The sequence below is a fragment of the Pseudoalteromonas sp. 120-MNA-CIBAN-0494 genome (assembly GCF_040308885.1).
Classification (GTDB): Bacteria; Pseudomonadota; Gammaproteobacteria; order Enterobacterales; family Alteromonadaceae; genus Pseudoalteromonas; species Pseudoalteromonas nigrifaciens.
In genome coordinates this window covers 1-57,671 of record NZ_JBEOOE010000018.1, presented here as the reverse complement: position 1 = coordinate 57,671, position 57,671 = coordinate 1, and the positions used below count along the sequence as shown (strand labels likewise).

The window sequence follows — 57,671 nt, the reverse complement described above, 5'->3', positions numbered from 1 at the left end:
CTATCAGTGTGAAAGTGGTAATACAATGGCGGTAACTTACCCCTCTACAGACACTGCAACAGTTGACTATTTAGGTACAGAATACGAAATGAAGATTGCTGTGTCGGCTAGTGGTGCGCGCTATATGAATGACAAGTACGAGTTTTGGACTAAAGCATCAGGTACTGGCTCTGAAGGCACGCTGTTTAGCCATATGCAAGATGGTAGCACCGGTGATGCAATTGAAACATGTACAGCGCTATAAGCCTTATTAATACGCATTAAAGCCTAAGTTTAGGCGAATTTAACGAGTAATTTGCAACACCTACTGTGCAAGTTACTCGTTGTAAATTTTATATACCTTTGCACTAGTATTACTACCTGTCGGCAATTGTTTTTGCAAATTCCAGTAGTTCTCTGCGTAACCATTGGTGCGCCGATGCATGATGCAACAATGGGCTCCAGATCATTTTTACCTCAATAGGTACAATTTGAAAAGGTACTGGGCTGATAACCAAGTTAGTATGCGTAGTTAACAGCTTAGCTTGGCGACGTGGTAATGTAGCAATTAACTTATCTGACTGGCACAGTAAACTGGCAATCATATAATGGCGTGTAAAAACGCGTATTTTTCGAGTTTGTTCTAATTGCCACAGTGCTTCGTCTACCCATCCTAACTTTTGCTTACCAGATTTATTAGTAACAGCGGGCTCAGGCCCCCAACCTGCACGATTTACCCAAATATGTTCGCTTTTTAAGTAATCTTCTAGGCTCGACTGTTGTAAAAATTGATTATTGGGGTGCGTTAAACAACAATAGTTATCGCGCCAAACTGTAGCTTGGTGAAACGAGCGTGGTAGGCCATTAAAGCGGTTAATTGCTAAATCTATGGTGCCTTTTTCCATATCTTGCAGATTTACATCACTTGGGCTGAGTATATCAAAGTTTATTCCTGGGTTTTTACTCAACTGCTCAGTTATAAAAGGGGCGATTAACGTCGACTCTAAATAATCGTTTGCCATAATTCTAAACGTTACTTTGGCACTTGTCGGATCGAATAGCTCAGTGGGCTGAGTAATTTCTTCAGCCATTTTAAGTAATAACTCTATTTCGGGCTTTAGTGCCAGCGCTTTTGCTGTGGGCGCCATAGAGCCTGAAGCCCGCACCAAAAGCGGGTCGTCAAATAAGTCACGCAGCCGCTTTAACGCATTACTCATAGCAGGTTGGGTAAGTGCGAGTTTATTAGCCGCTTTAGAAACACTTTTTTCGTCTATTAGTACGTTTAGGTACACAAGCAAGTTGAGATCGACATTTCTTATATTCATTTAATCAATCTTATTTATTTACTGTATTAATTATCTAAATTAAAGCCTGCTTGCTAAGGTGTAAACAACTAAAAAATAATAGCCGTAATAAGCCTAGTAAATATGCCAGATACAATAACGAATAAACTGCAAAATAGTACAGTGCAAGATGTGATTGCGACTAAGTTAGCGCGCGCCGTTTTTGCTGGGTTTGAAGCTATGTTTGCCACCTTTTTAAATATAACCTTAGGCGCACAAAGCCGCTTTGAACAGCGACAATATCACGAGGTACAAAGTGCTATGCGCGAGCGCTTACAAGTGTATGAGCGCCAAGTTAAAAGTGTAAGTGAAGCGGTAAAGGTTATTGCCTACGCGGAGTTAAGCTGTCCACAGACCTGGCAATTAGCTAAAAATATTTATGGCAACATGGTAAAAAATCATGAAAACGAGCCAATAGCGCATACTTTTTTTAATTCTACCTTTGGTGCTATTTGGGACGATAAAAAAATACGTACTGTGCATTTATTTGTATTAAAAGCTAAATATCGTACTCAACCTCGACCATACGACAGCTTAGTTAAACGTATTTCATTGCAACATGGCTTTAATAGCGCAATAAAAACGCTGATCACTAATCAGGTTTTTAGAGTGCCATTTAGTAATTTAAACCAAGATGTTGCCACCCTGCAGGCTACTTTAACGCAAGGTGCTAAGCAACAATGTCGACAAGTTTATGAGTTAATAAACTTAAATGACGGCTATATAGAATATGCATATTCACATTTTTATAGAAACAAAGCCTGTTACTTAATAGGCCGATGCATTGCTAAAAATGGCGATAATATGCCCTTTGCTATTGCCATTTTAAATACCCCCAAGGGGCTTAAAATTGATGCGGTAATGATGGGCGCCGACCAGCTAAGTTTACTATTTGGATTTGCGCGCACGTATTTTATGGTCGATACCGACCAACCAGCGCGTTATGTAGATTACTTAAGTGTACTTATGCCGCATAAACAGCGCTTTGAGCTATTTAATGCGATTGGCTTTATAAAACATGCCAAAACAGAGTTTTATCGTTATAAAGTCGATACCACTAAAAATAGCCCCGCGAGCTTTAAGTATGTGGCTGCGCCAGGTACACCGGGTATGGTAATGCTAGTGTTTACTATTGCTGGCTCAGACCATGTTTATAAAGTAATTAAAGATAAATTTAGCGCACCAAAAACCGCCACTAAAGCGCAAGTAAAAGAAAAATACAACTTTGTAAAACAAGCCGATAGAGTAGGGCGACTGGTAGATACGCATGAGTTTAGGTATTTAGCGTTTGATTTGAGCCGCTTTAGCGAGCAGTTGCTGCAACAAATGAAAGAGCACATTGGGTCCAGTTTAATTATTTCGGGCAAGGCGCTTATTTTAAAACATGTTTATGTTGAGCGAAAAATGACCCCGCTTAATTTATATATAAATGATTGCGACAGCAAAGCACTTGCACAAGTGATGCTAGATTACGGCAGAGCAATTAAAGACTTAGCCGGTGCTAATATTTTCCCTGGGGATATGCTGATGAAAAACTTTGGTGTTACGCGCTGGGGGCGGGTAGTATTTTATGATTATGACGAAATTTGCCCACTTACCGATTGCAACTTTAGAGAAGTGCCGCAAACGCAAAATGCGCTAGAAGAGCTAAGTTCAGACTCGTATTTTGATATAGAGCCAAATGATATTTTTCCGAGTCAATTTAAAGTGTTTTTTAGTGCTAATGAATTGGCATTTAATGCTTTTAATAGTCATCACAGCGATTTATTTAACGCCCAGTTTTGGCAAACGTGCCAACAACAGGTACAACAAGGCTATTTACCCGACGTGTATCCATATAAACAAAGTTGGCGCTTTAAATAAGGTGTTTTGATCCCCATATATAAATTACATTAATTTAGTTATGCAACGTTTAGTAATAGCGTTTAGTTATATAAAGCTTAGGAGTGGCAATGAAATACATTTCTCATGAAGATGGCATACTTGCATTTAGTGAAACCAATAAACCGGTTTTAAAGAGCCATGAAGTACTGGTAAAAGTAGCCGCCATTGGTGTAAATCGCGCCGATTGTATGCAACGCCAAGGTAAGTATCCGGCGCCAAAAGATGACAGCCAAATATTAGGATTAGAGTGCGCAGGCATCGTTTGCGATATTGGTGGTAAAGTTGATAAAATTTGGCTTAATAAACGCGTTTTTGCTTTATGTGCTGGTGGTGCTTACAGTGAATATGTTGCGGTTGATGCCAAACAGCTAATGGAGTTACCAGATGACGTGTCTATGAGAGAGGGCGCTGCAATAAGTGAAGTATATTTAACAGCATTTGGTGCTTTGTTTGAATTAGGTAAATTACAAGCTGGGCAAACGGCGTTAATTCATGCAGGTGCAAGCGGTGTGGGTGGTGCTGCAATTCAAATGGCTAAAAGCGCAGGGGCAACTGTGGTTATAACCGCAGGTTCAGATGAAAAATGTGCACATGCCAAAGCACTGGGCGCCGATCATGCTATAAACTATAAAACCACTGATTTTGTAGAATATATGAAGGCTAATAACCTAACGGCTAACACAATTGTAGATCCTGTTTCGGGTAGTTATTTAAACAAAAATGCGGCTGTTGCGGCTATGGATTGCCAAATTGTAATGCTGGCATTTTTAGATGGTCGTTTTGCTGAAGTTGATTTTGCCCGTTTACTGCAAAAACGTATCTCGTTTCATGCATCAACACTTAGAAACCGTAGTATAGAGTTTAAACGCGCATTAAGAGATGATTTTGTAGCGCGTTTTTATAGCGATATTGCAAGTAAAAGCTACGATTTTAATTTATATAAAGTGCTACCTTGGAGCCAAGCAAGCGAGGCTCATGCTATTTTAGAGCGCAATGAAAACGCCGGTAAAGTAGTGTTAAGTGTAGAATAAACCAGTAGTGTAATGTATAGGCATTGTTTATGTCTCTGGTAGTCAATATAATTTAGTTATAACACACATAATAAGGTTAATAATGAATCCAATTATCGCCACTTTAAAAGATCATAATGTTAGCGACGAGCAAATAGCCGAGCTATTTGAAGCATTAACGCAAAACCCAATGATGGCAATGGCCATGGTGCAACAACTTGGTATACCACCTGAAAAACTACAGCAACTAATGGCAGTAGTGATGACTCAACCGCACTTAATTAAAGAAGCGACAGACGAGTTAGGTTTAGACTTTTCGAAAGTACAAGCCGCAAAAGATAAGTTAAATCAGTAATCCCTCCGTACTTTTAACCAAGGTATAACCTTATACCTTGGTACTTTAGCTCACCTTAAACATGTTTTGTTACATTAGCAATTGAACTGCTATTGATTTTTAGCGTCTTAGTTTTAGTCGATAAAATGGTGGGAATATTGTATGAAAACACTGATTAAGTTTTGGAAAAATAACCGTTCATTAATCATATTTATTGCGTTAATGAGCGTATTTAGAAGTGCAGTTGCCGATTGGTACGAAGTACCTACAGGCTCTATGCGGCCCACCATTGAAGTAGGCGACAGAGTTTTAACAAATAAAATGGCTTACGACTTACGCTTACCCTTTACGCATATACCACTAATGAAGTTAGGCGACCCACAAGCAGGTGATATCATAGTATTTGATTCAAAAAAAGCTGATAACCGCTTAATAAAGCGGGTAATAGGCGTACCTGGCGATACTGTGTCACTTGAGGATAACGAGCTTATTATTAATGGTAAAAAGCTTAACTATGCTAGTTTGCACAGTAATTTAGGTTCACTTGATAAAATTGAAAACTTAAACGGTCATAAACACTCAATAAGAGTAGCCAATAGAGCGTCGCGATTAGCAGGGTTTGATAAAATCACAATCCCGAATAATTACTATTTAGCCATGGGTGATAACCGCGATAACAGTGCCGATTCTCGCGTAATAGGCTTGATCCCGCGTAGCGAAATGTTAGGTAAAGCAGAGCGAGTAATTGTATCGCTTGATTACGATAACTATTATTTACCGCGAACTGATCGATTATTAAAAGCGCTGGAATAAGCGTGTTTGTATTTTAGCAGCTAAATAAAAACCCGGGTTATACCATTGAGTTGTATTGCATAAAGTAATAAAACGAATGTAAATTGATGGTAATTATAGTAGCTTGATATTCCTGCTATTTTTTAACACCTGTTCAGCAGAGTCAATAATATGAGCTTAAAGACTAAAAAATCGCCTATATTACTGTTCGATGGCGTATGCAATTTATGCACAGGCTCGGTACGCTTTGTGATTGAGCATGATCCATATAAAAAATTTCGCTTTGCGTCATTGCAGTCAACTGTAGCAAAAAACTTACTTAAGCAGCAGGGAAGTGAAGCTACAAGTAAGCTGGGTTCTGTGGTGCTTATTGACGATAGTGGCATTTGGTTTAAGTCAACAGCGGCACTTCGTACTGCTGGGCAGTTATCGGGTTTATGGCCGTTGTTGCAAGTGTTACTCATAATACCTCGGCCATTACGAGATTGGGGTTATGATTTTATTGGTGCTAGACGTTATAAGTGGTTTGGGCGTACAAATGCTTGTTGGTTGCCAGCAGCGGACATAAGTGATCGCTTTTTAGATTAAATTTATAAATAGACTTTTAACTTTAATACGCAAATGCTAAGGGGAATTAATCATGATAGTAAGAATATTTGATAAGCTAACCTTTGCTGTTGCGTTAATTATAGCGTTGCAAGTACCGCAACTTACGGATCATTATCAGCAACATTTAGCGGGCTTGTATCAGGCAACAAAATGGCAAGTTGATGGTTATAAAGCCACCGCCCAAATGCATGCATTTCCCAGTGTTAAAGCAATGATTGATAGACACTTACGCAATAGCGAGCCAAGTGTTAAAACTGATGCACAACAAAAGCTGTTAACCCTTGATTTATTTGCAGATTTAGAAGGTGGAATGACTATATTTAAACAGGGTAACTTTTTTGAAAAACTAATTTATATGTTTACTCCCACCCGTTTCGGTATATTAAAAAATACTATTGATAACTTTAAATTAGGCATACCGCTTACTTTTACCGGTATTGCGTTTGGGCTAGTATTTGGTTTTTTATTAAATCAATTAATTATGCTACCTTTTACAATTTACTCAGTTAAAAAAAGGGCAAGTAAAGTTAACACTATCGAGAAACCAGCCCAATAATAGTATAATTATTTAAATCACCTATATAACTAGGCTCACATATTATGAGAACTGATAGCATTTATGCGATATTTATCGGCAATTTCCCTTTGTTTATTTATGGTTATAAGCATGCTTTTTGGCTGCGCTAGTTATCCTAAGGTTCAAGCCGAACCTAGCTATACATTTAGCAAAACGCAAAATACTAGCTTAGCTAAAGGCATAGCATTAGAGGCGAGTAAACACCCTGCGAGCTCAGGGTTCTATCTACTTGGTGATGGCCTTGATGCATTTGCAACTAGGCTGTTATTAATAGAAAAAGCCGAAATGTCTATTGATGTGCAGTATTACTTATTTCATAACGATACTACGGCCAAAATATTCACTCATTACTTACTTCGTGCAGCCGATAGAGGCGTGCGGGTACGCATGTTACTAGATGACTTTGGCCACGAAAGCCAAGACGCTTTATTTAGTGCCTTGGTGCAACACCCTAATGTGTCAGTACGGTTATTTAATCCGTTTTCAAATCGCACTTTACCTTATGTTGATTTTTTAACTAATTTTAAACAGATCAATAGGCGCATGCATAACAAGTCGTTTATTGTTGATAATCAGGCGGCTATTATTGGTGGCCGTAATATTGGAGATACTTATTTTTCTGCCAATATTTACACTAACTTTTCTGATTTAGATGTACTTGGCGTGGGGGAATTTGCCCCGCGTGTGGCCACTGCATTTGATTTATATTGGAATCATTCACTCTCGGTAGCGATTAAATATATAGCGCCTGCATCGAGTGCAGCTAAACTAGAACAAGTACGAAAACAACTCGCTAAAATATATACTAGTGAGCAAAGTAAAGCCTATCTACGGCGTTTAGAGTCACTGGATATTATTGATAATTTGCTACGCGGACAGCTAGCACTTTACTGGGCAAACTCTGAATTAGTATACGATCATCCTGATAAAATAATGAATGAGAGTGATGATAATACCGGTTATATGGCCCCAGCATTAAGTAATTTACTTAATGATGCACACAGTGAAGCATTAATTGTTTCACCTTATTTTATTCCCGGTGATGCAGGCGTTGCAAGCTTAAAACGTTGGATTAATACCGGTGCTAATGTGACCATTTTAACCAATTCGCTCTCGGCCAACGACGTACCCGTTGTGCACGCCGGCTATGCAAACTATCGTGAGTCACTTATAGAGGCGGGCGTTAAATTATGGGAGTTACGCGCTACAGTAAAACCTAAGTATAAGTCTAAGTCTAAGCCTAAAATTAAATCTAAAGATAAAGCAAAACATAAAAAAATCACCGATTTAGCTGGTTCATCAAAAGCGAGCTTACATGCTAAAACAATGATTTTTGATCGTAATACGCTTTTTGTTGGCTCAATGAACTTAGATCCACGTTCAATTAATTTAAATACCGAAATAGGTGTTGTAATTTACAGTGACAAAATGGCAAGCACAGCAGCAGATATATTTTTAGAAGAGTTACCTCGCCATGCATGGCGATTAGATGTCACTAAAACTGAGAATTGGTGGGGTTTTAATCACGACTTACTGTGGTTAGATGAATCAATTACACCCACTAAAGTGGTAAGTAAAAACTCTGAGCCAGAGGCCAGCACCTGGGTACGTTTTCAGGCTTGGTTATTTGGCTACCTGCCTGTAGAACACTTACTTTAATATGTGTTAAATAAGGCGGTAACCCCAATATTAATACTTAATCAGCACTCAGGGTAAGAGGTTTAACAGTTTGAATAATAATAGTATTTAAGGGTGCTTTTTTACAACAAAAGCGCCTCGTATATCGCCCAAATTAAAACCAGTCGCTTTATCGCTTGGATAAAGCTCAGTTAATTTGTTTTTTACTTCAGGCTTTAATTCACTACCATGGCAGGCTAAGCAAGCCTGCCCAGTAGGAATTGCTTTGACTAAATACCAAGCATCGGCTTTTTGTTCTTGATGTTCAATATTTGCTATAGGTTCGCCATTTTCTTTACGCTGCTCAAAATCGAGCAGTATTGAATTTAACCACTCGTTAGCTTGGTTATTAGGATTGCGCACTTTTAATGATGTACGACTAATTTCCCACTCATTCGCACTGTGTTGTAGTGCAATAGCCGGCGCACTAATATTGCATACTGCAATTGCTGCAACAGGCCCGCTCGCTTTCATGGTACTTACTAAAACATTTTTTAAATCAGTTGAAAATGCTTTAACAGTGCTGCGAGCAAAGTATGCATCGTCGCTATTAGCTAATACGCTTGATGAAACAACCAAGCTGGTAAATAATAAAATAGAGCGCATAATACACCTTTATACATTAGAGGATTCTAATGTACAGCTGAGCAATAATTTATTCAAGTTTTTCTATCGCTAATTATCCGGATCTCTGGTTAATTTAAGTACTGTATAAATTATAGCTGCAAAGAGCTTAGCTAAATGGTGATAAACCCAAAATATAAATTACATAAAAGGTAGCTAATAATGACAACTAAAAATGATGACAGTGCTAAATATGCATTATCGCAGCAAAGTAAACCGCTTGATGATCCGCTAGAAGCAATTAAAAGCATGCGTTTAGAGCAGTTGGCCGTATGTAAGCTAAAAGCAGAAAAAGAGATGCAAACTATGAAAGCAGAATCTACCCCTGACAAAAATAAACAATAACGTAAAACAGCTTACTGGATTTGTTTTATGAATAAACACATTACGCTTTCGTTTTTAGCTTGGTTAGCGGCTCTTTTTGTGGGAGCTGCAGGTATATATGGTTTATGGCCTTCACCACAGAGTAAAGTGCTTTTAGCTATTGAAATAATAACCTTAATTATTCTGTTATTTAATAGCGCCAGTATTACCTGCTGGGTATATAAACACACTAAAAACAAACAACAACGTTATATTGCCTTATTATGCATAGCCTCCTTAGTGCTATGCATTTGTGGAGACGTGGTAAATTTTAATTTAAATAATCAATATTACCGTTATAACGAGGTAATTAAGCACGACTATTTAGCTGACTCTGTATGGTTTTTTGTACCCGGATACAGCTTACTCTTTATTGCTGTGTTGTTGGCGAGCCGTAGTTTAGTTATGTATCCATTATATTATGTGGCTGCTTATTTAGGGGGCACGCTATTAATATCGCTGCTTTGTTTTTATTTTATGCATATTCCAGAGGCAGGTTATTATGTACTGCTATTAACCGGGCTTCATAGTTTTGTTATAACCAGTGTGGGATTAATGAGTTTAGTGCTGCTTAATACATATCGCGGGTTAAACGCACCTTTGGGAGTATGGCTGGTTAGTTTAGGGTTAGTATTAGCGGCAATTGCCGATGCATTAATTGGTTTATATTGGATTTATGGGAATAGCGGTGAAGGGTACTTTCCACAAATTAGGTATATAAATTGGATAATTTATATTAGCTCGCAATGCTTAGTTATTCATTTAGCTAAAATAAATATAACCTACAAGCTGGGTTAATAAAAAAGCCGCTAATAAATTCAGCGGCTTTTTACATTAACAAAAATATTAACGCAAATATAAATTTATAAGCAAAGCTTACATTACACGCATGCCAGGCTCTGAGCCGTCGTCCGGGTTAAGAATGTAAATCTCTTTACCGCCAGGCCCTGCAGCTAATACCATGCCTTCTGACATACCAAAACGCATTTTTCGTGGTTTAAGGTTAGCAACCATAACAGTAAGCTTACCTTCAATATCCTCTGGAGCGTAAGCCGATTTGATACCCGCAAATACTTGGCGCGTTTCGCCGCCTAAATCAAGTGTTAGCTTAAGTAGTTTATCGGCGCCTTCTACGTGCTCAGCTTTAGCAATTTTTGCTACGCGTAAGTCTACTTTTGCAAAGTCGTCAAATTCAATTTCATCACAAATTGGCTCTTTAGCCAGTGGGCTATTAGGGTCAATGGTCACTTTTGATTCTAAGCTTTCTTTTGACTCCTCAACCATTTTATTTACTTTGTCCATTTCTACACGTTGCATTAACGGTTTAAATTTATTGATTGGGTGGCTTACTAATGCATTTTGCACGCCGTCCCATGCAAGGTCGTCATTTAAGAATGCTTCTACGTTATCAGCCATTTCAGGCAGTACAGGCTTTAAGTAGGTAATTAACACGCGGAATAAGTTAAGCCCTAATGAGCAAACTTCGTGCGCTTCTTGTTGTTTAGTTTCGTCTTTAATGAGTACCCAAGGTGCTGCGGCATCTATAAATTGGTTTGCTTTATCGGCAAGCGCCATTATTTCACGAATTGCACGGCTAAACTCACGGTTTTCGTAATGGGCTGTAATGCTTGGTGCAGCTGCTTGAAATTCTTTAAGCAACTGGGGTTGCATAACGGTTGCGCTTAGCTTGCCATCAAACTTTTTAGTAATAAAGCCCGCACAACGGCTTGCTATATTTACTACTTTACCTACTAGGTCTGAGTTTACGCGTTGCGCAAAGTCCTCTAGGTTTAAATCAAGATCAACAATGCCGCCGCTTAATTTTGCCGCGTAATAGTAACGTAAATATTCTGGGTTTAAATTATCTAAATAAGTACGTGCTTTAATAAACGTGCCTTTCGATTTAGACATTTTTTCGCCATTTACGGTAACAAAACCGTGGGCAAATACGTTAGTTGGCTTTCTAAAGTTAGCGCCTTCTAACATTGCTGGCCAAAATAAACTATGAAAATAAATAATGTCTTTACCAATAAAGTGGTAAAGCTCAGCGTCTGAATCTGCAGCCCAAAAAGCATCAAAGTCGATACCTTTTTTATCACACAGGTTTTTAAAGCTGGCCATATAACCAATAGGCGCATCTAACCAAACGTAGAAGTATTTACCTGGTGCGTTTGGTATTTCAAAACCAAAGTAAGGCGCATCACGGCTAATATCCCACTGTTGCAGGCCATCAGTAAACCATTCATCAAGCTTGTTAGCCATTTCTTGCTGAATAGTACCCGAGTGTAACCACTCTTTTAACATGCCTTCAAATGCTGGCAGATCAAAAAAGTAATGCTCAGAGTCTTTTAAAATAGGCTCAGCACCAGACATAACCGAGCGCGGGTTAATTAAATCTGTAGGACTATATGTTGCACCACATGAGTCGCAGTTGTCGCCATTTTGATTTTCAGACTTACAGGTTGGGCACGTACCGGTTACAAAGCGATCGGGTAAAAATATGCCTTTTTCTGGGTCGAATAACTGCGAAATAGTGTGCCTTTTAATATGCCCTGCATCGTTTAGGCGATTATAAATAAGCTCACTCAGCTCTTTGTTTTCTTGGCTGTGGGTACTGTGATAATTATCAAACTTAATATTAAAGTCGGCAAAGTCGCGTTGACGCTCAATACTTACTTTTTCTACCGCTTCTTCAGGCGTGATCCCTTGCTTTTGCGCGTTAAGCATAATAGGCGTGCCATGGGCATCGTCGGCGCAAACATAATAGGCTTCGTGGCCTTGTAGTTTTTGAAAACGTGACCAAATATCAGTTTGAATATATTCCAATAAATGACCTAAGTGAGTAGGGCCATTTGCATAAGGTAATGCGCTGGTAATCAGGATCTTTCGCTGTGCCATAATCATTCCGAATTGACGGTTCCTATTAAGGAACGGATGAAAATCATTAATTTATTTACAAGCTAAGCGCTAACAACGCAACAGCTTGTGGATTTGTATTAATTGACTGGTGTTAATGCCCTGAATGTTACATAATTCCGAGGCACTTTTCATCAAAGAAACGTTATTTAATTACTATGTTTGGACTGTCGAAACTATTCTCTTCTAAATCGGTGCAAAAACAACCGATCTTTGCTGCTTTAGCCGCGTATCGTAGTGCCGCTTTTGCTGTGGGTATTGATGAAAGCTTCATTAAGAATATCACCCAAAACGACGATAAATCGCTCACTATTACTTTAATTTTGCCATTTGCTGCACAGTCGGAAATGCCAATGGTGGCAGAGCATGTTACTAACGCTCTCAAGGTGGCAGTAACTGTGTCGGCCACGGTAGAGCTTAAAGAGCCTGCAAAATTTAAAACAATTAAACATATTGTGCTTATTGCTTCAGGTAAAGGCGGGGTGGGTAAATCGACTACTGCTGTTAATTTAGCAGGCGCGCTGCACAGCGAAGGCGCAAAAGTTGGTATTTTAGATGCCGACATTTATGGCCCGTCAATCCCTATGCTTTTAGGCTTGGTAGGCGCAGAGCCCATCACTAAAGATAACAAACAGTTACAGCCTTTTGATGCAAACGGTATTAAAGCACAATCAATCGGCTTTTTAGTACCCAGCGATGACGCCACTGTATGGCGCGGGCCTATGGCATCGGGGGCGCTTAGCCAGCTACTAAATGAAACTGATTGGGGCGAGCTTGACTACCTTATTGTTGATATGCCACCAGGTACGGGTGACATTCAACTTACTATGAGCCAAAAAGTACCGGCAAGTGGCACAGTAATTGTTACCACACCCCAAGATTTAGCCTTAGCCGATGCGCAAAAAGGCATCGCCATGTTTAATAAAGTAAACGTGCCAGTGCTGGGCTTAATTGAAAATATGAGCCATTACATTTGCAGCCACTGCGGCGAGGCAAACCACGTATTTGGTAAAGATGGCGCACAAAAACTAGCACACAAGCACGGCGTTCCTGTGCTATCACATATTCCGCTTGCAATAGATATTCGAGAATACTCTGAGCAGGGCAAACTTATTGCTTGCGATAACACTGCAGCAATAAGCAAAACTTACAGCGCAGCAGCGCGGCTTATAGCCAGCACGCTTTACTATCAACAGCATCACAACTCGGTAGAGATTGTGATTACGGATGATTAATACACCATGAGACTTTCAGATACACATATTAAAGAATACCTAAACGATGGCCGTATTGTTATTGAGCCTGCACCCACAGATGAGATGATTTCGGGTGTTACTGCCGACTTACGCTTAGGTAATAAATTTAGAACTTTTCATGCACATACAGCAGCATATGTAGATTTAAGTGGCCCTAAAGATCAGCTCAATAAAGCCATGGAGTCAATCATGAGCGACGAAATTGTGCTAGATGAAGGCGAAGCATTTTTTTTACACCCAGGCGAGCTTGCACTGGCTATTACCTATGAAAAAGTAACACTGCCAGCAGACATTGTAGGCTGGCTAGATGGACGTTCATCGCTGGCACGATTAGGTTTAATGGTGCATGTAACCGCGCATCGAATTGATCCCGGTTGGAGTGGTAATATTGTTTTAGAGTTTTATAACTCAGGTAAACTCCCTTTAGCACTAAGACCTATGATGAAAATTGGTGCTATGAGTTTTGAAACACTTACAGGCCCTTGTGCTAATCCTTACAATACGCGTAAAGATGCTAAGTACAAAGATCAAAACAGTGCCGTAGCAAGTCGTATTAGCGATGACAGGTAATGATTAAATAAAGCACTTTACTCATCTAACTTATGAAGCGCATAACCCAGTAATTCAAAATATTGGTTAAGCGCTTTATTTGCAGCGTTAATGTGCTCATCATCTGGGTATATTAAATCACTACTTTTTAGCCCACTGACTAAAAAGCTATTTTTTATATGCGGGTGGCTGGCTATACAGGCTTCAAAGCAACGCGCTGCTAGCTCCTCGGGCATACTCATGTAATTCATATTTTTTGCTTTATCGTATTCAATGCACGTTTGTACAAATCGGTTTGCAGTAATGCCCTGTGCATCTAAAAACACGTTTTTGTAAAAGTCATTAAGCGTATTATTGAGCGGATGCGATAAATTAGGCGTGTTTGATAACCACAGTTTAGACGCAAAACCAAAGCGGGGTTTTGCTGCAAATAAATGCTCACTTATATGATGATCAAAAGCATGAAACCATTCATGGGCGAGCGCACCACCGCCGGCATTTTTTGCAAGTGCAAGCGTTTGGCTAGCTGCATTATAATGCGCTTGTACATACTTTTGTCCGCCAGCACCAAACGCAAAATTGAGTTTACCGCGCAGGCCAATTGCTTTAGGTGGTAAGTGCAGTATTTGTGCTAAGTCGGCAAGTGCATCATAAATTAAATTAGCACTAATGTAGCGCTCTTCTTTGTTTACCCATTTACCTATCACCATAGATCTAAAACCGAAAGTGTCTCTTATATCGCTAAAATCAACTTGATCGTCAAAACGATAATCGGGACCTTGACGGCTAAAGCCGCGTTTTAATCTATTTTGATAGTTACGCATCGCTAATATCATTTATAAAAACTAATCATAAATTATAAGTAACGTGCTTTTACGTGAGCAGGCATGTGATGGGTTTGTTTTTGTATTAATTCATCAAGTAAATTATAAAGTGGGGCAGGGTTTAACTGTTCAATAAGCTGTAAGCTATGTGCAACGGCCTCAAGCGTTGACAAGCTATCTGCGCGGGGAGCTTTACGTATTGTGTAACGATTTTTAGGTAAATTAGCAAAGCTTACAGTTTGAAACCGTTGCAGTAGCGAGCTTAGCTGTAAAATTTTATAGGCTTTTTTCCATGTACCATCAATAACAATTAAATGCGTAATAGGCAGTAGTGTGTTTAGCGCGTCGTTATTATCTAAATTTATAGCCTGCTCATTAGGGTAAAGTAAAACGGTTGAGCTGGCAGGTAGGGCATGAAGCTGCGCAAAGTCGTTATTACTTTCGCCTTTGATTATTTGGCAATCAGCTAGGCATAAATTTAATAGTTTAGCCGTGTTTTTTGTTACTTTTTCTTCACTAGGGTGCTGTAAAATAATTACTTTTACTTTATTGTTAATAGAGGTTACAGCACTGCAAATACAAGTATTAAGTGCGAACAAACAAAAATTACACAGTGGGCGAGCCATTTAAACTACTTTTGGTGAAGGTACATTATGAGTAATTATACATTTATAAGGTAATTAAGTTGGATTTTTTTACGCTTAGCTATAGAGTGTTATAGATTAAGGTTAATTAAGTATAGATTGTTTTTAAGGGTTAAAATATGACAGAAGTAAGTATTAACGAAGCAGCATTAGAGAGTATGGAATCGTTATTAGGTGAGCAATTTGCAGCTACTCTCGACTTTTGTTGTGTGGAATTTGAGCGCTTAGGCTCAGAAGTGTTGGCCACAATTGGGCAAGATAAAGAAGCGTCGGTGCGCCACGCTCATAGTTTAAAGTCGAATGCGGCTCAATTTGGTGCCGATAGCTTGGCCGCGGTAGCGGGTGAAATTGAACAAAGTTTAAATAACGATAACTTAGCTCAAGCCACTGCTGCATCAGCGCAGTTAATGACGCAAGTGGCGCAATCTCAAACGCTATTAAATAACTGGTTGGCATCACGTTAAGCAGATAAGTAAAGGCGTAGGTTTAGGCATTAAACATGAATTTATTTCAGTATTAAGTTACTAAATTGACTAGTGTTTTACGTCTTTACTAAGTTATTCTAAGGGTTATTCGTGCCCTTTAGAGGTAGTAATGTCAGAAATTAAAATGAGTCATAAATTAGACGGTGTCTGTTATGACATTCGCGGCCCTGTTTTAGTCCAAGCTAAAAAAATGGAAGACGAAGGCCAAAAAGTTTTAAAGCTAAACATTGGTAATCCGGCTGCGTTTGGCTTTGATATGCCAGAAGATATGCACCGCGATATTATTCGCAATTTATATTCAGCCCAAGGTTATTGTGATTCTAAAGGGCTTTATTCGGCGCGGGTGGCTATTTATCAGCATTATCAACAACGCGGTTTATATAATTTAGATGTAGATAACATTTATATTGGCAATGGCGTTAGCGAACTGATTCAAATGGTTACGCAGGCATTGTTAAATAATGACGATGAAGTGCTGATCCCCGCTCCCGATTACCCTCTGTGGACCGCTGCAGTTAAGCTCTCTGGTGGCAATCCGGTGCATTATTTATGTGATGAAGAGCAAGATTGGTTTCCGGATATTGCTGATATAAAAAGTAAAATCACCTCTAAAACCAAAGCATTAGTATTGATCAATCCAAATAACCCGACAGGGGCTGTGTATAGCGATGATTTACTGCAGCAGTTAATTGACATAGCGCGTGAGCACAAGTTACTACTGTTAAGTGATGAAATTTACGAAAAGATTTTATACGACGGCATTACGCATAGCTCAATTGGTGCACTGTGCGACGATGTACCTATTATTACCTTTAACGGTTTAGCAAAAACGTACCGTGCTGCTGGCCTAAGAATGGGCTGGATGGTGTTAAGTGGGCGTACGTCGGTTATGAGTGACTTACGCAAAGGCCTAGAAATTTTATCATCTATGCGTTTGTGCGCTAACGTACCTGCTCAATATGCCATTCAACAAGCATTGGGCGGAGTACAATCAATCGACAACCTAATTAATCCAGGCGGGCGTTTGTATGTACAGCGTGATATAGCGTGGCGCGGGCTCAATGCAATAGAGGGTATTAGCTGCGTAAAACCAAAAGGTGCCTTATATGCTTTTGCTAAAGTAGATACCGCGCGCTTTAATATTAAAAGCGATGAGCAAATGATGTTTGATTTACTCAAAGCTGAAAAAATATTACTGGTGCATGGGCGTGCATTTAACTGGCCTGAGCCTGATCATTTTAGATTGGTGTTTTTACCCAACAAAGATGATTTAACGGATGCGATGACTAAAATGCAGCGCTTTTTTAAAGATTACCGACAAGCCTAACTTTTAAAACACACAAAAAACGAGCCAATTTAGGCTCGTTTTTACTTATGCTAAAGTTAATATAATTGCTATTAATAGGCTTTATCAACACGTACGCTGTTATCGTTTAAATACACCAGCCTTACACTATCGCCTTTGCTAAAGCGCATTGATTGGTCTTGATTTTGAACCACCATAAATTGATCGCCATTTTCAACTTGTATTAATAACTCTACTAAACGAGTTTGTTGGTAATGGCTTTTTTGCTGTTGATTATGCGCTACATTGCCGCCTATCACTGAGCCCAAAATAGTAGCAACGGTACGCCCGCTGCCACCGCCAAACTGATTACCAACAACGCCGCCAAGCAAAGCGCCGCCAAATGTTTTCCAACCATTGCTTTGATCTTGTACTAGCTCTTGCTCAGTAATATTACGCACTGATTGCACATCGCCAAATAGCACTTGTTGTACTGCTACTGCTTTATTGCGCTCGTAATTAGCCAATGCAGGTGCGCTAATTGTAAGTAATGTACACATTAATACAGTAATCGCTTTCATAATTAACTCCTATTGACTACCAGCCAAAGGTTGATTTTTCTTTCGTTTTACGAATTTCTGTTTCGTCAGCCCATTCAACTAAGCCACTTTCCATATCCATTAAACGCATGGTAAATTTATAGTATACGTCTGATTTGTCAGCATTGGATTTAACTATGCTTGATAAGTTGCCGTACAGCATATACTGCGCACCAATTTGTTTACCAAATGCCATAGCAGTCGTGGGGTTAACTAATGCATCTTCGTTTTGAAATTTAAGCTGCTCACGTATAGCTTCAACTCGGGTCATATCAACAAATCTAAATTTTCCGCTACGCAGTAACTGAGTTGAAATAGAGTCGGTGATTGATTCGGTATCAATGTGCTCGCTGGTTTTGTTTTTAATTCTTTCAACAAATACCACAGGGCGTTTATTGGCGGTCATGGTGCCAACAACCGGAGAGCTTAATAGTGAATCGGTCATTTGGCTGGCTACTTTTTGTAAATCGGTAGAGCCAAAGTTAATGTCAGTGGTTTCTACGGCTTGTGCGTCGCCATAACTAACTACCGCTTTATTTGCACAACCACTTAATACTAATACACTTAAACCAATAAGCGCGTAAGTTGAAGCTGTTTTGAATTTTTTACGTATGATCATTGTTATTTCCTTTATTCTTTAAATTCTTGCGCATCGGTAGACACTTCTCTTACTGCTAATGAGAAGGTAACTGCATCTGGGCTGGGTGCTAGCCCTGGTAATTGTGTTTGTGCAAAGCCAAATAAGGTAATTGCTTGCCAAGGGGAGTGATTACCCTTAATAACAAAGCCGTCTTTGTCGTACCAATTAAATTGATACTGTAAGTATTGCGACTTTTTATATTGGCTTGCTAAGGTAACTACCACGTCAGTTAATTGGTTTGTTTGACGTGTTTTTACGTCACTAATAGCTAGTTTCTCACCAAGCTCTGGGTTATCAACACGTAGTTGCTGATTAAATGTTTTATTACCTTGCTCAATTGCTATACCCGATGTGTCTGGTTTGCCAGCACAGGCACTGAGTATTAAAACCGCAAATAATGGCATTATGTATCTCATAATCGCTCCTAGAGTTGTACTACATGATAATTAAAGTAGTTATTTATAGAGGTTAGATAAATTAAGGTTAACCTTTGCTTACTAACGGTAAAATTTATTGGCGCTTGCGTGCCTATGGTTAATGAATGCGCGCCGCTGTTTAAGCTACTTCGCGCCACACTTATTTGATTTGGTAGCGTGAGCCAACTGCGTGTATCGGCTTGCTCAGAGGCTAAGTTATAAATGTTCGCAATTATATTCCCTACGTCTCCGGTGCTACGAGCCAGTTCGGCTCGTACTTTTTCTTTGGCGACTAAACGCAGTATTTGCCGCGCTATTCTGGCAGGTATTTGATCTTCTAACGTTTTAGCAGCCAGTGATTCTATGTGCACTAGCGGGCTTAATACTAAGTTTTGGGCATTAATACTGATGTTATTAATGCTACGAACATAGGCGTTGTCTTTATAAACTGGCATAGCTAAGCTATAAAAACGTGCATTACCGCCAGAGGTAAAAATAGGTAAACGTAATTTAAATTCGTGTTGCTTAGGCACTAAGCCTTGTTCAAATAATATAACTACTTCGCCTTGTTCAGACGGTATATTTGCTGCCTCACCAAAGCGCTTTTTAAACTCACTTAGGTCTTGATCAAAGCCTTGTTTTTTAGCAAGGCGAAGTACATCACGTTGCAAATAAATATTGTTGGGTTGTATTTCGAGTGCTTTTTTATAGTCAATGTAGGCATCATCATACTGTTTACTGCTTTGGTACAATAAAGCGGATAAATAAAAAGTATAAGCATTTTGAAAGCCATTTTTAACGTCTCGGGTAACCTTACTCATACTTGGATAATGCTGCTGCGCTTCTTTTGTAGCGGAATCTAGCGCTGCCTGATTTTGAATAAGTGCGTCTACTTGTACTTTATTAGCCCGCCTAACTTCAACTAATGCACCTTCAACATCATTTTTATATACGTAATTAAGCGCTTTATAACTATGCAGCATGCTCATTTCATAAGGGGCGGGTATATAAGTAATAGCCGAGTCGTTGGTAAATAAAGCATTACTTTGTTCAAGCCCACTACTGAGCTGAACTTTGGCAGCCTCGCGCTTGTTTTGTACTTGTTGATAAACGTTTTCAAATTGGCTTTGCGCATCGGTTTGCATATTAGCTAAGTCGGCAAGGCGCGCTTGCTCTAATTGATTAAGTAAGTAGCTACTGTGCATACTACTATTTTTAGCAATAAGCGACTGCGCTTGCGCTATGTTGTTACTCTCTATTGCTTGTCTTACAGGGGATACTTGAGTCGCATAGTCATTAAATAGATCGCTAAATCCTATGGTACTACAACCACTTAAAATAAAACAAAAACTAAATATTAAGCTACGGCGCACTGAGCACTCCTTTAAATTTACTTAATAAGATTAACATACACTCATTAAAAAAATATGTGAAATATTGTAAAAAAGCGTAGCATAACTGCCGAGCAGTGAACGAAGCGTTAATCGTATTAATATTGTAATGTTATTATAATAACTAAATCTAAAAATCATTAAATTAGCAGTGTTAACTGTACTTATTTTAGCTAAGGATTGTTTTTGAAAACAACGTTGTACACTTTAAGTGCTTTAATTGCGTTTGCCGCTAACTCTTTATTGTGCAGAATGGCGCTCGCACAAGGGTATATAGATGCATGGAACTTTACTGTTATTCGCTTACTTAGCGGGGCTGTATGTTTAGCCATTATTATGCTGCTTTATACTAATACTACAAAACGTAACGGTACGTTTAATAGCGAAATATTAAAAGATACAGGAAGTTGGCGAAGTAGTATTAGTTTGCTTGTTTATGCATTGTGTTTTTCTATCGCGTATATAGAGCTTGATACCGGCACTGGTGCACTTATTTTATTTTCCGCGGTACAACTTACTATGATTGGCTGGGGAATTTATAAAAAAGAGCAATTGAGTCTATTACAATGGTTGGCATTTATAAGCGCTTTTGCCGGTTTTGTTTATTTAATGTTGCCCTCTGCAGCAATACCTTCATTATTTGGAGCGACCCTTATGGCCATTAGTGGCATAGCGTGGGGTGTGTATAGTATACGAGGCAAAGCTTGTATATCACCACTGAGAACCTCTGCATTTAACTTTATTCGCAGCTTAGTTGCTTTGCCTATATTGCTAATAATAGGTATGGGTTATATAAAAAGTATCCGCATAGAAGGAGTGTTACTTGCATGTGCCAGTGGCGCAATAGCTTCAGGTATTGGTTACAGTATTTGGTATACGGCAATGCCAAAATTAAAAAGCACCCAAGCAGCAGTGGTGCAGCTATGTGTACCTGTGCTTGCTGCCATTGCGGGCGTGGTGTTTTTATCTGAGCAGTTAACCGTGCAATTTATAGTTGCCAGCAGTGTTATTTTGGGGGCAGTGCTGGTATTTACGCTCAATAAAAAACAGCCCTGTTAAACAGGGCTAACGTTTATTATAAAGCGCTCATAAAGCATGGGTAAGTTGGCTAAAATAGCCTCTTTGGCTAATAGGTCACTATTACTTATACACTCATGCAGTACTTGCAGACTAAGCATATTAACCAGTAATTGCGACTGCTTAATATGGCTAATATGCCAAAGCTCGGGGGCTACACCACCTAAGTCATGCTGATAAGGCCGATAAAACCCAAATAGTGCTAAGTTAGCATCTAGCCAGTCGCTCAGTGGAGCAAATGGGCCGCTTTGTTGATATTCATCGGGCGTGAGTTGCAACTGGTAATCATCACTCACTGCCGCTTTATCAAACACATCTAAATCGGTCCCTAAATGATGCCTACTTGCGCCAGGCAGTGCAGAGTAGAGCATAATGGCAATACATTTATCTATATCGCTTAAGTTATCTAATTCAACAACTTGCTGTTGTTTATTATAAACAGGGCGTGCACCTGAAAATTTAGCGTTAAAAATAGCCGCTTGGCGGTTAAAGTCACGAAAGCTGGAAGCTATTGTAAGCTCAAACCCTGCTGCTTTGGCGGCACTTTGCAGTGCTAAAAAATCATTAACGATATTGCAGTGCAAACGATGATTTTGAATTTGGGTTAAATGCGTATCACTTTGTCCTGTAATACACATTGTGGTTATTTTTTTTGAGTTCATTACGTTAGTAGGTTTTCTAAAATTTGCTCGTAAATATCGCACAGTGCAATTAAGTCATCGGTACTTACACATTCATCTACTTTATGAATAGTGGCATTGCGCGGGCCAAGCTCAATTACTTTAGCGCCGGTTTGAGCAATAAAACGCCCATCTGATGTACCGCCAGTCGTTTCTAGATTTGTTGTTAAACCGGTTACCGATTTAATTGCCTTTACTGTGGCGTCAACCAGTGGGCCATGCTCTGTTAAAAACGGTTGGCCGTTTACAATCCAGCTTAATTCATAATTTAAATTATGCTGCTGTAAAATAGCGTTAACGCGTTGTTGTAATTGCGTATGAGTAACTTCAGTACTAAACCTAAAGTTAAACTGTACTTCTAACTCCCCGGGGATCACATTACCGGCCCCAGTGCCGCCATTTATATTTGAAATTTGAAAACTAGTGGCGGGAAAGTACTCGTTACCGTGATCCCATACTGTTTGGCTTAGCTCAGTGAGTGCAGGGGTAGTTAAATGAATAGGGTTTTGCGCTAACTGCGGGTATGCCACATGCCCTTGTATACCTTTAACAGTTAAAAAGCCGGTCAGTGAGCCTCGGCGTCCATTTTTAACTACATCGCCTAATACATCACGAGATGAAGGCTCGCCAACTAAACACATATCTATTTTTTCACCGCGAGCTTCAAGGGTGTCAATTACCCGAGTAGTGCCGTTTATAAATGGGCCTTCTTCATCTGAAGTAATTAAAAAAGAAATAGAGCCTTTATGATCTGGGTGCTTTGTTACAAAACGTTCAGTAGCAACCAGCATAGCAGCCAATGAGCCTTTCATATCGGCTGCACCGCGCCCGTGTAATAAACCATTTTCAACTAGGCCAGAAAATGGTGGGTACTGCCAGTTTTTCTCAGGGCCTGTGGGGACTACATCGGTGTGCCCGGCAAAACAAAAATGTGGCGATTGCGTCCCTTTGCGTGCCCAAGTATTTAAGGTATCGGTAAAAAATAACGATTCGATGTTAAAGCCAACTGCTTGCAATCTATCGTTCATCATTTGCTGGCAGCCAGCATCTTCAGGTGTTACTGATTCGCGTTGTATTAAGGCTTGCGCTAGAGCGATTACGTCATTTGTCATTATTTAAAAATCTCATCGTATTGTGCTGCTTTAAAACCTAAGTGGTACTCGTTATTATTAACCAGTACAGGGCGTTTTATCATTGCAGGCTGCTCAACTAATAACGGTATCGCTTTTTCTTTAGTTAAGCTTTGTTTTTCATCATCGCTTAAAGCGCGATAAGTGGTGCCACGCTTGTTTACAAGCTGCTCCCAATCAAGTTTATCAGCAAAGTTGCTAACCATACTCTCGTTTACGCCATCTTTGCGATAGTCATGAAAAGTAAACTCAATGTTGTTATCGGTTAAGTATTTTTTAGCTTTTTTTATAGTGTCGCAATTGCTTATGCCGTAAAGGGTGATCATAAATCTACTTCTTTTTAATAATAGTTAATAAAGTATCGACACCCGCATTTACCTGCAAGTGTGAAAAGTGAAATGTACCTAGGCTGTGGCCATTGAGCAAAATTAAACTTGCTAGCATAGGTGTATCAAGTTCGCGTAAATCAAAATAAGCAAGGCGTTGGCCTTTACTTATTTTGCTACCATTTAACTGAGCTATGTGGGTATGGGTAATGTGTTGCGAGCTCGCAATAGTTAAATTAATCAGTACTTTTAGGCCGTTTTTAGCTTGTAAAATAAATTCGGTGCCGGCATTTTTTGCCTGCAGCAAAGTGCCGTCAAACGGGGCTAATATTTTATGGTTGCTTAGCTGTACCATAATACCTGGGCCTAATGTGCCAAAGCGAAAAAGTGGTTCGGGGTGTTCGTTAAGTGCTATTACTTTTCCTGAAAATGGGCTAGTAATATTAATGGCATGACGAGGTAATTTATTCTGAGCTAAATAATCTATTGTTTGCGGTTTCATAAGTCACTCAAAAATTACGTTATAGCCATCTTTTTTCAAAGCGGTAATAGCTAAATCTACGGTGTGTTTTTTTACTAATATATAATCGGTATCGACTGTACTATGCAATTGTAATGCTTTTTTTGACATTAAAAGCCCGACGAACAGCAATAACTATAAGGTTATAGTATAGATCATTAACCTTAAATTAAAGTAGTAACAGCAACTAAGCTAGTTGTGGTTACGTTAGCAAAAGTGAGGTTAATTATGTTGTCCACATTTTCTGTGGGTAACTGTGGGAATTGTGGCGTATAAGTGGCTTAACGTACTGATTATAATGTTTAAAATTATTAGTTTAGAAAAGATCCATTTAGCACTTAACAGCGTATGTATTAATATTGAGACGAAACCTGTTCAAACAAAAGGCCTTAAAGTATGAGTGATTTTTTACTCGTTTAGTGCGTTTTTATGAAAATTCCATATAAAATAATTTGTGTTACACTATCATGATAACAACCAATGTTATTGGTAGTGTTGATATTATGTATGAGGAGTCATGATGCAAAAAAGTGTGATGTCGCAAGTACAAATAGGGCGTGTGTACGCTAAAAAATGGCCAATGCGAAAAGAATTAGCTCCTTTGTTTGCTGAGTTTAAAGTAATAAAGGCGACAGAGTTGGCGATTACGGTAATGCCAATATTAGCCATGCTAACGTTATTTTTTCAGTTAAATTATCTTGGCTCTGACTTTTTACCGCAAGCAATTGCAAGTGCGCTTTTTTTTATATCGCTCCCTTTACAAGGTTTGTTATGGTTAGGAAAACGAGCGCAAACCGAGTTAGAGCCCGCCATGCAACGTTGGTATAACGAGCTTTATGCTAAAATGGTGGCTAATGGCTATCAAGCACAGCGTAGCGAAAAAAAGCCCCGTTACTTGGAGCTTGAAGAATTACTTAATGATATGTTTGATAAAATGGACAAAACGTTCACTAAAGAGCAATTTTAAGCGCCTGTTGCCTTTATATGTGCGCAACAGCTATGCTTTTATCTCTTGTGAATTGTGTAATATAAAACGATAAGGTGACATTATGTTCACCTTTTTCTTCGAGTGCTAACCAGTGCTCGGGTCTGAACTTCCACGCGAATGGTGTCATCATTATTAAGTTTTTAACGTCGCTAAAGTTTAAGGTAACTTGCTCAGTGATGAGTGTTTGCGATGTTTGTGTAAACATTGCAGGTACTTCTATTTGTGTATGTTCATTAACACTTGAGTAAATATACTCTTTTAACTCTTTTAAATGCTGAGGTCCGGGGCTTGCCACTACGAGTGTTGAACCGGGTTTAGCAAGTCTTGCTAGTTCTTGAGTAAATAATGGTGCGAATACACTGACCAATACATCGGCAAAGTAGCTTTTAAAAGGGGCTTGGCTAATGGATGCCACGCTAAAGTAACAATTGCTGTAGCGTTTTGCCGCATATTTTACCGCCGCCTTCGATATATCAACCCCGTACACAGTAGCTTGGGTATTACTAGCTAAAGCTTGGGTATAAAATCCTTCACCACACCCTAAGTCAATAATATTATTAGCTGCTATATTACTAATAATTTGGCCAAGTTCGTGCTGTAAAAAGGCATAATAGTTGCGCTCTAAAAAAGCGCGCCTAGCTTGCACCATTTCTAATGAGTCACCAGGTTGTTTTGAGTTTTTTTGCTGTACAGGCAATAAATTTACATAGCCTTCTTTTGCAAAGTCAAAACTATGGTTGTTTTCACAGCGAAGCATATTAGCTGTTTTTATTAGTAAGTTGCTACACAGTGGGCAGCTATATTCAAGACTCATGAGCCTAGGTAGTCCTTATCGTAAAAAGTTTTTACCCAATGTGGGCGATAAGTGATCATAATTGTAATAGCCATACCGTTTAACATGGCTTCTGGCAGCCAAATAATAGCGCTTAAGTAAACGTAATTATCTGCTAATTGTTGCCAGCTATATTGACCAATAGCAAGATAAAATAATGCCCCTAAAGCTATTTTTATACAGGCGATAAACCCAGCCGTAATAAACGCACATACAAATATATAAACAAAAAAGTGGCGCGGTAAATACTGATAACTAACAATAAAAGCCAAGTAGCTCAATAAAATAGGAATAAATGCGCCAATAAGCAATTGCACTGGCAGTAACTCAAACTCAATTAAACCAAATGCGGCTAATAGCGCCGTTGCCAGAACACTACTTAAAATAGTTAAACGCCAACCGAGTATAAGTGTAGCTGCAGTAATACCTAAAATATGTAAATCAAGGCCCGTTAAAATACCAGCTTTAATGCGCCATAAAACAGCAAACACCAACGCACATGCAAGTACTCCTGTTTGGCGTATGGGTACATTGTAGAGTGCTTTATAGGTCGCTTTATCAATACTAAATAAGCTTATAGCGATTACAAGGGCCCAAAGTAGCCCTTGCATTGGGAGGCTAAGCATAGGGTTATTTAAATTCAGACCAAATAGGGGCATGATCCGATGGCTTTTCGATGCCACGTAATTCGTAATCTATACCTGTGTCTATACAACGCGCGGCTAGCTCATGTGTTGCAAGTACAACATCAATTCGTAGGCCACGGTTATCTAAAAACCCTTTTGAGCGGTAGTCAAACCACGAGTATTGATCGCTGGTTTCTGGGTTTTGCTCTCTAAAGGTGTCTTTAAAGCCCCAATTAAGTAATGTTGCCAGCCATTCACGCTCTATCGGTTGAAAAGAACATTTACCGGTTTTTAACCAACGTTTAGCATTTACTTCGCCAATACCTATATCTAGGTTGGTAGGTGAAATATTAATATCGCCCATTACAATCACGTCTTCATCAGGGGTATGATTTGTTTGCAGGTGGGTCATTAAATCTTTATAAAACTGACGTTTATACGGGAACTTGGTTTCGTGATTAATGTTTTCACCTTGCGGGAAATAACCATTCATTACCGTTAAATCACGGCCATTGTCTTGCTCTACGGTAACACTGATCATGCGTTTTTGTGATTCTTCAGTATCAGTGGCAAAGCCTTTAAATACCGATTTAGGTTCTTTTTTGCATAACATAGCTACGCCGTAATGGGCTTTTTGGCCATGATAATAAACGTGATATCCCATTTTTTGTACATCTTCTAGTGGGAATGCCTCGTCATGAACTTTAATTTCTTGTAGGCCAATAATATCGGGTTGATGTTTGTCGATAATAGCTTGTAATTGATGAAGACGCGCACGCAGACCATTGATATTGAAAGAAATCACTTTCATAGCATATACCTTAAAATTGGTTCTATATAATGCGTTAAATTATATCAGTAAATACACTTACATAACACGCCCGAAACAAGGAAGTTATTGGCTGAACTTTTAAGTGTAAAAACACTCGCTGTAATGTCCGGTATTACACCAATATTTTGTGCAAAAATTACAAGGCATGAAGCAAAGCTTTCATTACTATAATGCGCTACGTTAGTTTTTTTATTTATGCTTTTGTTGTAACCAATTGATTTTAAGGGGTTAGTGTTTTTGGCATTTAACTTGTATTAGTTAAAGTGACATTAATTAACTACAAGGATACGTCTTATGAAAAAGTTAACATTAGCCTCTACTATTTTAGCAACGTTAAGCTTAGCAGCTTGTGCGTCTAACCAAGGGTTAGACAAAATTGATAGTGACTTTGCAAGTTTAGATAACGATAGTGATGGTTTTATTTCGAAAGTTGAAGCCGATGACGATAATATTTGGCAACACTTTTCAAATATTGATACAAATATGGATAATCAAATAAGTCGCAATGAATTTAATGCGTACATGCAATTAAATACCGGAAAAGTTGCCACAGACAGTGAAGTAAGCGAATCAGCATTTAAAGCGGATATTACTAAATTTGATAAAATACAAAGCAGTTTCTCGAGTTTAGATAACGATAAAAGTGGCTATATTTCGGTTGAAGAAGCAGACGATGATGATATTTCAAATCACTTTGGCTATATGGATGTAAATAAAGACAAGCGTGTTAGCAAACGTGAATTTGTAACTTACATAAAAAAATATGGCAATACAGTCGCTGAAGACGACGCACTTAAAAGCGCCAATAACAGCTAAGCACACCATTTTAAAGTGTGAGGAAGGAGCCAGTGCTGTGCACTGGCTTTTTTTGTGGCTTTGATTTACTAAATTGCTCGATATGTTTTCCTACTTTGCTGTAGTTCTGGCATAATAGTTGGCTGTGTGTGTTTATTAGTTTAAGAGCGTTTATGGTGGGTCGGCGAGTTAGTGATGAGCAATTAATTGAGATCATTGAAGCGGCGATTTTTGTTGCTGACAAACCATTAAGTAAACGTCATCTAAAGGATGTTGTTTTAGCCGATTTAGCAATATCTATGGTGCGTATAAACGATGCAATAATAGCAATACAAACACATTTTCAGACCCGTGGTATTCGTTTGGTAGAAGTAGGCAGTGGTTATCGTTTTCAGGCATGTAGTAGCTTAAGCCCTTGGCTAAGTAATTTATGGCAAGAACGCGCGCCCAAATATTCGCGTGCTTTGCTCGAAACATTATCGCTAATTGCTTATAGGCAGCCAATTACACGCGCCGAAATTGAACAAGTGCGTGGTGTTACTACGGGGTCAAATATTATTAAAACACTACTCGAAAGAGAGTGGGTTAAAGTGGTAGGCCACAAAGAAGTGCCGGGTAAGCCGGCGCTATATGCGACTACTAAACAATTTTTAGATTATTTTTCGATAACAGGTTTAGATAATTTACCTGCCTTGCCAGAGCAACAGCAAAGTAAAATTAACCAGTTATTAAGTGATCCTTCTGTGAGAGAACCATCCGAATGAGTGTTATACAAGGTGAAAAGTTACAAAAAGTCCTAGCCCGTGCTGGCGTAGGCTCACGCCGTGAAATGGAAAAATACATTGATGCAAACCGCGTTAGCGTTAACGGCAAAGTGGCTAAATTAGGCGATCGTGTTGAAGAAACAGATTCAATTCGCGTTGATGGCCATACAGTAAAAATTGAAGAAAAAGCGGATAGAATTTGTCGCGTAATTATGTATAACAAGCCTGAAGGTGAGTTAAGCACGCGTAAAGATCCTGAAGGTCGTCGTACTGTATTTGACCGACTCCCTCGTATTGATGGCGAGCGCTGGATTGCGGTTGGCCGATTAGATATTAATACCGCAGGCTTGATGCTATTTACTAACGATGGTGAATTAGCAAACCGACTCATGCACCCAAGTTACGAAGTTGAACGTGAATACTCAGCCCGTGTATTTGGTGAAGTAACCAAAGAAACCATTAAAAATTTAACCCGTGGTGTTGAACTTGAAGATGGCCCAGCAAAGTTTCTAACGGTTAATCCTATGGGCGGCGAAGGTATAAACCGTTGGTACAATGTAACGCTTAATGAAGGACGTAACCGAGAAGTTCGTCGTTTATGGCAATCACAAGAGGTGGAAGTTTCTCGCCTGATCCGTATTCGTTACGGTAAGTTAGAGCTGGATAAGCGCGTACCACAAGGTGGTTGGATTGAATACGATTTAGACACAGTAAACTATTTACGTAAAACAGTTAAGTTAGGGCGTGAAACACAAACTAAGCTTTCTGTAATGCCTGAAAAACGCAAAGATAAGCGTGCAAAAATAAACCAAATACGTAAAGCAGTTAAAAAGCATAATCAACGTGTTAAACCAACAAAACGTAAATAGCTTATTATTTAGAAATTAAAAAAGCCGCTCAAAATTTTGAGCGGCTTTTTTGTATCTACATTAGAGTAATAGCTATTTTTTTACTTGAGCGTCAAGCGACTCGCCATTCACATTACTCGAATCATCACTCATTAAATATAAGTAAGTAGGCATTAAGTCTTCAGGTGTTGCAAGTTTATCTCGGTCTTCACCAGGATAAGCACTAGCGCGCATTGAAGTGCGTGTAGCACCAGGGTTAATACAATTAATACGTATATTGGTTTTACCTACTTCACATGCCCATGTTTGCATCATGCCCTCTACAGCAAATTTCGAAATAGCATAAGGCCCCCAAAATTCGCGACCTTTACGGCCCACGCCAGATGATGTAAATACCACGGATGCATTTTTAGATTTGCGCAGTACCGGAAACAGCGCTTTAGTGATCATAGCTTGCGCGGTGACATTAACCTTCATTATGTTTTCAAAGGTTGACGAACAAAAATGCTCAAGTGGCCCTAACGTGCCTAAAATGCCCGCATTATTTAATAAACCATCAAGACAGCCAAATTGAGACTCTATAGTGGCAGCTAGATCGCGGTAGTTTTGCTTAGTTGCGCCTTTTAAATCCATAGGGACTATTGCCGGTTGTGGATAACCTGCTTTAACAATTTCATCATAAACACATTCTAGTTTATTAGTTGTTTTGCCTAATAAAATAACAGTTGCGCCGTATTTAGCGTATGTAATTGCAGCTACTCGGCCAATTCCATCACCTGCGCCGGTGATTAAAATAACTTTATCTTTAAGTGCATTTTCAGCAGCTTGATAGGTGTTCATAAAAGTACCCATGGATGAATTTTTTTTGATTTTAACATAGCAAAACATTAAGTAATCGAATTTATTGTAAATTTAGGTGGCGAAAGTAGAAAGTTTACGTTAAGTTTAACTGGTCTAATGTCTCATTAATAAACTGATTACATTGTTTTAACTTAATATACTTAATAAACACACTATAAAAATAAGATATGTGCGGAGCCAACAATATGAAAAAAATGCTACTCTCACTCTCGGTTACAGCTGCTCTTGCAGGTTGTGGCGGCGGAGAAACGCTAGAAGATGTTAAAAACGATTCGGTTACAGTTATCCCAAAGGCGACGGTAAAGTTTGATCCCGCTAATGGGATTATATCTGTACCCAATGATTTATTAATGAGCGGTACCCAAGATGGTACTTTAAATATTCCTGGGGAGTTAAATGACGCTAATGTGTCAATTCCTCGTGCTGCTTATGCTAACCCTCAACTTGCACTAGGTGCGCTTGATGGCTGGTCTACTCAAGTTCCTTTTAAAATAGATTTAACTTTCCCACCAAATGTAAGCCTAGATGCCACCTCTGCAGGTACACCAGGTTCAGTACGTATTTTTGAAGTAATAATGGGAGCAAGTTTAACAGATGAACAATGCTCACAAGCACCTGCAGGTGCTGCCTGTAAATTAGTAGGTGAACTACAATTTGGTGTGGACTTTATCACCCAGGCATCTGGTGATGCGGTGGCGGTTATTCCACTTAAGCCATTTAAAGCCGGCAGCTCTTATATTAATGTATTAACCACAGAGCTTAAAGACTCACAAGGGCGTGCTATTGAGCCGTCATCTACTTACGCTACAGTAAAACAAGAAGCGCCGTTAATTACGCCATCACAACTAGCGCTACAGGGGGCTGTTAATAGCTACGAAAATGTGGTTGTTAGTTCAGGCAATATTACTAAAGATGAAATTATTTTTTCTGCTGCAATGACCATGCAATCGGCAGGCCCTGTGCTTGGTACAATTAAAAAGTTATTAGCAGCGAGCCTGCAAAATCCAAATTTACCGACACCAGCAATTACTGTACCCACTCAGCCAATGGTAAATGTACAGCAAGTATTTCAATCACAAGGTGTTACTGTTAGTGATGCCTTTCAAGGTGTGCAATACCAAAAAGGTAGCATTATGTTACCTATGTATTTAGGTACGCCTACAGGTAAAGAAATTAGCGATTTAAACGACACTTATTGGCAAGGCATGTGTGATAACGCAGTTGTTGTATTGGGTTATAAAGCACAAGCAGGTGCTGCATTTCCTACTGATCCAATTAGTGAAAATGACGGCGCATGTGCCGCATTAAGCGGTGGTAAATTACGTGATTTAGGGTTAGATAGCACGCGTCATTTAACCAAATATAATTCAATTCCTAAAGTGCAAAGTATGGCCAATGTGCCAGTGCAAGTGACTAAACCTATTTTGCCTATAATTAATGGTGTGCGCGCAAGTTTACAATTAGCACCTATTGCTATGCCTGAAAGTGGCTGGCCTGTGGTTATTATGCAGCACGGTATTACTACCAATAAAGAAACCATGCTGACATTAACGGCGCAGCTTTCTATTCAGGGTTTTGCCACAATTGCAATTGATCACCCGCGCCATGGCGAGCGAGGAATTGACGTAGATGCAGACGGTAACGATGACTTTAATGCAACCACAGGTTCAGTACTTAGTTATATGAACCTAAGCTCACTGCTTGTTGCCCGTGATAGTTTACGTCAATCAAGCGCAGATTTATTAGGGTTGCGTCTTGGCCTAAACTTTATTAATGATACAAGTATAAACAGTAAAGATGTGAGCTATGTTGGTCACTCACTGGGTTCAATTGTAGCGCCGGCGTTTATTGCCCAAGCAAATAGCCCAATGGCTGAAACACTTGATCCACTGTTTAACGTTAATACAGTTGCGCTTGCAAGTGGCGGCGGTGGTATTGCCAGTTTCTTATTAGAATCACCTGCGTTTGGCCCATTTATTCAAGGCTCGGTGTTATCACAAGCAGGTACAACCGAAGCAACGGAATTTAATGCATTTTTACAAGGTGATGCAATTTCTAACTGCGGTGTATTACTGCCAAATATGCAAGATTTCCTATCATGTGGTTACACCGAATATGCAACGGCTTTAACTATGGCTGGCGAAACGGGTAAGCTGGCAAATATTAAAGGCGTAATGACACAATTTGCTTTTGCAGCACAAACTGCACTAGATAGTGGCGACCCAACTAATTATGCCGCAACCGTTAAAGCACTCGAAACGCCTGTATATATGAACGTGGTAGTGGGCGATGGCGCAGGCAATAAGCCAGACCAAGTTATACCTCCAAGTGTTGCTAGCAATCCGCTTGCAGGTAGTTTACCACTGGCCAACTTTATGGGCTTAGAAACAGTGAGCACATCACAAGCACCTAGTGCCACGCCGTCTAGCTATTTAGTTAAATTTACAAAAGGGCATCATGGTTCAGTATTAACACCAGCGCCTAGTGAAGAGGCGGGATCGGATGCTGCAGGTAGCTTTGCTGCTAACTCTGAAATGCAATTGCAAATTGCAACTTACTTAGCCGCTCGTGGTCGTTTGTTGTTAATTACAAATAGTGATGTTGTGACCGATTAATAGCTTACAACGCAATTAAGTAACCAAAGCCACTGTTTAGTGGCTTTTTTTTGTTAAAAAGCATGCTAAATTAGCTGAAATTTATAAATGGAGAAAAGTGTTGGAATTTTTATACGAATACGGTTTGTTTTTCGCTAAAACGGTTACTTTTGTTATTGCTATAGCCATCATTTTAATGCTGATAGTTGGCGCGGCAGTTAAGCCAAAAGCTAAAAAGGGTGAAATACAAATAGATAATATTTCTGAGCAACTAGATAATATTAAACAAAGCTTTTTACACAATACTTTAGGTAAAAAAGAACTTAAAGCACATCAAAAAAAGCTTAAGGCAGATAATAAAAAAAATGACAGTAAAGAGCCAAAACCGCGATTATATGTGGTTGACTTTATAGGCAGTATGGATGCACATGAAGTAGAGAGTTTAAGAGAGGAAATAACTGCTATTATTTCTATTGCTGATGCGAGTAAAGATAAAGTACTTATTCGCTTAGAAAGTGGTGGCGGAGTAGTGCATGGTTATGGACTTGCAGCTTCACAGTTACAGCGCATTAAAAATGCAGGTATACCTTTGAGTGTTGCTATAGATAAAGTAGCAGCAAGCGGTGGTTATATGATGGCCTGTGTTGCTGATGAAATTATTGCAGCGCCATTTGCTATTGTAGGCTCGATTGGCGTAATAGCGCAAATACCTAACTTTAATAAAGTATTAAAGAAAAACGATGTTGAATTTGAGCAAATTACTGCGGGGGAGTTTAAACGTACTCTTACTTTATTTGGTGAGAACACCGATAAAGCGCGTGAAAAGTTTCGTGAAGAAATTGAGCAAACTCATGGCTTATTCAAAACTTTCGTAAGCACGCAGCGCCCAAGTTTAGATATAAGCTCAGTGGCTACAGGTGAGCATTGGTTTGCAACTCAAGCAATAGAGAAAGGCTTGGTGGATGTTATAAAAACCAGTGATGATGCTTTGCTTGAACAACAAGATGAGCGTCAAATTTATAAGATTAAATATAAGATTAAAAAAGGTTTAAGTGACAAGTTAGCACTTGGCTTTAGTAGTGCAGTTAATAAGGCAGGGGTTAATTTAGTTTCTAAGTTTAAATCATTAAATCCATAAATAGTGGATTACTTTAAGCTTAATTAGCTTTGGCCAATAAAAAACCCTTGAATTAATCAAGGGTTTTTTAATGCGAAGTTATTTACTAATTCATAGATTTACTTATGTTTTCTAAATCTTTCGCTGCATTTGGGTCATTATAAATAGACTCATCTAGCTGACCTTCAGATTTAGCAACCACACAGGTAACCATACAGTCACCCGTAATATTAACTGCAGTGCGGGTCATATCTAGCAATCTATCTACACCAATAATTATTGCAATACCCTCTACTGGTAGGCCTACTTGATTAAGTACCATTGCTAACATAATTAAGCCAACACCCGGTACGCCGGCCGTGCCAACAGACGCTAACGTAGCCGTTAAAATTACCATTAAGTAATCAGAAATGGTTAAATCAACACTAAACACTTGTGCAATAAATACAGTGGCAACCCCTTGCATAATGGCAGTGCCATCCATGTTTATGGTTGCACCTAGCGGAATAGTAAATGAAGCAACAGAGTTATTAACCCCGAGTTTTTTAGTGGCTGTTTCAAGAGTAATTGGCATAGTTGCACTTGAACTTGAAGTACTAAAACCAAACAAACAGGCGTGTTTCATTTTCTTTAAAAAAGTTACAGGGTTTAAACCAGTCAATAGTTTTAATAACAAACTGTAATTTACAAACGCATGTAATAATAAAGCGGCAACCACTACAAAAAAGTACTTAGCCAAGCTAACAATTAAGTTTAACTCTATGGTAGTAAATAACTTTGCCATTAAGAAAAACACCCCGTAAGGCGCAACGTTCATTAACAAAGTAACTAGTTTTAAAATTACCGTATTAAGGTCTTCAAAAACCACCGCTACGCGTTTTCCTGCATTACCACTAAGTGCCATAGCAATACCAAACAGTAATGCGAAAACAATAACTTGAAGCATATTACCTTTTGCCATAGCTTCAAAAGGGTTGGTTGGAAACATATCTATAATAACGCGCGCTAAGGTAGGTGCCTCAGATACGTCGTAACTTGCATCTGTTGGCAAGTCAATACCTACGCCAGGGCTAAACAGTAAAGCCAAAGTAATAGCCAGAGTAATAGCTAAGGCTGTGGTAATTAAATATAAACCAATTGATTTACCACCCAAACTGCCTAATTTTTTAGGATCGCTTAAGCTACATGTGCCACACACTAAAGATACAAATACTAAAGGAACAACCAGCATTTTTAAGCTGGCAATAAATATTTGCCCACCAATGTGAAAAATTCCATCAACAAAAAAAGCTTTAATTGGCAAAGAGAATAACCCAAGTGGTATTAGGTAATCGTCTTCACCAGCTAATATAGCTTGAAATAAAAAGCCTACGGCAATACCTAATGCCATGCCTATCATTATGCGAGTTGTTAAGCTCATTGAACGTATTTTCGACATATTTCCAATCTATTTTTTATAAATTTGGCACAGCCTACCAGCATGTAAATATTTATACAGAAAAATTTATTAATAATTTAAATTTTTTTATCAAAGAAAGTATCAAAAAACTGTGATTTTAGACTAAGTTATAGGTTAACATGAGGTAAACAATACAAAGTTAATAATAATAACGCTAGGGAGAGGTTTATGCCTTTAACACGACTGCTAAGCATTATGATGCTCAGCTTTTTTATCACAGCTTGTGGTGGTGGTGGCTCACTTGAAAAGGAGGGCAGTATAGGTGATGGTAACGGAGGAACAACACCTGATGTACCCACCTACACCGTTACGCTTCAAGGCTACTCCCAAGAGGATGGCAGCGCATCGAATACTGTTACAGCGGCCTCTGCGCTAGATTTACGGGCTACACTAAAACGAGATGGTGAAGTGGTTGCCGGTAAACGAATTACTTTTACCCTTGTTGACGATATTGGTGATTTGAATCCTTTGTCAGCACTTACACAAAATGATGGTATTGCTACCGTGGAATTAACTGCAGGCGTAGATGCCGGAGCTGGTGAAGTTACTGCGTCATACATTGTTGATGGTGAGAGTTATGAGGGGACCTTTGCTTTTCAATCAACAGGAGGTCAGGGCGACGATACTGGCGTGTCTGGTTCCACCACGCTAACGGTTAATATTGTTGATAAGATAGGTGAAAAGTTTTCAGACACTAATCCAGTCACTGCAATTAATCCAGGCACAGTAATAGCTACGTTACAAAATGATGGCGTTGCACTTAGTGAACAACTGATCACGTTTACAACTAAGTTTACTGGCAAAATCACTCCAGATCTTGGTACTGCGATTACAAATAGCGCAGGCGAAGCACGTGTAACACTCTCTAGTGGTAATTTTAAAGGAGCTGGCCAAGTTGTTGCTAGTTATACATCAAGTAATTCAGCTTCAGTAAGTAATACAGCCGTTTTTTATTCATCGGGTGACTCTGCCCCAATTAATTTGGCACGCTTTTCGGTATCGGTTAAATTATTAACCGGATGTTTGCCTGGCTGGGATGATAATCGAGATGCGGTTAAACTCGATCCAACTCAAGTTTCATCTGGATGTACAATAGCGAATACTATTTCATCTTCTGAGTTAGGTGAGTTATTTATAGAGGTAACAGATGAGCAAAGTGGCGAAGGTACTAAGAGTTCACTAGTAAATATTTCGACTAACTTAGGGTCAGTATTGCCCTCTTCTGGTACAGCACTTACCGATAATTTTGGTGTTGCATTACTTAAATTACAACCAGGAAATACAGGCGGTGCAGGAACTGTAACAGCGAGATCGTTAGGTGAAAGTGCAGCCATTAACTTTGCAGTAGGGATTGCAGATTTAACCCTTGAGGTTAACAACGGTTTAAATAAAGATGCTGCTGGAAATGTTATTCCTTTAAAAGCAGGCGGCAGTACAGTTATCGAAGTAACACTGCGTGATGAAGCAGGCAATTTATATTTAACCCCGACGGATGTTGAGTTTAGTTCAACTTGTGTTATTAGTGGTCAGTCAGTAATAGACGCCTCGGTTAAATCTTCTGGTGGTATCGCGACCTCCACGTATCGTGCAACAGGCTGTAGCATTGATGACGATATTAATATCACGGTAGAAACTGGCGGTAAAAACTTTACTATAGCGACGACTATCCCAGTAGAAACCTCAGCGGTGCAGTCAATTCAATTTGTTGATGTAAGTGAAACATTTATAGCGCTTCCTCCGGGTGAAGGCGGTGCGCCAACACAATCTATTGTTAAATTTAAATTGTTAGATGCAGACGGCATTGTATCAACACAACAACGTATCGATTTTAAACTAACCGATTCAATTGGTGCTGCTAAGTTAACATCGTTAAGTGGCAACACAGATAGTAATGGCTTTGTCCAAACTACTGTAACGTCAGGTATAGTTCCAGGCCCGTTAGTTGTTAAAGCCTGTTACATTTCTAAAGTTGATGTAAGCAATTTACCTGCAGGTGATGATTTAACCTGTTGGGTTGATGATTTTGAACTTTGCCAAACGGATCCAAATAATGCAATTTGTCCGGAAGGTACACTTAACTTAGTACCACTATCGGAGCAAATTAGCTCAGTTTCATCACAATTAACTTTGGCATCTGGAGTAACTGATCAAAATAGTTTTGATGCGAGCCCAGTTATATTCAATACAAATTCATTAAATTATAATGGCGTAACTACTGATATTACGGTGTTTTTTGGTGACCAGTTTAATAACTATAATGGCGACGGTGTTGAAGCCACCATTTTAGCAGAAGCCGGCGTTATAGGCTCATCAAGTAATGAAGTTACCTGTAAAACAAATGATGCGACCTGTGTTGTTACTTGGCGATCACAAGGCGACCGCCCTTTTTATGAAAAGAAATGGGGTAATCGTATTGGCGAAATTGACAACGATCCTTCAACAACAGAAGGAATTAACCCAAAAACAGGGTTAATAAACTGTGACCCTTACTTTGGCTCTGCAGCGCCGTGTATTAATGGTATTAAGCGCGCTAAAAATAGTCCCGATGGTGTTGTTATGGGTGGTCGCGTGAGCATTCTGGCTGTTACAAAAGGTCAAGAAAACTTTGTTGATGAAGAGTCAACAGCGACAGTGCAACGCAGAAATGGCTTATTTGATATCGGTGAATACTATGCAAGTTACGACTTACCAGAAGCGTTTATTGACCATAATGAAAATGCCTCGTTCGATAAAGTTAATTGCGGTGACGCTAATGATCCAGCAAGTGATGCGTGTTCAGAACTCAATTCACGTGGCGGCCATAACGAAACTTGGCGTGACCTAAATAATGACGGAATTTATAATTTAGCCGATGGTAAATACAATGGTTTACTATGTAGTGAAGCGGCTAGTACGGCAGGCGAATGTTCACGCGAATTGATTGAAGTACGCAAGCAGTTTGAGCTAGTAATGTCAGGCGATGATCCATATTTGCGTTTTTCAGTATTAAAAACTAACAATATATTGCCAGCGCCTTATCAAGTTTATGTGCCGGCAGATTGTTCCGCTTCTATTGCGGGTAATTTCGAAACCTCAGATACCATAGAGCGTTGTGATGTTGATGCAATCGATTTATCTACGGTGAGTGTCGATAATCCGGCATACGATGGGACCGATCCTTCAGTACCAGAGAAAGTAGATATTGGTTTAGGCGGCATCACAGTTCGTATCCATTATACTGACGAATTTGGTAATCCATTACCAGCAGGTACAACTATTTCGCTTTCAACTACTAATGGTGACTTATCCATCATTGAAAGTAGTGATGTGGTTCCGAATACTAACCGCGATACGCCAATGTATTCAGATGTTAGGATTTCACGAGAAGCCGATGGTAACGATAAGTTTGATGGCATACTATCTATAGCATTCGAGTTCAAAACTCAGTCGGGTAGTACTAAAACAGTTAAAAAAGGTATCGCGATATTTGACAGTAAATAAAAACTAAATTGAAAAATGCCAACCATAAGGTTGGCATTTTTTGTTTCTATTCTATATATTCCCCATCAATTACTCTAAAAACACCTGTTTGTTTAAATTAAACGCAGAAATTGTTCGTTTATTCGCTTAAAGCTGAAAAGTTTGTATTAAAAGCTTGTAACAATTAGTGTTTGTAGATATACCTATAAATATTCGTGCCGCTTATGTCGGCTAAACACATTTTAAAAAACTTGGTTAGAAATAGGCAACTATGGGCAAATCGCTAGTAATTGTAGAGTCACCTGCTAAGGCTAAAACAATTAATAAATATTTAGGTAATGACTTCATCGTAAAGTCCAGTATTGGACACGTGCGAGATTTACCTACTTCAGGTTCTGGAAAAAACAAAGTGCCAGCGACTAAAACGCCGGCTGAAGTGCGTAAATTACCACCTGAAGAGAAAGCAGCGTATAAAAAGCAACGAGACTATTCTAACTTAGTCGCGCGTATGGGCATTGACCCTGATAAAGGCTGGGAACCACATTACGAAATACTGCCAGGAAAAGAAAAGGTAGTACAAGAGCTTAAAAAGCTTGCCGAAAACGCTGACCAAATATATCTCGCAACGGATTTGGATAGAGAAGGGGAAGCAATTGCTTGGCACCTTCAAGAAATTATTGGCGGTGAACCTGCAAAATATAAGCGTGTAGTTTTTAACGAAATTACAAAAAACGCAATTCAGCAAGCATTCGAAACACCTGGTGAGCTTAATACCGATATGGTATATGCGCAGCAAACACGTCGTTTTTTAGACCGTGTTGTTGGTTTTATGGTATCTCCCTTACTGTGGGCAAAAGTGGCACGTGGACTTTCGGCTGGACGTGTACAATCGGTAGCAGTGCGCTTACTCGTTGAGCGTGAACGCGAAATTAAAGCGTTTATACCTGAAGAGTTTTGGGATATTCATGCTGACGTTAAAAATGCAGAGTCAGAGTTACGCTTAGAAGTAGCCAAACAAGCAGGCAAGCCATTTAAGCCAGTAAATGAAGCTCAGGCAAGCGCAGCAGTTAAAAGCCTTGAGAATGCAGAATATAAAGTTATAAGCGTTGACGAAAAACCAAGTAAAAGTCGCCCAAGTGCGCCTTTAATCACCTCAACTATGCAACAAGCAGCCAGTACACGTTTAGGCTATGGCGTTAAAAAAACCATGATGCTAGCGCAGCGCTTGTACGAAGGCGGTTACATTACCTATATGCGTACCGACTCAACTAATCTGTCAAAAGATGCGGTTGCTATGTGTCGCGAATATGTAACAGAGCAATTTGGTGAAAAATACTTACCTAAAGATCCTATTAATTATAGCTCAAAAGGCAATGCACAAGAGGCGCATGAAGCAATTCGTCCATCTAGTGTAACTGTGCTTTCGGGGCATATTGAAGGGGTTGATGCCGATGCTAAAAAACTATATGAGCTAATTTGGCGTCAATTTGTAGCGTGCCAAATGGTACCTGCAGAATACGACTTAACGACATTAACGGTAGCAGCAAATGACTTCCAACTAAAAGCCAAAGGCCGTGTGCTACGCTTTGATGGTTGGACTAAAGTACAGCCTGCTATTCGTAAAAAGAACGAAGAAGATCAGTCTTTACCTGCAGTAACAGTAGGCGAAACATTAACGTTAATTGAACTTGACCCTAAGCAACACTTTACTAAACCGCCAGCGCGTTTTAGCGAAGCGAGTTTAGTAAAAGAGCTTGAAAAACGTGGTATTGGCCGCCCATCTACTTATGCATCTATTATTTCTACTATTCAAGATCGTGGTTATGTACGGGTTGAAAACCGTCGTTTCTTCGCTGAAAAAATGGGTGAAATAGTTACCGACCGCTTAGTAGAAAATTTTGAAGACTTAATGAACTTTGACTTTACCGCCAAAATGGAAGGTCGTTTAGATGATATCGCCGAAGGCGAGCGCATTTGGACCGAAGTACTCGATAAGTTTTATGCCGACTTTTCAACGCAATTAACTGTTGCGAAAGACGAGCCTGAAAATGGCGGAATGCGTCTTAATGAAATGGTCGAAACTGATATTGAATGTCCGACTTGTAGCCGTAAAATGGGTATCCGTACCGCATCTACTGGCGTGTTCTTAGGGTGTACTGGTTATAACTTGCCACCAAAAGAGCGTTGTACAACAACGATGAACTTAGTATCGGGCGATGAAGCAGTTGCCGCAGACAGTGCCGATGCAGAAGATCTTGAAACCGAAACATTAATGCAAATGAAACGTTGCCCAATTTGTGAAACGGCAATGGATTCATATCTAATCGACGAAACCCGTAAATTACATGTATGTGGTAATAACCCAGCATGTAGTGGACACGTAGTTGAGCAGGGCACGTTTAAAATTAAAGGCTATGACGGGCCACTTATTGAATGTGATAAGTGTGGCGCGGATATGGAATTAAAATCGGGACGTTTTGGTAAGTACTTTGGTTGTAATAACGATGAGTGTAAAAATACCCGTAAGTTACTTAAAAACGGCGAAGCTGCGCCGCCAAAAGAAGACCCTGTTCACATTACCGAATTAGAATGTGAAAAGTCAGATGCGTATTTTGTTTTACGTGATGGCGCAGCAGGTATTTTCTTGGCTGCAAATACCTTCCCTAAATCGCGCGAAACACGTGCGCCTAAGGTTGAAGAGTTACAACGCTTTAGAGACCGTATTTCACCTAAGTTTTATTACTTAGCCGATGCACCAGCACAAGATCCAGATGGAAACTTAGCTGTTGTACGCTACAGCCGTAAAAATAAAGAGCAGTATGTAATGACCGAAGTCGACGGTAAAGCGACCGGTTGGACTGCGCATTATGTTGCGGGTAAGTGGGTTGAAGAAGCGAAGAAAAAAGCAGCACCAAAAAAGAAAGCAGCTGCCAAAAAAGCGCCTGCTAAAACTAAGGTTAAAGCAAAAACTAAAAAAGATGATGAATAAATAATACTAATATAAGTATTTAATTTTTCTCTTTTTGAAAGCAATAAAAAACCGGAATACACATTGAGTGTCGATTCCGGTTTTTTTATATCTAATTAAAAGTGTTCGCAACGGCTGTATTAGCAATAGACTTAATTAGACAATAAACTTAATTAAATTTTTACAGCAGAGACTTTTTTGTAGCCTTCTGATACAAGCTCATCATTCACGCACTTTAATACATAGCCATAAAGCTCTTCATTGCTTACGTCGTCATCTTTAGCCCAGTTAACACACATTTCTGTGTATTCTTTAACTGTTTCAGCTGAAGCGTCCGCCGCATCTTCTGCAACCACATTAAGTGCAGACAGTGCAAATAGAGGTGCTACGATTAATGCTAGCAATGCTTTGTTCATTTGTTTATTCCTAAAAAATGTTATGACAATTGTTATTTAAAACAAGTGTGCCCAAGCCAGAACAACTCTGTTGGTATGCTGATTTTTAATCGAATTTGAAATAAAAGATAACGAAATATTTTTATCGTCAGGATAAGGAATACTAAAATTTCAATAGGCTCAACTCATTGTATTAGAATAGGAAATAAGTTAATGTTAAATTTTAATGGTAATTAGGATCATACATGGACGAATCATCAAGCTCTAAGCCAACCAAAACAAATAAAATAGAATCGGTATTGGAGTGTTTTATATTTAATGGACGTTGGTTAATAGCACCATTTTTTGTTGGGTTATTATTTGCGGTAATAGTATTATTAATAAAGTTTTTTAAGCAGCTTTACTATATGGGGAGCTCAGTATTTAGTGCGTCTAATCAAGATATGTTAGTTGCTATTCTAACATTGGTTGACACCACGCTTTTAGCTGGCTTGTTAATGATAGTTATTTTTAGCGGTTATGAGAGTTTTGTGTCTAAGCTTAAAACTAATAACCATGAAGACAGACCTGCTTGGATGGGAAAAGTTGGCTTTTCCGGTTTAAAAATGAAACTGATCAGTGCAATTGTTGCTATTTCTGCTGTAGAATTATTAAAAGTATTTTTAAACTCAGCACAATATTCATCAGATCAGCTTATATTTAAAATAGTAATCCACCTAACCTTTGTTGTTTCAGGGGTATTGTTTGCGTTTACCGATTATTTAAACTGTAAAACTAGCAGTCATTAAGTTGTAAGCTATAAAAAAGCCTGAGCGTACTCAGGCTTTTGTTTTTATATTAAATGACTTTGGCACATTGGGCGTAATAGCAGCCAAAACCATTCATTATTAGCTGGTTATTACTCAAAGTAGCATTGTGATGCGAAAGCGTGTCATACGCTTTAGTTATAGCCACCGGCAAACTTAATGTTGCTTGTTGCGCACTCAAATTGAATACACACAACATTTTTTCATCGTTTCGAGTACGGTAAAACGCTAAGATTGGCTCTTCGGTTTGTAAAAACTCAATATCACCTTCAAGTAATACCGGCTGGTTTTTACGCCATGCCATAAATTCACGGTACGCATTTAATATTGAGTTTGAATCATTCTCTTGTTCAGCAACTGCTTGCAGCCTATGTTGTTGATCAACAGGTAACCACGGTTTTACTTCACTAAAGCCCGCATTGTGAGCATTGGCATGTGAGCTATCAAGGTTTTCCCAAGGCATTGGGGTACGACAACCATCACGGCCTTTAAAGTTTGGCCAAAACGTAATGCCGTATGGGTCTTGTAAATCTTCAAACGCAACGCTTGCTTCACCGAGCCCGAGTTCTTCACCTTGATACATACACACGCTACCACGTAACGAGGCCAATAGGGCGGTTAACATCTTACATTGCGCAGGGTTTACTTCACCCGTTTCGCTCCAACGGCTTGCAACGCGCTCTACGTCATGGTTACTAAATGCCCAGCAAGGCCAGCCTTCAGTCATACGTTGTTCAAGTGTAGTAACGGTGTTTCTTATATATTCACTTGAGTAGTCATCAGTTAGTAGCTCAAAGCTGTAACCCATGTGCAATTTATCGCCACCGGCGGTGTATTCAGCCATAGTAGCAAGTGAGTCTTCTGATGATATTTCACCCAAAGACACGGTTCCTGGGTATTTATTGAGTAAGGTGCGAATGTCACGCATAAACTCAATGTTTTCTGGCTGTGTGTTGTTGTAGTAGTGATACTGAAAAGCATACGGATTGTCTTCACTAAAACCACGGCCCTGACGCTTTTCTTTTGGTTTTGCAGGATTATCACGAAGCTGTGCGTCATGGTAACAAAAGTTAATTGCATCTAACCTAAAACCATCAACGCCTTTTTTAAGCCAAAACTCAACATTATCTAATACAGCTTTGCGAACATCAGGGTTATGAAAGTTAAGATCAGGCTGTTCCGTGAAAAAGTTATGTAAGTAGTATTGTCCACGACGCGGCTCCCATTGCCATGCACCGCCACCAAAAATAGACAACCAGTTGTTTGGTGCTGTACCATCTTCTTTTGACTCAGCCCAAACATACCAATCAGACTTATCGTTAGTGGTATTTTCGCGGCTATCTAAAAACCATTGATGTTGATCAGAGGTATGGCTGAGTACTTGGTCAATAATAATTTTAATATCGCGGGCATGCGCTTGTTCAATTAGCGCATCAAAATCGTTTAAATCACCAAATATTGGGTCAATATCTCGGTAGTCGCTAATATCGTAACCAAAGTCTTTCATTGGCGATTTAAAAAAAGGTGAAATCCAAATAGCATCAACACCTAAGCTTTTAATATAATCAATGCGATTAATTATCCCCTTTAAGTCACCAATACCATCATTGTTGCTATCTTGAAAGCTACGCGGATAAACCTGATAAATTACCGCACCTTTGTACCACTGCTGTTGGGTCATGCTTTTCTCCGTCATTGTACACCGTATTTCGATTACGCTAAATATGGTTTGTTAACTCACCATATAATATTTCTAAAAAGCATACGTGAAGCCCGTGATTCTGTAAAAATACTACATACGTATGCAGTAAAATACACACTTTTTAAGTATTAAAAAAATCACTAAAAACCAATTAAATATTTTAAATTAGCGAGAAAACAACCTTACCAATTAAGGTTTTTAAATTGATTTATAGGTTAATTCTTATTTTAATCATTATTAACAATGACTTGAGTTAATCGCCTCTATACTTCATTGGTCTTACCAATTGTAAGCCCAACAATAAGCGTATACAGAGCAGGGATCAGCTTAAATATGGTTATTTTTATGCAGTTTACATTTAACAACTTGCGCCATTTATTGATAAATATAATTATTTAACTAAATTTATTAAGTAATTAATACGAATTTATGAAAGTCTATTAAAAACAAGCGTTTGTGCTGTTGTGAGTGGCTTTTATGTTAATATATTGTCAATGTGCGAGTGTTGAATACGTATGCATAAAGTTGTTAATAAAATGAAGAGAGCGTTAACATTAATCCTGACAACAAAATTAGCTCGCTTTGTTTGACTATCACTCAAACAAAGCGAGGATCACACTATGGGTAACGAGAGAGGATCACACTATGGGTAACGGGAATAACATCATGTCTATGTTCAAACCAAGTATATTAACGTTGGCATTAACAGCTGCCGGTTTATCAAGCTTTGCTACTGCTGCCGCGCAAGAAAATACAATAAAAAAAGAAGACGTAGAAGTCATCGAAGTTAAAGGTTTCCGTGGCAGCGTCGTTGAGTCAATCAATACAAAACGTTTTTCATCTGAAGTAGTAGAGTCTATCTCTGCAGAAGATATTGGTAAATTACCAGATTCGTCAATTGCTGAGTCAATTGCACGTTTACCAGGTTTGACCGCGCAGCGCCTAGATGGCCGTGCCAGTCGTGTAAGCGTTCGTGGTTTTAGTGAAAACGAAAGTGCAACAACCTTTAATGGTCGTGAGCAGGTATCGATTGGGGACAATCGTGGTGTTGAGTTTGACCTTTACCCATCTGAAATAATGAGCGGTGTAACCGTATATAAAACACCAAACGCAAGCTTAGACGCAGAAGGTATTGCAGGTGTTATCGACATGCAAACCGTAAAACCTTTAAGTAAAGGTGAGCGTGTGATCATGTTTAATGGTCAATTAGAGCAAACTGGTTTCGATAAGTTAAACCCAGACGGTGATGATCAAGGTTTCCGCGGTACGGTGTCGTATATTGACCAATTTGCAGATGACACAATCGGTGTCGCCTTCGCATACAATACCATGAGCTCACCAAACCAAGAAAAACGCTGGAACTCATGGGGTTATCCTGACTATAGTATCTCAGAAAATAAAGTTAGAGATGACACAACAGTAGGCCCATACAATCCTATTTTAGGTGGCGCAAAACCATTTGTGCGTTCATCTACGCTTGAGCGTGATTCTGCAATGCTTGTTATCGAAGCCGCACCAACAGATCGCTTAAACATGACGTTTGATGCACTTTATGTTGACTTCTCAGATGAAAAAATCCTTCGCGGTATTGAAGTACCATTTGCTTGGGGCCAAGGAACAATCGATCCAAGCTCAGCGGTCGTAGATGCTGAAAGTGGTTTTATCACCAGCGCGGTAACACAAGGTCAACGTGTTGTTGTACGTAATGACTACGAAGAGCGTAATGCGGAGTTAACTCAGTTTGGTTTTAATACTAAATATGATATCAGTGATGACTGGTCAGTTGAGTTTGATGCGAGCCGCTCTGAAGTAGAGCGCCAAATTTGGAGTATCGAAAGCTATTCAGGTACTGGCCGTGGAGATAATAATGGTGTTGCTGACAACATAGGTTATGCGTTTGACGGTGGTAACACTGGTGCGCAGTTCTCACATGAACTCGATTACAGTGATTACGGCTTAATTCAATTAGGTGGGCCATTGTCATGGGGGGCGAGTAAAGCACTGAACGATAATTATGGTTTAACAGGCACACCTTACGAAAATACTGCCCAAGATGGTTTTATTAATGCTCCTGAAATTAATGATGAACTAACCACACTAAAGTTTGCTGCAAGCAAAGTACTTGAAAGTGAGTATTTCAGTAAAGTTAGTTTTGGTATTTCATACCGTGACCGTGAAAAGTCTAAATTATCAGAAGGTTACTACATGACCTTAAAAGACTTCTCGCTTGCAAATCCGGGCATGTTGTCTATCCCTGAGCAATATCGTTTAGGCACTGCTAGCCTAGATTTTATTGGTATGGGTGATATGGTTGCTTACGATACCAATGGTTTAGTGAACGATGGTTATTATGACTTACTGCAAGAAAGCTTAACGGACCAAAAACATAAAACGCAATCATGGACAGTGCAAGAAGAAGTAACCGCTGTTTTTGCGCAACTTGATATTAATGCCGAGCTTGGCTCAATTCCAGTTACAGGTAATATTGGTGCGCGTTACGTACAAACAGACCAATCATCACAAGGTTCAGCTGCTAACACCACAGCAGATGGGTTAGTAGTGGTAACGCCTACTGATGTAAGTCATGACTATAACCACTTTTTACCAAGCATTAACTTATCGTTTGCGATTGATGAAGAGCAAACGATTCGTTTTGGTGCGGCAAAAACAATTTCACGTGCGCGACTTGATGAGATGAATGCATCAGTAAATGCATCCTACAACCAGCAACCTGATGAAAATGGTAACTATTGGACTATCTCAGGTGGTAATCCAAACTTAGAACCAAAAGAAGCCACTGGTCTAGATTTAAGCTACGAAAACTACTTTGATGCAGAAGGCTATTTTTCAGCTGCATTCTTCTATAAAGATATCACCCAGTGGATTTTTGATGGCAGCTATGAAGTAGATATGTCGGGGGTTGCTGATCCATCAACAGGTCAAGTTCCAGCTAATTCAACCGGTTCTGGTTCAGGTAAAGTGAACGGTGGTGAAGGTGACTTATGGGGTTACGAATTATCACTTGCATTGCCATTTCATATCTTTCATTCATCACTTGATGGTTTTGGCTTAATCGCAAGCCATACAGGTGTAGAGCAAGATCTTAAAGATCAAAACGGTAACGATTACGAGTTACCAGGCTTATCAGACCAAATTGATAGCTTAACGGTTTACTTCGAGCGTAGTGGTTTCCAAGCACGTACTAGTATGCGTAAACGCAGCGCCTTTAAAGGTGATGTTTATGGTTTAGGCTTTGCAACAACACAGGTTGATATCAAAGGCGAAACCATTTGGGATGCGCAAGTTGGTTATGACTTTGGTGAAGGCGGTGTAGAAAGCTTAGATGGCTTAAGCATTACTTTCCAAGTACAAAATATCACTGAAGAACCGTTTCTATCATTACAAGGTGATAGTGATTTACAAGTACGTGATTACCAAGATTATGGCCGTACGTTCTTACTTGGCTTTAGTTACAAGCTATAACATTCTTTAGCGTTGAAAGGCCCTTGTGATTTGTTTTACAAGGGCTTTTTTATATCGACTACACTTAACTAAAAGCAAGTGGAGCAGGGGCTATGCAGAATAAACAAATAAAAGGCGTGGTAATAGCTGGTGGTGGCACTGCGGGTTGGATAACCGCAGCCTTACTAAATAAAGTGCTAGGTAAAATAGTTAATATTACCCTGATTGAATCAGAGCAAATTGGTACTGTGGGAGTGGGTGAAGCGAGCATTTCGCCGATTCTTCACCTTAATGCGGCATTAGGTATACCTGAGAGTGAGTTTATTAAAGCAACTCAAGCGACCATTAAATTGGGGATCGAGTTTGAAAACTGGCGAGCACCACAACACAGCTACATGCATGCTTTTGGTGAGATAGGCAAAGATCTCCCGTTTTGTGAGTTTTATCATTATTGGTTGAGGGCCAAGCAACAGGGCACTAATGCTGATTTTTGGGATTTTTCACTTAACTACCAAGCGGCCAAACAGCATAAATTCGCCCATTTAAAACATATTCCTAATACCCAGCTTAGTGGTTTAAATTATGCTTATCATTTTGACGCTACCTTGTACGGGGAATTTTTAAAAGGGCTGACTATATCACGCGGTGTTAAACGTATTGAGGGTCAAATTGCGGATGTTAAGCAATGCCCAGAGAGCGGTTTTGTAAAAGCACTTGAGCTGTTAGATGGGCAAATAATTTCAGGCGATTTATTTATAGACTGCACAGGCTTGAGTGCATTGCTCATTGAAAAGACCTTAAACACAGGATTTGAAAATTGGACGCATTGGCTACCTTGCGACAGCGCAGTAGCAGTGCAAAGTGAATCAGCGAATGAGCCAGTACCTTATACTCGCTCTATTGCCCAAAATGCTGGTTGGCAATGGCAAATACCTTTACAGCACAGAGTTGGTAACGGCTTAGTGTTCTCGAGCCGCTATTTAACAGATGATGAAGCAAAGCAGCAATTACTCGCTAATTTGCCCGGCAAAGCAATAACAGAGCCGCGGGTGATCCGTTTTAAAACGGGGCGCCGACGCTTACAATGGCATAAAAATGTAGTTGCTATTGGACTCTCAAGTGGGTTTTTAGAGCCGTTAGAGTCAACCAGTATTCATTTAATTCAAACAGCGGCTATTCGATTAATTAAGTTGTTTCCGCATAATGGGATTAAACACTCGCAAGTAACTACATATAACCTGCAAAGTAAAACCGAAATAGAACGCATACGCGACTTTATAATTTTACATTATAAGCTTACCACCCGCACAGATAGCGCATTTGGGCGTCAATGTCAGCAAATGAGTAATCCCGAAACTCTGCAACAAAAAATAACCTTGTTCAAGCAAACAGGCAAGCTCACTCGAGAAGACGACGAACTTTTTTCCGAGCCAGCGTGGCAGCAAGTAATGATAGGTCAGGGGCTTGAAGCAGATGATTATCACCCATTAGCCAACGCCCTAACTGATGAGCCGCTGCTCGCATTATTTTCTGATTTAAAAGCTTTGATTAACCACACGGTTGAACAACTCCCTTCCCATAGTGAATTTTTATCTAGGATGAAAAATAATTAAATGAAAAAGCTAATTAAAGCACTGTTTGCTACAACATTGTTTACTGCAATACCATTTACTGCAACAAAGGCACAGGCCATGTCTGTATCGCCACAAAATTGGTGGGTTGGCATGCAAAATGAGGCATTGCAAGTTATGTTGCATGAGCCAAACATTGCTAAACAACAGTGGCAATTAATCCCCTACAATGGGGTTAAGTTAATCAGTATTAGCAAAACAGATAACCCTAATTATGCGTTTTTAAACCTAAAAATAACGCCGCAAGCAAAGCCTGGTGACTTAGTGTTTACCAGCCCAACGGGTGAGCGCTTTGAATACCCGTTACATACTCGCAGCAGCAACAGTGCCAAGCGTAAAGGCTTTAACAGCCAAGATACCCTTTATTTAATTAACCCAGACCGTTTTGTAAATGGCGATAGCAGTAACGACACCGCAGCAGGCATGTTAGAGGCCGCTGATCCAAAAAGTAAAGGCGGGCGCCACGGTGGCGACTTACAAGGGGTGATCAATGCACTTCCATATTTAAATGATTTAGGGGTAACTCAATTGTGGTTAACCCCAGCGCTTGAAAACAATATGCCAAGCTACTCTTACCATGGTTATGCTATTACTGACTTTTATAATATAGATCCCCGTATGGGCAGTAATGAACTCTACCAAGAGCTGTCAAATAAAGCGCAGCAACAGGGGATTGGTTTAGTGATGGATTTTGTACTTAATCACTTTGGCTCTGAGCATGTGTGGATGAATGACAAGCCAACGTCTGATTGGATTAATTTTAATGGTGAGTTTGCCAATGGTAAACATGCCACTAGTCATGCAAGGCAAACCATTCAAGACCCTCACGCCAGCCAGTTCGATAAACGTCAATTTAGCGATGGCTGGTTTGTAGAAACCATGCCCGATTTAAACCAGCGTCAACCTTTGTTGGCAACCTACCTAATTCAAAACACCATTTGGTGGATTGAGTATGCAAATTTAAGCGGTATTCGAGTAGATACATATTCATACTCAGACAAAGCTTTTTTAGCCAATTGGACCAAAGCAATTATGAGCGAATACCCAGCGTTTAATATTGTTGGTGAAGAGTGGACTACCAATCCAGCAATTGCATCGTATTGGCAAGCGGGCAAAAATAACAGCGACGGTTATACTTCAAGTTTACCCAGTGTGATGGACTTTTCGCTGCAAGAGGCGCTCATTCAAGCTTTAAACGAAGATGAAAGCTGGAACACAGGTTGGGTTAAAGTATACCAATCACTTGCCAATGATTTTTTATACCCTAATCCAAATAACCTTTTAGTATTTGCCGATAACCACGATATGAGCCGTGTTTATACTGAGCTAAAGCAAAATCTAAATAAAACCAAAATGGCGATGACCATGCTGCTTACCACCCGCGGTATTGCACAAATGTATTATGGCACCGAAGTATTACTCGATAACACAGGCAGTAATGACCACGGCGATATTCGTATTGATTTTCCGGGCGGCTTTGCTGGGCAAACAGTTAATGCCTTTACAGGTAAAGGGCTCACAAATGCACAGCGTGATATGCACCAAACCCTACGTACGTTACTTAATTTTAGAAAGCAAAGCCCTGCATTAGGTTATGGCAAGCTAACGCATTTTAGTCCACAGCAAGGTATTTACAGTTATGCACGTATAGCCGATGAGCAAATAGTGTTGGTATTTTTGAATAAAAATAAGCAGGCTAAAAATTGGTCATTAGAGTATATGCAAGAGGTGCTTAAGCTGCATACAACAGCAACAAACTTGTTTACTAAGCAGCAAATTAATTTAACTGATGCAATAACATTAGCACCCATGAGCGCCACAGTATTAGTGATAGAGTAAATTGCTTAATGAATACGTATGCAGCGACTGTCAGTCAGTCGCGCTTCACACTAGTATTAAATTCATAACAAAAACGACAAAGTAGTAGAGTAGACTATGACAATAATGAAGATAATTAAATATAGCCCTTTGTTTTTAGCCAGCAGCATTTACCTAACAGGCTGCTCAGATAGCGAAACACAAGCTAATCAGGTTAATGAGCAATTAACTAAATCTGCAGATGAGATCAGCAAACCAGTTGTATACCAAGTATTCACTCGTTTGTTTGGTAACACCCAAACGGTGAATGTACCTTGGGGCACTAAGGAGCAAAATGGGGTTGGCAAATTTGCCGACTTTAATGACGCCGCATTGCAAGGCATTAAAGATTTAGGCACCACCCATGTTTGGTATACCGGCGTGTTGCATCATGCGCTGGTGGGCGATTATAGCCAATACGGGATAAAACAAGACGACCCTGATGTAGTTAAAGGCCGTGCGGGTTCGCCTTATGCAATAAAAGATTACTACGATGTAAACCCAGATCTTGCAGTAAACCCAGAGCGTCGCTTAGTGGAGTTTTCTGCACTTATTGAGCGCACTCATCAACATGGTATGAAAGTGGTTATTGATATTGTGCCAAACCATGTGGCGCGTAACTATCATTCAATTGCTAGGCCTGCTGGTGTAAAAGACTTTGGCGAGCAAGACGATACCAGCAAAGAATATGCGCGTGATAATAACTTTTATTATGTGCCAGGGCAGTCGTTTCAAGTACCTAGCTCTGATCAATACCAAGTTTTAGGAGGAGATGCACACCCATTAGCCGATGGCTTGTTTAACGAAAGCCCTGCTAAATGGACAGGAAACGGCGCGCGTGCAGCCAAGCCCGATATAAACGACTGGTACGAAACTGTAAAAGTAAACTACGGGGTTAAACCCGATGGCAGTTATGACTTTCCAACCCTACCTGCAAGCTTTGCAACTAAAGATGCCCGAGCGCACTATGAATTTTGGCAAGACAAAAACCTACCTAACAGCTGGTATAAATTTCGCGATATTGCACTATTTTGGTTAGATAAAGGCGTAGATGGCTTTCGCTATGACATGGCCGAAATGGTGCCAGTTGAATTTTGGAGCTTTTTAAATTCGGCAATCAAAATGCAAAACCCTAATGCCTTTTTACTTGCCGAAGTATATAACCCAAAAATGTACCGAGGTTATATTCATCAGGGCAAAATGGATTACTTATACGACAAGGTGGGTTTTTACGACACGCTAAAAGCTATTATGCAAAATAAGCAAGCTGCGAGCACTATTTTTGATGCACAACAGCAAGTTGCCGATATAGAACAGCACATGCTGCACTTTTTAGAAAACCACGACGAGCAACGTATTGCCAGCCCCGATTTTGCAGGTAACGCGCTATGGGGCAAACCAGCCATGGTGGTATCTACGTTAATTAGCCGCTCGCCTAGCTTGTTATATTTTGGCCAAGATGTAGGCGAAGATGGCTCTGAAAACGCCGGGTTTGGCACGCCAACCCGTACCAGTATTTTTGATTATATTGGCGTTCCTGCGCATCAAGCGTGGATGAATAACGGCCAGTTCGATGGTGCTAATTTAACACCTGAGCAAGCTAGCTTACAAAAATACTACAAAGCCATAATGGCGTTAAATAACTTACCTGCGGTAGTGGGCGGTGATATGCACGCTTTAAACGTACAGGGTAGCGACAGGGTTGTTGCGTTTTCACGTAGTTTAGGTCGCCAAGTTATTTTGGTACTAAGCAACTTTAGCGAGCAACAACAAACAATCACTATTAACTTAAATAGCCAAACAACTGCAAATATAGGCGCAAATTCAGCGTTACACGATTTACTCGAAACACATAGCGGTGTGTTAGTGAGCAATAACGATCAAGGTGCAAGTTTTACACTTACCCTTAATGCACTAAGTAGCGCGGTATTAACCAATAAGGTAAATAATGAATAATAATAATAGCAATAAACCAGACCTAAGCTTTTGGCAAATATGGAACATGTGTTTTGGTTTTTTAGGGATTCAATTTGGGTTTGCCCTGCAAAACGGTAACGTTAGTCGTATATTTCAAACGCTTGGTGCCGACATTGATGATATACCTATTTTATGGGTAGCCGCTCCGCTAACGGGGTTAATTGTACAGCCTATTATTGGTTACTGGAGTGATAAAACCTGGGGTAAGTTAGGTCGCCGCCGTCCGTTTTTTTTATATGGTGCAATTTTAACTACACTGTCGTTATTTATAATGCCTAACTCACCAACGCTGTGGGTTGCTGCCGGTATGTTGTGGATTATGGATGCGTCAATTAACGTTACTATGGAACCGTTTCGTGCTTTAGTTGGCGACAACCTACCTAAAAAACAGCGTGCAACAGGTTATGCCATGCAAAGCTTTTTTATCGGCATTGGCGCTGTAGTTGCATCAGCACTACCATGGATGATGGCTAACTGGTTTGGTATTGCCAATACTGCACCGGCTGGGCAAATTCCTGATTCAGTAAAATATTCGTTTTACTTTGGCGCGGTAATTTTACTGGTTGCTGTAGGTTGGAGTATTCTAACCACCAAAGAATACTCGCCAGAGCAACTCGCTGCATTTAATCAACAAGAAGAGCCTGCTTCTCAAAGCCAACCAACAGCTAATATTAACTTTAGCAAAGGGGGCATAATATTTAGTGTTTTAGGCTTAGCCGTTTTAGCCTTGGTAAGCGCCTTAAATTTAGAAAAAGAACTGTATTTATTGGCTGGTGGTTTAGTGAGTTTTGGGGTTGTTCAGTTTATAGCGGCAGCCTTGCAAACTAAACAACTTACATCGGGCGGTTTTTATCAGGTATTAAACGACGTATTTACTATGCCCGAAGCCATGAAGCAGCTGGCGTGGGTGCAGTTTTTTAGCTGGTTTTCGTTATTTGCAATGTGGATTTATACCACTTCAGCGGTAACGGGTTTTCATTACGGCAGCAGCGATACCAGTTCCCCAGCTTATAACAACGGCGCTGACTGGGTAGGTATATTATTTGCCGCGTATAACGGCTTTGCAGCACTTGCTGCAATATGTATTCCGATAATAGTTAAGCGCGTTGGTTTAAAGCTCGCCCATTGTTTTAACCTAATTTTAGGCGCGCTGGGCTTAGCCAGCTTTATTGTTATTAAAGATCCCACCTTACTTATTTGGCCAATGATAGGTATTGGCTTTGCGTGGGCGTCTATTTTATCACTGCCATACGCCATGTTAAGTACCTCGGTGCCGAGCAGTAAAATGGGTGTTTATATGGGCATATTTAACTTTTTTATTGTTATACCCCAGCTGTTAGCCGCCAGCATTTTAGGGCTTATATTACGCCACTTTTTTGAGAATCAACCAATATACGCTTTGTTAATAGGCGCGGTGTCGTTTTTACTGGCAGCCGTTGCCGTATTGCGCGTTAAACAATCTTAATTTTTATAAATAAAAGCAAATTACTGCCTCTACCATTGCATTTTTAAGGCAAGGGCAGAGGCAGCAAAATAACTAACCATTAGGCTAAAACCATTCGCAACATATTACAGTTACACTTTAATTGAATGGTATACAGCAATTAGCATAAACAACAAAAACAAAGGGGATAAAATGAAAACCTTTACCTTGAGTGCATTAGCACTGGCACTAACATTAACTGGTTGTAAGCCAGCGCCTGCGCCATCAACAAATACTAACACTAATAACGCAGTAACTACTGCGCAAACTAAAGCAGTAGAACAGCCAGCAGATTGGTGGCAAAGTGCCATATTTTATCAAATTTGGCCGCGCAGCTTTTACGACAGCAATAACGATGGTCATGGCGACTTTAATGGCATGAGCGCAAAACTCCCATACCTAGAAGAGTTAGGTGTAAATGCACTGTGGTTAACACCTATTTTCGAAGCGCCTTCTTATCATGGCTATGACTTTACAGAGTTTTATAAAGTTGAAAGTGACTATGGCAGCATGGCTGAGTTTGAAGCGTTTATAAAAGCGGCTGATGACAAAGGTATGAAAGTTATACTAGATTTAGTGATCAATCATATATCTAGTCAGCATGATTGGTTTCAACAATCTGAAAAACAACAAGCGCCATTTAGCGACTATTTTGTATGGCGTGACGATATGCCTAAAGCAGGCAGTGGTTGGGGGCATGCTTGGAGCGATAACGACAAGCCAGAAGCCGTATGGCATTGGAGTGAAACGCGTAAGCAATATTATTATGGTGCATTTGGTGCAAGCCAACCCGATTTAAATTTACGCCACCCAGATGTGGCTAATGAAATGAAAAAAATGGCAAAGTTTTGGCTCGACAAAGGCGTAGCAGGATTTAGGCTTGATGCAGTACGCTTTGCTATGGAAGGCGGTGCAAATGCACAAGCCGACACCCAAGAAACGATAGAATATTGGCAAGACTTTAATCAATATATAAAAAGTGTAAATCCACAAGCTTACCTAGTAGGCGAAGCATGGGCCGACCTTCCTATTGCCGCAAAGTACTATGGGGAAGGTAAGGGGCTAGATCAAGGCTTTGACTTTGAAGTAGGCTATAAAATTTTGAGCTTACTTAAAACCGATACCGACACAGATGTGCTCTTTGGTACTATGCCATCTAATGAGCAGCACAAAGGTAAAAATGCACTCATCCTTGATGAAAACCTACAACAACGTAAAGACTCACAAGCACCACTGCACTTTTTTACACCGTTTTTAACTAATCACGATCAAGAACGTGTTGCTTATCAACTTAAAGAGCACGATGGTAAAGCAAAACTAGCTGCGGCCATGTTATTTAGCTCGCCAGGTACGCCGTATATTTACTACGGTGAAGAAATAGGCTTAACGCAGCAGCGCATCGGTGACGATGTTTATAAACGTGCGCCTATGCAGTGGGACAATAGTCATCAAGCGGGCTTTACGCAAAGTGACAATAGTTGGGTTGAAGAAACGGCATTATTTGGTGATGATTTTGCAAACTGGTGGCCAGAGTTTCTTGCTAAGCAACTAGCAGCAGGCGATCGCAGCGTTGCAGCGCAGCAAGCACAACCAAACTCAGTTTGGCGTTTATATCAGCACTTAATCGCAATGAAAAAGCAGCGCCCAGAATTTACTATTAACGGCAGTTACCAGCTAACGCAGCACGACAATGGCATAGTAGAAATAACGCGAGAGTTAAGCGGCAGCAAAAGTGTTTTTGTACTTAACCTAACGGACAAAGCTCAAAGCATCAGCAGTATTACACGCGACGGTTTAACAGCCAGTTGGCAGCACGATCTCAATGGCGATCAACTTGCCGCTTACGGTTTATTGTTACTAAATAACACACTGTAAATAGCATACTTATTATAGGGGTTAACATGCGTTAGCCCCTATTTGTTACTACGCACAGCCCCCCGTTCGCTCTTTGTTGTAATACACAATTAAAAAGAGAAGTTTCACAAAGTCACACATCAGATCACATTAAAGTAAAGCTGTGCATATAAGCACTTACTTGCATTTTGCCCTATAACATTATTAAAAGTCGTTTTGGGATATTTTAACAAAGACAATTTTATAACACACGTAATCACTTGTTTACATTGGAGTTGTTTGGTGCAACTATTGAGCTATGTAATATACGCCGTTTTGGGGTGTTATAAACCCCCAAAGTGGTGTTCAATAAGCTGTTGAACAAAGCCGCTACGCGGAGCTAGCAACTTCTAGCATAATTGCCACACTTGTCATTGGGACTTCCCCCTATT

50 protein-coding genes and 1 pseudogene (1 of these 51 running past the window's edge) are annotated in these 57,671 nt (G+C 39.7%); 30 read left to right on the top strand and 21 right to left on the bottom strand.

Annotated features, from left to right (window positions below; genetic code table 11):
- Nucleotides 1-244, top strand: partial view of an MliC family protein gene (locus tag AAEY55_RS11940; RefSeq protein WP_011327986.1) — the 3' portion only. It extends 125 nt beyond the left edge of the window; the window shows 244 of its 369 coding nt (coding positions 126-369); the start codon falls outside the window, past its left edge; it ends in the stop codon at nt 242-244.
- 112 nt (nt 245-356) lie between these two features.
- On the opposite strand, the gene AAEY55_RS11935 is transcribed toward AAEY55_RS11940, so the two are convergent.
- Nucleotides 357-1,304 (bottom strand): LysR family transcriptional regulator, encoded by a 948-nt coding sequence (locus AAEY55_RS11935; RefSeq protein ID WP_011327987.1) that lies wholly within the window; start codon nt 1,302-1,304, stop codon nt 357-359.
- 102 nt (nt 1,305-1,406) lie between these two features.
- Between AAEY55_RS11935 and aceK the strand changes: the two genes are divergently transcribed.
- From aceK to AAEY55_RS11900, 7 genes are all read left to right on the top strand, one after another.
- Nucleotides 1,407-3,185 (top strand): bifunctional isocitrate dehydrogenase kinase/phosphatase, encoded by a 1,779-nt coding sequence (aceK, locus tag AAEY55_RS11930; RefSeq protein ID WP_011327988.1) that lies wholly within the window; start codon nt 1,407-1,409, stop codon nt 3,183-3,185.
- Nucleotides 3,186-3,274: 89 nt separating this feature from the next.
- Nucleotides 3,275-4,237 (top strand): zinc-binding dehydrogenase, encoded by a 963-nt coding sequence (locus tag AAEY55_RS11925; protein WP_086995580.1) that lies wholly within the window; start codon nt 3,275-3,277, stop codon nt 4,235-4,237.
- A gap of 82 nt (nt 4,238-4,319) precedes the next feature.
- Entirely contained in the window at nt 4,320-4,571 is a 252-nt protein-coding gene (locus AAEY55_RS11920; RefSeq protein ID WP_011327990.1) for a DUF2999 domain-containing protein, read from the top strand.
- 141 nt (nt 4,572-4,712) lie between these two features.
- Nucleotides 4,713-5,363, top strand: a complete 651-nt coding sequence (gene lepB / locus AAEY55_RS11915; RefSeq protein WP_338410889.1) for a signal peptidase I — start codon at nt 4,713-4,715, stop codon at nt 5,361-5,363.
- Nucleotides 5,364-5,513: 150 nt separating this feature from the next.
- Nucleotides 5,514-5,930, top strand: a complete 417-nt coding sequence (locus tag AAEY55_RS11910; RefSeq protein ID WP_338410888.1) for a DCC1-like thiol-disulfide oxidoreductase family protein — start codon at nt 5,514-5,516, stop codon at nt 5,928-5,930.
- 52 nt (nt 5,931-5,982) lie between these two features.
- Entirely contained in the window at nt 5,983-6,507 is a 525-nt protein-coding gene (locus AAEY55_RS11905) for a DUF2937 family protein (RefSeq protein WP_011327993.1), read from the top strand.
- A gap of 111 nt (nt 6,508-6,618) precedes the next feature.
- Entirely contained in the window at nt 6,619-8,187 is a 1,569-nt protein-coding gene (locus tag AAEY55_RS11900) for a phospholipase D family protein (RefSeq protein ID WP_350551412.1), read from the top strand.
- An 87-nt stretch (nt 8,188-8,274) separates the two neighbouring features.
- Here the strand turns inward: AAEY55_RS11900 and AAEY55_RS11895 are convergent, their stop codons facing one another.
- Nucleotides 8,275-8,811: a DUF3365 domain-containing protein gene (locus AAEY55_RS11895; RefSeq protein WP_338411399.1), complete on the bottom strand. Its 537-nt coding sequence runs from the start codon at nt 8,809-8,811 to the stop codon at nt 8,275-8,277.
- Nucleotides 8,812-8,991: 180 nt separating this feature from the next.
- On the opposite strand from AAEY55_RS11895, the gene AAEY55_RS11890 reads away from it, so the two are divergent.
- Together AAEY55_RS11890 and AAEY55_RS11885 are read left to right on the top strand one after the other, a co-directional pair.
- Complete coding sequence (locus AAEY55_RS11890; RefSeq protein WP_011327996.1) at nt 8,992-9,174, top strand: hypothetical protein; 183 nt, start codon at nt 8,992-8,994, stop codon at nt 9,172-9,174.
- 27 nt (nt 9,175-9,201) lie between these two features.
- Nucleotides 9,202-9,990, top strand: coding sequence for a hypothetical protein (locus AAEY55_RS11885; protein WP_182677097.1), 789 nt, complete (start codon nt 9,202-9,204; stop codon nt 9,988-9,990).
- A 78-nt stretch (nt 9,991-10,068) separates the two neighbouring features.
- On the opposite strand, the gene metG is transcribed toward AAEY55_RS11885, so the two are convergent.
- Complete coding sequence (gene metG / locus AAEY55_RS11880; protein ID WP_011327998.1) at nt 10,069-12,090, bottom strand: methionine--tRNA ligase; 2,022 nt, start codon at nt 12,088-12,090, stop codon at nt 10,069-10,071.
- Nucleotides 12,091-12,266: 176 nt separating this feature from the next.
- Here metG and apbC point away from each other — a divergent pair, with 176 nt between their 5' ends.
- Nucleotides 12,267-13,343 carry an iron-sulfur cluster carrier protein ApbC gene (apbC, locus tag AAEY55_RS11875; RefSeq protein WP_089368183.1) on the top strand — a complete coding sequence of 359 codons (1,077 nt, stop codon included), beginning with the start codon at nt 12,267-12,269 and terminating at the stop codon, nt 13,341-13,343.
- Nucleotides 13,344-13,349: 6 nt separating this feature from the next.
- Nucleotides 13,350-13,934 carry a dCTP deaminase gene (gene dcd / locus AAEY55_RS11870; protein ID WP_011328000.1) on the top strand — a complete coding sequence of 195 codons (585 nt, stop codon included), beginning with the start codon at nt 13,350-13,352 and terminating at the stop codon, nt 13,932-13,934.
- A 17-nt stretch (nt 13,935-13,951) separates the two neighbouring features.
- On the opposite strand, the gene AAEY55_RS11865 is transcribed toward dcd, so the two are convergent.
- Together AAEY55_RS11865 and AAEY55_RS11860 are read right to left on the bottom strand one after the other, a co-directional pair.
- Nucleotides 13,952-14,737 carry a CLCA_X family protein gene (locus AAEY55_RS11865; RefSeq protein WP_338411401.1) on the bottom strand — a complete coding sequence of 262 codons (786 nt, stop codon included), beginning with the start codon at nt 14,735-14,737 and terminating at the stop codon, nt 13,952-13,954.
- Nucleotides 14,738-14,769: 32 nt separating this feature from the next.
- Entirely contained in the window at nt 14,770-15,363 is a 594-nt protein-coding gene (locus AAEY55_RS11860) for a tRNA-uridine aminocarboxypropyltransferase (protein WP_338411402.1), read from the bottom strand.
- A gap of 137 nt (nt 15,364-15,500) precedes the next feature.
- Between AAEY55_RS11860 and AAEY55_RS11855 the strand changes: the two genes are divergently transcribed.
- Complete coding sequence (locus AAEY55_RS11855; RefSeq protein WP_011328003.1) at nt 15,501-15,845, top strand: Hpt domain-containing protein; 345 nt, start codon at nt 15,501-15,503, stop codon at nt 15,843-15,845.
- Nucleotides 15,846-15,975: 130 nt separating this feature from the next.
- Nucleotides 15,976-17,193: a pyridoxal phosphate-dependent aminotransferase gene (locus AAEY55_RS11850; protein ID WP_011328004.1), complete on the top strand. Its 1,218-nt coding sequence runs from the start codon at nt 15,976-15,978 to the stop codon at nt 17,191-17,193.
- A gap of 71 nt (nt 17,194-17,264) precedes the next feature.
- On the opposite strand, the gene AAEY55_RS11845 is transcribed toward AAEY55_RS11850, so the two are convergent.
- The 4 genes from AAEY55_RS11845 to AAEY55_RS11830 are packed head-to-tail and all read right to left on the bottom strand — an operon-like array spanning nt 17,265 to nt 20,179.
- Nucleotides 17,265-17,732 carry a glycine zipper 2TM domain-containing protein gene (locus AAEY55_RS11845; RefSeq protein WP_086994301.1) on the bottom strand — a complete coding sequence of 156 codons (468 nt, stop codon included), beginning with the start codon at nt 17,730-17,732 and terminating at the stop codon, nt 17,265-17,267.
- Nucleotides 17,733-17,748: 16 nt separating this feature from the next.
- Nucleotides 17,749-18,369: a penicillin-binding protein activator LpoB gene (lpoB, locus tag AAEY55_RS11840; protein ID WP_338411403.1), complete on the bottom strand. Its 621-nt coding sequence runs from the start codon at nt 18,367-18,369 to the stop codon at nt 17,749-17,751.
- An 11-nt stretch (nt 18,370-18,380) separates the two neighbouring features.
- A complete protein-coding gene (locus tag AAEY55_RS11835) occupies nt 18,381-18,806 on the bottom strand; it encodes a YcfL family protein (RefSeq protein ID WP_058373255.1) in 426 nt (141 codons plus the stop codon).
- An 8-nt stretch (nt 18,807-18,814) separates the two neighbouring features.
- Nucleotides 18,815-20,179 (bottom strand): COG3014 family protein, encoded by a 1,365-nt coding sequence (locus AAEY55_RS11830; RefSeq protein WP_089368188.1) that lies wholly within the window; start codon nt 20,177-20,179, stop codon nt 18,815-18,817.
- Nucleotides 20,180-20,383: 204 nt separating this feature from the next.
- Between AAEY55_RS11830 and AAEY55_RS11825 the strand changes: the two genes are divergently transcribed.
- On the top strand, nt 20,384-21,256 hold the full coding sequence (locus AAEY55_RS11825) for a DMT family transporter (RefSeq protein WP_089368189.1): 873 nt from the start codon (nt 20,384-20,386) through the stop codon (nt 21,254-21,256).
- On the opposite strand, the gene AAEY55_RS11820 is transcribed toward AAEY55_RS11825, so the two are convergent.
- The 5 genes and pseudogenes from AAEY55_RS11820 to AAEY55_RS18765 form a co-directional block, all read right to left on the bottom strand.
- On the bottom strand, nt 21,253-21,936 hold the full coding sequence (locus tag AAEY55_RS11820; RefSeq protein WP_089368190.1) for a M15 family metallopeptidase: 684 nt from the start codon (nt 21,934-21,936) through the stop codon (nt 21,253-21,255). The genes AAEY55_RS11825 and AAEY55_RS11820 overlap by 4 nt on opposite strands.
- On the bottom strand, nt 21,936-23,066 hold the full coding sequence (dapE, locus tag AAEY55_RS11815; protein WP_011328012.1) for a succinyl-diaminopimelate desuccinylase: 1,131 nt from the start codon (nt 23,064-23,066) through the stop codon (nt 21,936-21,938). Before dapE ends, AAEY55_RS11820 begins: the two co-directional genes overlap by 1 nt.
- On the bottom strand, nt 23,066-23,410 hold the full coding sequence (locus AAEY55_RS11810; RefSeq protein ID WP_086994314.1) for an ArsC family reductase: 345 nt from the start codon (nt 23,408-23,410) through the stop codon (nt 23,066-23,068). The genes dapE and AAEY55_RS11810 overlap by 1 nt, the downstream gene beginning before the upstream one ends.
- 4 nt (nt 23,411-23,414) lie before the next feature.
- Entirely contained in the window at nt 23,415-23,912 is a 498-nt protein-coding gene (locus AAEY55_RS11805) for a PTS glucose transporter subunit IIA (protein ID WP_011328014.1), read from the bottom strand.
- Between the two features lie 3 nt (nt 23,913-23,915).
- A pseudogene (locus tag AAEY55_RS18765) lies at nt 23,916-24,014 on the bottom strand (ACT domain-containing protein); the annotation flags it as partial.
- Nucleotides 24,015-24,450: 436 nt separating this feature from the next.
- On the opposite strand from AAEY55_RS18765, the gene yfbV reads away from it, so the two are divergent.
- Nucleotides 24,451-24,897, top strand: a complete 447-nt coding sequence (gene yfbV, locus AAEY55_RS11800) for a terminus macrodomain insulation protein YfbV (RefSeq protein WP_011328017.1) — start codon at nt 24,451-24,453, stop codon at nt 24,895-24,897.
- Nucleotides 24,898-24,910: 13 nt separating this feature from the next.
- Here yfbV and AAEY55_RS11795 read toward each other — a convergent pair whose 3' ends face one another.
- From AAEY55_RS11795 to xthA, 3 genes are read right to left on the bottom strand one after another with little or no spacing between them, the layout of a single operon-like run.
- The gene (locus AAEY55_RS11795) at nt 24,911-25,732 is read right to left on the bottom strand and encodes a putative RNA methyltransferase (protein ID WP_350551402.1); all 822 of its coding nucleotides are present in this window, start codon (nt 25,730-25,732) and stop codon (nt 24,911-24,913) included.
- Entirely contained in the window at nt 25,729-26,376 is a 648-nt protein-coding gene (locus AAEY55_RS11790) for an energy-coupling factor ABC transporter permease (protein ID WP_041454686.1), read from the bottom strand. The genes AAEY55_RS11795 and AAEY55_RS11790 overlap by 4 nt, the downstream gene beginning before the upstream one ends.
- Nucleotides 26,377-26,380: 4 nt before the next feature.
- Entirely contained in the window at nt 26,381-27,187 is an 807-nt protein-coding gene (xthA, locus tag AAEY55_RS11785) for an exodeoxyribonuclease III (RefSeq protein WP_011328020.1), read from the bottom strand.
- Between the two features lie 315 nt (nt 27,188-27,502).
- Between xthA and AAEY55_RS11780 the strand changes: the two genes are divergently transcribed.
- The 3 genes from AAEY55_RS11780 (at nt 27,503) to rluB (ending at nt 29,636) form a co-directional block, all read left to right on the top strand.
- A complete protein-coding gene (locus AAEY55_RS11780; protein ID WP_182683281.1) occupies nt 27,503-28,024 on the top strand; it encodes an EF-hand domain-containing protein in 522 nt (173 codons plus the stop codon).
- Nucleotides 28,025-28,176: 152 nt separating this feature from the next.
- Nucleotides 28,177-28,767 (top strand): SMC-Scp complex subunit ScpB, encoded by a 591-nt coding sequence (scpB, locus tag AAEY55_RS11775; protein WP_182683282.1) that lies wholly within the window; start codon nt 28,177-28,179, stop codon nt 28,765-28,767.
- Nucleotides 28,764-29,636 carry a 23S rRNA pseudouridine(2605) synthase RluB gene (rluB, locus tag AAEY55_RS11770; RefSeq protein WP_011328023.1) on the top strand — a complete coding sequence of 291 codons (873 nt, stop codon included), beginning with the start codon at nt 28,764-28,766 and terminating at the stop codon, nt 29,634-29,636. Before scpB ends, rluB begins: the two co-directional genes overlap by 4 nt.
- Before the next feature lie 72 nt (nt 29,637-29,708).
- Here rluB and AAEY55_RS11765 read toward each other — a convergent pair whose 3' ends face one another.
- Complete coding sequence (locus AAEY55_RS11765; RefSeq protein ID WP_011328024.1) at nt 29,709-30,455, bottom strand: YciK family oxidoreductase; 747 nt, start codon at nt 30,453-30,455, stop codon at nt 29,709-29,711.
- Between the two features lie 206 nt (nt 30,456-30,661).
- Between AAEY55_RS11765 and AAEY55_RS11760 the strand changes: the two genes are divergently transcribed.
- Both AAEY55_RS11760 and sohB read left to right on the top strand, forming a co-directional pair.
- A complete protein-coding gene (locus AAEY55_RS11760; protein WP_350551398.1) occupies nt 30,662-33,091 on the top strand; it encodes a VolA/Pla-1 family phospholipase in 2,430 nt (809 codons plus the stop codon).
- 100 nt (nt 33,092-33,191) lie between these two features.
- The gene (gene sohB / locus AAEY55_RS11755) at nt 33,192-34,208 is read left to right on the top strand and encodes a protease SohB (protein WP_350551426.1); all 1,017 of its coding nucleotides are present in this window, start codon (nt 33,192-33,194) and stop codon (nt 34,206-34,208) included.
- Between the two features lie 85 nt (nt 34,209-34,293).
- Here sohB and AAEY55_RS11750 read toward each other — a convergent pair whose 3' ends face one another.
- Nucleotides 34,294-35,625 carry a dicarboxylate/amino acid:cation symporter gene (locus AAEY55_RS11750; protein ID WP_089368193.1) on the bottom strand — a complete coding sequence of 444 codons (1,332 nt, stop codon included), beginning with the start codon at nt 35,623-35,625 and terminating at the stop codon, nt 34,294-34,296.
- A gap of 189 nt (nt 35,626-35,814) precedes the next feature.
- Here AAEY55_RS11750 and AAEY55_RS11745 point away from each other — a divergent pair, with 189 nt between their 5' ends.
- Nucleotides 35,815-39,126, top strand: coding sequence for a hypothetical protein (locus AAEY55_RS11745; protein ID WP_350551395.1), 3,312 nt, complete (start codon nt 35,815-35,817; stop codon nt 39,124-39,126).
- A gap of 250 nt (nt 39,127-39,376) precedes the next feature.
- Nucleotides 39,377-42,094, top strand: coding sequence for a type I DNA topoisomerase (gene topA / locus AAEY55_RS11740; RefSeq protein WP_182683285.1), 2,718 nt, complete (start codon nt 39,377-39,379; stop codon nt 42,092-42,094).
- Between the two features lie 152 nt (nt 42,095-42,246).
- Here topA and AAEY55_RS11735 read toward each other — a convergent pair whose 3' ends face one another.
- The gene (locus AAEY55_RS11735) at nt 42,247-42,489 is read right to left on the bottom strand and encodes a hypothetical protein (protein ID WP_011328030.1); all 243 of its coding nucleotides are present in this window, start codon (nt 42,487-42,489) and stop codon (nt 42,247-42,249) included.
- Between the two features lie 224 nt (nt 42,490-42,713).
- Between AAEY55_RS11735 and AAEY55_RS11730 the strand changes: the two genes are divergently transcribed.
- Nucleotides 42,714-43,256, top strand: coding sequence for a TIGR00645 family protein (locus AAEY55_RS11730; protein ID WP_011328031.1), 543 nt, complete (start codon nt 42,714-42,716; stop codon nt 43,254-43,256).
- 49 nt (nt 43,257-43,305) lie between these two features.
- Here the strand turns inward: AAEY55_RS11730 and AAEY55_RS11725 are convergent, their stop codons facing one another.
- Nucleotides 43,306-44,955, bottom strand: coding sequence for an alpha-glucosidase family protein (locus AAEY55_RS11725; protein WP_350551392.1), 1,650 nt, complete (start codon nt 44,953-44,955; stop codon nt 43,306-43,308).
- 687 nt (nt 44,956-45,642) lie between these two features.
- Between AAEY55_RS11725 and AAEY55_RS11720 the strand changes: the two genes are divergently transcribed.
- From AAEY55_RS11720 to AAEY55_RS11695, 6 genes are all read left to right on the top strand, one after another.
- On the top strand, nt 45,643-48,459 hold the full coding sequence (locus AAEY55_RS11720) for a TonB-dependent receptor (protein ID WP_339684821.1): 2,817 nt from the start codon (nt 45,643-45,645) through the stop codon (nt 48,457-48,459).
- Between the two features lie 92 nt (nt 48,460-48,551).
- Nucleotides 48,552-50,051, top strand: a complete 1,500-nt coding sequence (locus AAEY55_RS11715; protein WP_350551389.1) for a tryptophan halogenase family protein — start codon at nt 48,552-48,554, stop codon at nt 50,049-50,051.
- A complete protein-coding gene (locus AAEY55_RS11710; protein ID WP_339686300.1) occupies nt 50,052-51,908 on the top strand; it encodes a glycoside hydrolase family 13 protein in 1,857 nt (618 codons plus the stop codon). It abuts the gene before it with no gap.
- 105 nt (nt 51,909-52,013) lie between these two features.
- On the top strand, nt 52,014-53,882 hold the full coding sequence (locus tag AAEY55_RS11705) for an alpha-amylase family glycosyl hydrolase (RefSeq protein WP_339686305.1): 1,869 nt from the start codon (nt 52,014-52,016) through the stop codon (nt 53,880-53,882).
- Complete coding sequence (locus tag AAEY55_RS11700) at nt 53,875-55,368, top strand: MFS transporter (protein ID WP_179806619.1); 1,494 nt, start codon at nt 53,875-53,877, stop codon at nt 55,366-55,368. The genes AAEY55_RS11705 and AAEY55_RS11700 overlap by 8 nt, the downstream gene beginning before the upstream one ends.
- Nucleotides 55,369-55,539: 171 nt before the next feature.
- The gene (locus tag AAEY55_RS11695) at nt 55,540-57,261 is read left to right on the top strand and encodes an alpha-amylase family glycosyl hydrolase (RefSeq protein WP_179806618.1); all 1,722 of its coding nucleotides are present in this window, start codon (nt 55,540-55,542) and stop codon (nt 57,259-57,261) included.
- The last annotated feature ends 410 nt before the right edge of the window (nt 57,262-57,671 follow it).

Excerpts from the sequence above, each read along its gene's own strand:
- AAEY55_RS11865 (WP_338411401.1), bottom strand. The coding sequence starts at position 14,737 with ATGCGTAACTATCAAAATAGATTAAAACGCGGCTTTAGCCGTCAAGGT.
- scpB (WP_182683282.1), top strand. The coding sequence starts at position 28,177 with ATGGTGGGTCGGCGAGTTAGTGATGAGCAATTAATTGAGATCATTGAA.
- AAEY55_RS11750 (WP_089368193.1), bottom strand. The coding sequence starts at position 35,625 with ATGTCGAAAATACGTTCAATGAGCTTAACAACTCGCATAATGATAGGC.
- AAEY55_RS11855 (WP_011328003.1), top strand. The coding sequence starts at position 15,501 with ATGACAGAAGTAAGTATTAACGAAGCAGCATTAGAGAGTATGGAATCG.
- AAEY55_RS11780 (WP_182683281.1), top strand. The coding sequence starts at position 27,503 with ATGAAAAAGTTAACATTAGCCTCTACTATTTTAGCAACGTTAAGCTTA.
- apbC (WP_089368183.1), top strand. The coding sequence starts at position 12,267 with ATGTTTGGACTGTCGAAACTATTCTCTTCTAAATCGGTGCAAAAACAA.
- AAEY55_RS11720 (WP_339684821.1), top strand. The coding sequence starts at position 45,643 with ATGTCTATGTTCAAACCAAGTATATTAACGTTGGCATTAACAGCTGCC.
- AAEY55_RS11805 (WP_011328014.1), bottom strand. The coding sequence starts at position 23,912 with ATGAAACCGCAAACAATAGATTATTTAGCTCAGAATAAATTACCTCGT.
- lpoB (WP_338411403.1), bottom strand. The coding sequence starts at position 18,369 with ATGATCATACGTAAAAAATTCAAAACAGCTTCAACTTACGCGCTTATT.
- aceK (WP_011327988.1), top strand. The coding sequence starts at position 1,407 with ATGCCAGATACAATAACGAATAAACTGCAAAATAGTACAGTGCAAGAT.
- dcd (WP_011328000.1), top strand. The coding sequence starts at position 13,350 with ATGAGACTTTCAGATACACATATTAAAGAATACCTAAACGATGGCCGT.
- topA (WP_182683285.1), top strand. The coding sequence starts at position 39,377 with ATGGGCAAATCGCTAGTAATTGTAGAGTCACCTGCTAAGGCTAAAACA.
- AAEY55_RS11730 (WP_011328031.1), top strand. The coding sequence starts at position 42,714 with ATGGACGAATCATCAAGCTCTAAGCCAACCAAAACAAATAAAATAGAA.
- AAEY55_RS11820 (WP_089368190.1), bottom strand. The coding sequence starts at position 21,936 with ATGAACTCAAAAAAAATAACCACAATGTGTATTACAGGACAAAGTGAT.
- AAEY55_RS11810 (WP_086994314.1), bottom strand. The coding sequence starts at position 23,410 with ATGATCACCCTTTACGGCATAAGCAATTGCGACACTATAAAAAAAGCT.
- AAEY55_RS11735 (WP_011328030.1), bottom strand. The coding sequence starts at position 42,489 with ATGAACAAAGCATTGCTAGCATTAATCGTAGCACCTCTATTTGCACTG.
- AAEY55_RS11790 (WP_041454686.1), bottom strand. The coding sequence starts at position 26,376 with ATGCTTAGCCTCCCAATGCAAGGGCTACTTTGGGCCCTTGTAATCGCT.
- AAEY55_RS11795 (WP_350551402.1), bottom strand. The coding sequence starts at position 25,732 with ATGAGTCTTGAATATAGCTGCCCACTGTGTAGCAACTTACTAATAAAA.
- AAEY55_RS11710 (WP_339686300.1), top strand. The coding sequence starts at position 50,052 with ATGAAAAAGCTAATTAAAGCACTGTTTGCTACAACATTGTTTACTGCA.
- rluB (WP_011328023.1), top strand. The coding sequence starts at position 28,764 with ATGAGTGTTATACAAGGTGAAAAGTTACAAAAAGTCCTAGCCCGTGCT.
- lepB (WP_338410889.1), top strand. The coding sequence starts at position 4,713 with ATGAAAACACTGATTAAGTTTTGGAAAAATAACCGTTCATTAATCATA.
- AAEY55_RS11715 (WP_350551389.1), top strand. The coding sequence starts at position 48,552 with ATGCAGAATAAACAAATAAAAGGCGTGGTAATAGCTGGTGGTGGCACT.
- metG (WP_011327998.1), bottom strand. The coding sequence starts at position 12,090 with ATGGCACAGCGAAAGATCCTGATTACCAGCGCATTACCTTATGCAAAT.
- AAEY55_RS11890 (WP_011327996.1), top strand. The coding sequence starts at position 8,992 with ATGACAACTAAAAATGATGACAGTGCTAAATATGCATTATCGCAGCAA.
- AAEY55_RS11925 (WP_086995580.1), top strand. The coding sequence starts at position 3,275 with ATGAAATACATTTCTCATGAAGATGGCATACTTGCATTTAGTGAAACC.
- AAEY55_RS11910 (WP_338410888.1), top strand. The coding sequence starts at position 5,514 with ATGAGCTTAAAGACTAAAAAATCGCCTATATTACTGTTCGATGGCGTA.
- AAEY55_RS11885 (WP_182677097.1), top strand. The coding sequence starts at position 9,202 with ATGAATAAACACATTACGCTTTCGTTTTTAGCTTGGTTAGCGGCTCTT.
- AAEY55_RS11905 (WP_011327993.1), top strand. The coding sequence starts at position 5,983 with ATGATAGTAAGAATATTTGATAAGCTAACCTTTGCTGTTGCGTTAATT.
- AAEY55_RS11935 (WP_011327987.1), bottom strand. The coding sequence starts at position 1,304 with ATGAATATAAGAAATGTCGATCTCAACTTGCTTGTGTACCTAAACGTA.
- xthA (WP_011328020.1), bottom strand. The coding sequence starts at position 27,187 with ATGAAAGTGATTTCTTTCAATATCAATGGTCTGCGTGCGCGTCTTCAT.
- AAEY55_RS11895 (WP_338411399.1), bottom strand. The coding sequence starts at position 8,811 with ATGCGCTCTATTTTATTATTTACCAGCTTGGTTGTTTCATCAAGCGTA.
- dapE (WP_011328012.1), bottom strand. The coding sequence starts at position 23,066 with ATGACAAATGACGTAATCGCTCTAGCGCAAGCCTTAATACAACGCGAA.
- AAEY55_RS11725 (WP_350551392.1), bottom strand. The coding sequence starts at position 44,955 with ATGACCCAACAGCAGTGGTACAAAGGTGCGGTAATTTATCAGGTTTAT.
- AAEY55_RS11845 (WP_086994301.1), bottom strand. The coding sequence starts at position 17,732 with ATGAAAGCGATTACTGTATTAATGTGTACATTACTTACAATTAGCGCA.
- AAEY55_RS11920 (WP_011327990.1), top strand. The coding sequence starts at position 4,320 with ATGAATCCAATTATCGCCACTTTAAAAGATCATAATGTTAGCGACGAG.
- AAEY55_RS11850 (WP_011328004.1), top strand. The coding sequence starts at position 15,976 with ATGTCAGAAATTAAAATGAGTCATAAATTAGACGGTGTCTGTTATGAC.
- AAEY55_RS11860 (WP_338411402.1), bottom strand. The coding sequence starts at position 15,363 with ATGGCTCGCCCACTGTGTAATTTTTGTTTGTTCGCACTTAATACTTGT.
- AAEY55_RS11705 (WP_339686305.1), top strand. The coding sequence starts at position 52,014 with ATGAAGATAATTAAATATAGCCCTTTGTTTTTAGCCAGCAGCATTTAC.
- AAEY55_RS11745 (WP_350551395.1), top strand. The coding sequence starts at position 35,815 with ATGCCTTTAACACGACTGCTAAGCATTATGATGCTCAGCTTTTTTATC.
- AAEY55_RS11700 (WP_179806619.1), top strand. The coding sequence starts at position 53,875 with ATGAATAATAATAATAGCAATAAACCAGACCTAAGCTTTTGGCAAATA.
- AAEY55_RS11835 (WP_058373255.1), bottom strand. The coding sequence starts at position 18,806 with ATGAGATACATAATGCCATTATTTGCGGTTTTAATACTCAGTGCCTGT.
- AAEY55_RS11765 (WP_011328024.1), bottom strand. The coding sequence starts at position 30,455 with ATGAACACCTATCAAGCTGCTGAAAATGCACTTAAAGATAAAGTTATT.
- yfbV (WP_011328017.1), top strand. The coding sequence starts at position 24,451 with ATGCAAAAAAGTGTGATGTCGCAAGTACAAATAGGGCGTGTGTACGCT.
- AAEY55_RS11760 (WP_350551398.1), top strand. The coding sequence starts at position 30,662 with ATGAAAAAAATGCTACTCTCACTCTCGGTTACAGCTGCTCTTGCAGGT.
- AAEY55_RS11695 (WP_179806618.1), top strand. The coding sequence starts at position 55,540 with ATGAAAACCTTTACCTTGAGTGCATTAGCACTGGCACTAACATTAACT.
- AAEY55_RS11900 (WP_350551412.1), top strand. The coding sequence starts at position 6,619 with ATGCTTTTTGGCTGCGCTAGTTATCCTAAGGTTCAAGCCGAACCTAGC.